The organism is Vibrio sp. EA2, assembly GCF_033042495.1.
Taxonomy (GTDB): Bacteria; Pseudomonadota; Gammaproteobacteria; order Enterobacterales; family Vibrionaceae; genus Vibrio.
The window spans coordinates 1-57,671 of sequence record NZ_JAWLID010000006.1 but is presented as its reverse complement, the minus strand read 5'-3'; the positions used below and the strand labels follow the sequence as shown (position 1 = coordinate 57,671).

Genomic DNA, 57,671 nt, shown 5'->3' with positions numbered 1-57,671 from the left:
TCGGTGACATCATTGGTGTGAAAGGCGCTCTGCATAAGTCTGGTAAAGGCGACCTATATGTAAACATGGAAGAGTACGAGTTGCTGACGAAAGCACTACGTCCTCTACCAGAAAAATTCCACGGTCTGACTGACCAGGAAATGCGTTATCGTCAGCGTTACGTAGACCTGATCGTGAACGAAGATTCGCGTCAGGCGTTCATTATTCGCTCTAAACTGGTTTCTGCGATTCGTAACTTCATGAGCTCAAAAGGCTACCTGGAAGTTGAAACGCCAATGATGCACGTGATCCCAGGTGGTGCGACGGCGCGTCCATTCATCACTCACCACAACGCGCTGGATATCGACATGTTCCTACGTGTTGCTCCAGAGCTGTACCTGAAGCGTCTGGTTGTGGGTGGATTTGACCGTGTATTCGAGATCAACCGTAACTTCCGTAACGAAGGTCTGTCTCCTCGTCATAACCCAGAATTCACTATGATGGAGTTCTACCAAGCTTACGCTGACTACAAAGATCTGATGGATCTGACTGAAGAAATGCTAAGCACGGTAGCGTTGGAAGTTCTGGGTTCAACGTCAATGCCTTACGGTGAAGAGACGGTTGAGTTCGGCGGTACTTACGCACGCATGAGCATGTTTGAAGCAATCAAACACTACAACCCAGAGCACGCAGAAATCCAGGCGCTAACAGAAGCGGATCTGCAAGATCGTGAGAAGATGGTTGCGATTGCGAAATCTGTACACGTTGAAGTAGAAACATTCTGGACATGTGGTCAGCTACTGGAAGAGATCTTTGGTGAAACAGCTGAGCCACAACTGATTCAACCAACATTCATCACGGGTTACCCTGCGGACATCTCTCCACTGGCACGTCGTAGCGATGACAACCCGTTCTTCACTGACCGTTTCGAGTTCTTTATCGGTGGTCGTGAGGTTGCAAATGGTTTCTCAGAGCTGAACGATGCTGAAGACCAAGACGCGCGCTTTAAAGCACAAGTTGACGCGAAAGATGCGGGCGATGATGAAGCGATGTTCTACGATGCAGACTACATTACTGCACTTGAGCACGGCCTTCCGCCAACAGCTGGACAAGGTATCGGTATCGACCGTCTGGCAATGCTGTTTACTAACACGCATACGATTCGTGATGTGATTCTGTTCCCAGCGATGCGTCCACAAGCGTAATCGAGTCAAGAACCTAAAAAAAACCACCTTCGGGTGGTTTTTTTTTGTCATTTATTTAAGCAAATTCAAACAATTGCACATTGTCTATTATAGGATATGCAAATAAGTATTCGCCAAAATTCAATCTATTGCATAGTCTTAATATTGAGACAGACTTGAATGATTGGAGTCTCGATAATGGTACCCGTTCGCAAAGATGGGCTTTCGCCAATATTTTATCAACAATAAATAATAAGGGTTAGAGAATGGCTGGGCAGTTTAAGATGGATTCCATTCCGGGGTCGCTTGTCGTCGTAGGTGGCACGTATGAGCCTTGGTTGTCAGTGTTGGAGCAAGTTGGCTGGAAGTGTCACCAGGTGGGTGATTTACGTAAAGCCAACGCGTTGTTGGAAGATATTGGGCCATGTATTGGTATCGTCGACCTCAGTCATGATGAGTTCAGTTTAAACGGTTTGGCTAACTTGGTGAGCTCACATAAACACGTGCGTTGGCTGGCGTTCATCAGAGAGACGCAGTTGGGGGCAGACACTATCTGCCAGTTTATCGTTAACTTTTGTATCGACTTCTTCACTGCCCCAATCCCTGACGCGCAACTATTAAGTACCATCGGTCACCAGCTTGGTATGCTCAAATTAGAAAAGAAGGTCTGGCCAAGTTTTGGTAACTGTCTGGACATGGGGCTGCTTGGTGAATCTATTCCGATGAAACGCCTGCGTGATCAAGTGAAGCGTATCGGTCCAACCGACGTCAGTATTCTTATTTCTGGAGAAAGTGGTACGGGTAAAGAAGCGGTTGCCCGAGCGATTCATAAAGTCTCTTCCCGTTCTCACAAACCGTTTATGTCGATCAATTGTCGAGCGTTGAATGAACAAAGATTCCAAGCTGAAGTGTTTGGTGTGGCCGCGAATAGCGAGACAGGCCCAACTCTGCTTGAGCAGGCCGATGGTGGCACCGTTTTGTTTAATGATGTGCTGACCATTTCTAAACAACAGCAAATGAACTTACTGAGGTTTTTGCAAGAAGGCACTGTTGACACCCCTAATGGTGTGAAGAGCGTTAATGTACGTATTCTTGCGGCGAATTCATCTGATGTAGAAAAAGCACTGATCAATGGCGATTTCAACGAAGAGCTCTATCACTACATTAACGTGTTGCGCATTAGTGTCCCTAGCCTGAAAGAGCGTGCCAGTGACATTGCGCTACTGGCTCGTTATTACTTGCAAGAGTTTTCAAAAGAGTACAACTCACAAGCGAAAAGCTTCTCGGAAGATGCATTAAAAGCGCTGACGCGTTACTTCTGGCCGGGTAACGTACGCGAGCTGATGAATCAAGTTAAACGTGCGGTATTAATGTCAGACAGCGTGGTGATTGATGAGCACCATTTAGATCTGCCTCAACGCAATGACGCCAAACGTAGTTTGAAGTCTATTCGAGAAAAAAGTGAACGTGATGCATTGCTGGTGGTATTGGAGTCGCACTCAGGTCAGGTTTCTAATGCGGCGAAGGAGCTCGGCGTTTCGCGCGCAACCATGTACCGCCTTCTTAACAAACATAATTTAATATCGGACCAAACAATCTAGGCCCTAATTAAATGTTGAACGATTGAAATAATAACAGCGGCCTAATGGTCGCTTTTTTTTCTATATTTACGATTTATAAAATTCGAAGATTTATATATTACTCAGATGAATATGTTATTCATAAAAACATATGCAACTTGATTTCAGGTTAATGGTTTGTTTTTTATCGAGACGGAAAAAATTGTTTGATAAATAAACACTAGAGCTTACAATTTAACCGTAACTCAAAGAGTTATATCATTTCATAAACGGATTAATTTTTTAGCTAGGAGGCGCAAGATGAAACATTACGTTGATAACACCATGACTTGCGCTGATCGTATTTCTATCGCACCGACATCTCTAAAATCGGCAGATACCAATACTACCACTGGCTCACGAGATAAAAATTAACCCGTAACCTATCTTATTTTTTACTAGGCTGCGGAAAAATGGCGGCTTGGTACCACAGTTCAATCTGTTTCTCTGCACACTATTTTTCCCAGTCGAACTCTATCGATACTTGGAGAAAATATTATGCGTCACTCTATTTACTTGAAACTTGCCACTCTACTTTTGAAAGCAGACTTAAGACGTGAAGAAAAGGAATGGCAACGCAAAGTTCGCCGCTCTGCTCATGATATTCCGTGGACTAATGCGCACTTGTTAAAAGACATTGGTTTGGATCACGAAGGTCGCTCTACACGCGTAAGTGTTCCAGATACTGTCCTGGTTGAGCGTCGAGTTCGTCATCTTCGCCGTGTTTTAACTGCGCGAATACCGACGTAATTCATAGCGTGTTGCGCTTCGTCTGTTTGTTTTACACACGATAAACAAGTTCAGCACGCTATAAATCAGAATTCCGAAAGCGTTAATTGAAATAGAGCTAAACAGGCTGACCTTGATGATCAGCCTGATTCATTTTATGGGCAAGGGTTGGAGTAGGTTGTACCAATTGCCTGAATTTCTGTTAACAGTTCGTCACTGAGCTGAAGATCAATACTATCAATATTGGCTTTTAACTGGTCGAGGTTAGTCGCACCAATAATATTGGAAGCAACAAAGGGACGCTGATTCACGAATGCCAGTGCCATTTGTGCCGGGTCTAAACCGTATTCTCTCGCCAGGTTGACATACGCTTCGGTTGCTTTAACGCCTTGCGGTGTAAAGTAACGAGCAAAGCGCTCCCACTTAGTGCAACGAGCACCCTCTGGTTTCGCTCCATTGAGGTATTTACCCGTTAAGCAGCCAAATGCTAATGGTGAGTAGGCTAATAGCTGTACGCCCTCGTAGTGGCTAATTTCAGATAAGCCCACTTCAAAGCTGCGGTTGAGTAAGTTATAAGGGTTTTGAATAGAGACGATACGTGGTAAGTCATGTTTTTCTGCCAGTCGCAGCAGTGACATTACGCCCCATGGCGTTTCATTTGATACGCCGATATAACGAACTTTACCTGCGTTAACCAGCTCGGTCAGGGCTTCCAGAGTCTCGATTAACGTCACTTCTTCTTGTTTATCTGGGTAAGGGTAATTGAGTTGACCAAAGCAGTTAGTTTGACGTTGTGGCCAATGGAGTTGGTATAGATCGATGTAATCTGTTTGTAGTCTTTCCAGGCTGGTATCAATCGCATCGTGAATATTGCGACGATTCAGGCTCATATCTTCGCGAATATGAGGAACGTTACGTGGCCCGGCGACTTTTGTTGCCAGCACGACTTTTTCGCGTTTGCCCGATTTTGCGAGCCAGTTTCCGATGTATTGTTCCGTCAGACCTTGGGTATCGGCATTAGGCGGTACTGGGTACATTTCAGCGGTATCGATGAAATTCACCCCATGATCCAAGGCAAAATCAAGCTGTTCAAACGCTTCTTTTTCTGTATTTTGTTCACCGAATGTCATGGTGCCGAGGCAGATTTTACTAATCTCGAGCGACGAGTGCGGCAGTTTAGTATATTGCATTTCACTTCCTTGAGAGTCACCAACGTATTGCGTTACCCCAATATAGGGGATTTTTAGCCTCTCTCGCAAATGATTTGCGTTTAACTGCTTAAGATGACTCGAAAGCGCTTGATACTCTAACTACACTTAGAGCAAGTGGTAAAGGAGGTGAATCATGCAGAAGCATCAATTGGACATGTGGCTACACGGCGATCACAAAGACAGCTATAAAATGCCAAAAGTCTTTGTGATCGGCTGTTCTGATGTCTCTGACTATTTGCTAGCAGTGGAATACAAACACCAACTTGAGCCGATCAAAGACGGCGAAGATCCTATCCATTTTGGATCACTAGAATTGGTGAAAGAAGAGCTGCTCAAGTTGGGGTTCAAAAAAGCGTATTTGAGGCTACACAACGCATACGATGAGTGCGGTAGTAATGGTGTGGCCGCATATTGTGATATTGAATTATCACTCGTCACACACTAAGTCGTTGAGATCATTGGTCACTCAGATTGTGTATTGATGTAATGTTTAAGCAGAATCTGCTCGGTAAACTGTGTTCTGAGATAAAATCCTCGGGGCAGGGTTTTTATTGGCTTACCGTTTGAGCTGTACGCTTCCGTTTGTGCTTTTGCATTGGCGGCTTTTGGTCGTAAATGAAGGGCTTCCCCGTGTCTGGCGGAAATTTGATCAAACTGACCCAGTACGATCATTTCCATCAGCTCTTCCCAATCGTTACGTAAAATACGCTCTTCTTCTTCGTCAGGCGACCAAATTAAGGGGCTGCCGACCCGGCGCTCTGCAAGGGGAATTTCTCGCTCACCTTCAACGGGTACCCAAAGTACACGAGAGAGTTTGTTTCTTACGTGGCTGGTTTCCCAGGTAAGACCTTGCACACCCGTCAAGGGCGCAACACAAACGAATGTGGTTTCTAATGGTCTACCTGAATAACCAATCGGAATGCTTTTTAATTCGATCCCTAATTTGGAGAAGTCTTGTTGGGGCTTACTTCCGGCTGGAGCACCCAAATGCCATTCAAGCAGCTGGCCCACCCAGCCTTTGTCTCTCTTTAAGTTTTCAGGAACGATCATCCCGGCTTCTTGCGCGAGTTCCGCAAAACTCAGGCCGGCAATATCGTGAGCACGCTCCATGAGCTCCGCTTCTGTTTGTGGTTCTGGTTTCATATTGGCTGGGGGCTATTTCAAAACCCATAGTTTAACAAATTCCGAAAAAAAGCACTGTTTAAGATTTCAACGAGGTGGATTAAGAATGATCAATTCATAACTTATCCACAGGGAGCTAAGGGTGTGGTGGGATCTAAGTCAGGGCTGGATGAATTAACAGGGGTTTGAACGGGTTTTTAGGCTTGATTTTATCAACATGTCATGAAGCTCTACTGGATAAGTGTGGATAAATTGTAGGTTGGTGGATCTTTGACCGATCTGTTTTTGATGAAAAGATCATCAATGATTTTAAGATCATTTAATCACCGTTTTTATGTTTAATTCATTTATTATCAATATCTTATTTTTATTTTTTGTTTTCATTATTTAAGTGGTACGCCATTGTTTTGAACAAAAATATTCTTTGCCCTCGAATTCTTCACAAAGTTATTCACAGAAAAGGTGAATAAATGTGGGCAATGTCTCACTCTTGTGTTGATAAAGTATTTGTTGGCTAAAAGATATCCAATAACGGTGTAAAAGTAATAAATCTTGCTCATATCACATCAGTAAGTTTGCTAGTCATGGGGATATGTGGAAAAATCACGGTAATAAAAAATTATTCATAGAGGTTAGCCAGTGATAGATGGCGATGGTTACCGACTGAATGTTGGTATTGTGATATGTAATAACCATGGTCAGGTCTTCTGGGCTAAACGATACGGGCAACACTCATGGCAATTTCCACAAGGTGGAATTGACGAAGGTGAAACACCTGAGCAAGCAATGTTCAGGGAGTTATATGAGGAAGTCGGTTTAACGAAAAAAGACGTTAAAATCATTGCAACAAGTCGTCATTGGTTAAGATATAAACTACCAAAGCGATTGGTGCGTTGGGACTCCAAGCCTGTTTGTATCGGCCAAAAACAGAAATGGTTTCTGCTGCGATTAGAATGCGATGAATCTCGCATCAATATGCAACGCGGGAAATCCCCTGAATTTGATGGTTGGCGGTGGGTAAGTTATTGGTACCCAGTTAGGCAAGTTGTTTCTTTCAAGCGAGACGTTTACCGTCGTGCAATGAAAGAGTTTGCTTCTTTAGCCATGCCTTTTCGAGAAAGAAAAGCGAAAGGGAAAAGAAAAAAGCAACGTAGAGGATAGTCATGCTCAGCCAGCTAAGGGAAATAGTTGAAAAAGTCTCCAGAGTCGAAGATGTGCATCTGGCCTTTGATATATTGGTTAAAGAGACTTGTGCTGCCCTTCGCACAGAGTGTTGTACTATTTATCTTGCTAATGAAGAAATGCAGCGCCTTGAGTTAATGGCGACTCAAGGCCTGACGTTTGAAGGTGATAGCATCCATATCAACTTCAATGAAGGTTTGGTCGGGTTAGTTAAGCGTAGCGCTGAACCACTCAATCTTGCCGAAGCTTCCAAACATCCCGAGTTTAAATTTTTCCCTCAACTCGGAGAGCAAATTTTCCACTCCTTTCTTGCCACTCCGATTATTCATCGCAAACAAGTGTTGGGTGTTTTAGTTATTCAGCAAAAAACGCCGCGTTTGTTCAGTGAAATGGAAGAGTCATTCCTCGTCACATTATCGGCGCAGTTAGCGGTATTGATTGCTCACGCACAAAATCTTGGTCATTGGCAACTGGCTTCGAAACCGACCGTTTTGAAAGGGGTTCCTGCGTCGACAGGTGTAGCTATTGGCGAGTTCTGGTTTGATAACACACAACCTAGCTTGTCCGATGTTTTTCCTGCCTCTACGCTAGACAAAGAGCGTGAATATGAGCTCTTACTGGTCGCGATTGAGCGAGCTTTGAATGATTTCCGCCGGATGCGTAAGAAGCTGGATAGCGAAATCAATAAAGACGCGTTAGCTATCTTCGATTTGTTTACTCACTTGCTTAATGATCCGATGTTGCGTGGTGATCTTAAGAAACAAATCGAGAAAGGCGATAGGGCTGACTGGGCACTGCGACAGGTTGTAGAGTCTTACTCGAATCGGTTTGCCAGAATGTCTGATGTATACATGCGTGAGCGAGCGCAGGACATCAGAGAACTGGGCCAAAGATTGCTTTATTTCTTGCACAATAGTGAGCAAGAGAATTCTGCCATTGATCGACCTGTCATTATGGTGGCAAATGAGCTTACCGCAACCTTACTCGCTTCAGTCCCTAAAGAACATTTATTGGCGGTGGTTTCGCTGGAAGGGGGAGCCAACTCTCACGCGGCTATTTTATCGCGTGCCTTGGGTGTACCTGCAGTGATGGGCGCCAACATCAACACAGAAGTGGTCAACGGTAAGTTGGGCATTGTTGATGGCTATACCGGAGAGATTTTCCTAGAGCCAAACCGTCAGTTATTACGTGAGTACCGTAGCTTAGTTAGCGAAGAAACCGAACTCGCTGCAATGGTGAATAAGGATCTCTCACTGCCAGCGGTTACGCAAGATAATCACCACGTCGAAGTCATGCTGAATGCGGGGTTGAGTGCTGACAGCAATATTGCCATCAACACCGGAGTGGATGGCGTGGGATTATATCGAACTGAAATAGCATTTTTACTTCAGCATCACTTTCCATCCGAAGATGAGCAGTATCATCAATATAAGGCGATACTGAACAGTTACGCACATCAGCGTGTGGTCATGCGTACATTGGATATTGGTGGTGACAAACCACTGCCATATTTACCTATCGATGAAGATAACCCATTTTTAGGTTGGCGCGGCATCCGCTTTACCTTAGATCATCCAGATATTTTCCTTATCCAGTTACGTGCCATGCTAAGGGCAAGTGCAGATAGTGGTAATTTGAGTATCTTGCTGCCAATGGTCTCAGGGGTAAAAGAGCTGGATGATGCGATTACCTTAATTGATCAGGCTTACAGTGAAGCCGTGTTAATTGATGAACGGATTCAAGCGCCGGAAGTCGGGGTGATGATCGAAGTGCCTTCGATGGTTTATTTATTACCGACTATCGCACATCGCGTTGATTTCGTTTCAGTGGGTACCAACGACTTAACCCAGTATTTATTAGCGGTTGATCGGAACAATTCTCGTGTTTCTGATGTCTATGAATCCATGCACCCAGCTGTGTTACTGGCGTTGAAGCAGATTCATGACGTTTGTCAGCAATATCAGGTTCCAGTCTGCATTTGTGGTGAGCTAGCTGGCGATCCATTTGGTTCGCTGTTGCTATTGGGCTTGGGTTATACGTGCCTGAGTATGAACACGTCTAATGTCGCTAAGGTTAAGTATTTGATTCGTCATAGCCAACAAGAAGAGCTAAAACAGTTAGCGGAACAAGCAATGACTCTTTCATATGGAGAAGAAATCTATCAAATGATGCATGATTTCTTTATCCAACAAGGGTTTGCTGGCTTTATACGGGCAGGCAAGAAGTAGTAGGTAAATGTGACGGTCTCATTATTTTTGTTATTGCTGGCACTAGGCGCGTTTGTCGGTGTCATGGCTGGCCTGCTCGGTATTGGCGGCGGACTCATCGTTGTACCTGCTTTGCTGTACCTTCTTCCTTATGCTGGTATTTCGCCTGAACTGAGCATGCATATTGCTCTCGCCACCTCGCTGGCGAGCATCATAATTACCTCGGGATCATCGGCTATGCACCACCTGAAACTGGGTAATGTCGATATGTTTGTGGTGAAGTGGCTGATGCCTGGCGTTGTGATCGGTGGTTTTGTCGGTGCCAGCCTGGCTGAAATCATCCCAACTCATTACTTGCCAAAACTCTTTGGTGTGATTGTGCTGCTGCTTGCGGTACAAATGTTCCGTTCCATTAAAGTCCTGAAATCCAAACCCATGCCCAGCAGCCCGGTTACCGTGATGTATGGCGCTGGCATTGGTATCGTGTCCAGTTTAGCTGGGATTGGTGGTGGTTCGTTATCCGTCCCGTTCTTAAACAAGCATGGTGTTGAAATGCGCAAAGCGGTGGGCTCTTCTTCAGTATGTGGCTGCGTTATCGCTATTTCAGGTATGATCGGTTTCATCTTGCACGGTTACAAAACTGAAAACTTACCTGCGTACAGTATTGGTTATGTTTACCTGCCTGCTTTGTTGGCGATAGCTATGACGTCTATGCTCACCACCAAAGTTGGCGCGAAGTTGGCGACCCGTCTTCCTACAGCCGTATTAAAAAGAGTTTTTGCCGTATTTTTGATTATCATTGCGGCGACCATGTTACTGTAAATTTCATCCGTTATTTTTATCTTAAGAAGAGAATGATTTATGTCTCAGGGATTCATTGAATTTCCCAATATTGATCCGGTTTTAATCTCTATTGGACCTGTCTCTATTCGCTGGTACGGCTTGATGTACCTGGTTGGTTTTATTTTTGCTTTATGGCTGGCGAATCGCCGTGCGGATAAACCCAATAGTGGCTGGACTCGAGAGCAAGTATCCGACCTATTGTTTGCTGGTTTCCTTGGTGTGGTCATTGGTGGTCGAGTCGGCTATGTGATTTTCTACAATTTTGAATTGTTCCTCGACGATCCTTTATATCTGTTTAAAGTCTGGACGGGCGGCATGTCATTCCACGGTGGTTTGCTGGGTGTGATTACCGCAATGTTCTGGTACGCAAGGAAAAACGGCCGTACCTTCTTCGGCGTGGCTGACTTTATTGCCCCACTTGTGCCATTTGGCTTAGGAATGGGACGCTTGGGTAATTTCATGAACAGTGAGCTTTGGGGACGTGTGACCGATGTGCCTTGGGCGATTATCTTCCCGAATGGTGGTCCATTGCCGCGTCACCCATCTCAGCTCTATGAAATGGCACTGGAAGGTGTGGTTCTATTCTTCATTTTGAACTGGTTCATCAAAAAGCCGCGTCCATTGGGCTCAGTATCAGGGCTATTTTTAGCTGGATATGGTACATTCCGCTTCCTAGTAGAGTTCGTACGCGAACCGGATGCTCAGCTTGGTCTGTTTGGTGACTTTATTTCGATGGGACAGATCCTGTCTACACCGATGATCGTGCTGGGAATCCTGATGATGGTTTGGGCGTACAAACGTGGTCTTTACCAAGATAAAGCCCCAGTTAAAACGAAGTAAGGTATTGGTGTGAAACAGTATTTAGATTTGTGTCAACGCATTGTTGACCAAGGTGTTTGGGTTGAGAATGAACGTACAGGCAAGCGTTGTCTTACTGTGATCAACGCGGATTTGACCTACGATGTTGCAAACAACCAATTCCCTTTAGTGACAACACGTAAAAGCTTCTGGAAAGCCGCAGTGGCGGAGCTACTGGGTTACATTCGTGGTTATGACAACGCAGAAGACTTTCGTAAACTGGGTACCAAAACCTGGGACGCAAATGCCAACCAGAATGATGCATGGCTGAGTAACCCTTACCGTAAAGGTGAAGACGATATGGGCCGTGTATATGGTGTTCAAGGTCGTGCATGGGCCAAACCTGATGGCGGTCACATCGATCAATTGCGCAAGATTGTGGATGATCTAACTCGCGGTATTGATGACCGTGGTGAGATCCTAAACTTCTACAATCCCGGTGAATTCCATATGGGCTGTTTGCGTCCGTGTATGTACAGCCATCACTTTTCACTATTGGGTGACACTCTGTACCTCAATAGCACACAACGCTCATGTGACGTTCCGCTTGGCCTGAATTTTAATATGGTTCAAGTGTATGTTTTCCTAGCGATCATGGCGCAGATTACCGGTAAGAAGCCGGGGCAGGCGTACCATAAAATTGTCAATGCACACATTTATGAAGACCAGCTAGAATTGATGCGTGACGTGCAATTAAAACGTGAGCCGCTAAAGGCACCGACTTTCCATATCAACCCAGCGATAAAATCGCTAGAAGATTTGGAAACCTGGGTGACGTTAGATGACTTCTGGGTCGAAGGCTACGAGTACCATGACGCGATTCGCTACCCATTTTCTGTGTAGTGTGGTTGGTCTGACTTAATATGAAAAAAGCTCCTAAATGGAGCTTTTTTCTTTTAAGGCTATTACTTTAGCGCGCTGACAATATAACGATGTATCGGATTGGTTTGCTTTGGGCGCGACAGTGCAGGGCTGATGAACTCCGGCCGAGCAAAGGTCCCTTTATCCACCAGCGAGCGGATCACGTTGAAGTATTTCAACTCTGTTTTACCACACAAGAGCAACGAAAAATCGTCACCCAAGTTATCGTAGGCGTTGAGCACTTCTCGGAACCCACGCAGATATAAGTAATCTTTTGTTAGGCCACCGCCTCGGTAAACACGAGCAGTAATGGTGAATGCTTGTATATCAGAAGTGTGGTATTGCTCTTTAAGCAGCCGGAACGTCTGGCGGAAATCACGTTCTTTGATCATTGATTCAACTGCCAGTACCCGCAGAGCCAGTGTACGTAATCGCTTGATGCTGAAATGCCCAGAGAGGTATTCACACAAAATCGCTAAGCCTTCCTGAGTGTTGGTATTAGCGGGACAACCTAAACTTAACACGCTAAGAGGCTGCCTGCGGCCGTTTAAAGTCGTCAGTAAATGCACGCCCATCTCATGGTGCGCCAGCGCCTCTAGCTCGTCTGTTGTGATGTAGGCAGCACTGTTTATTTTTACTCGCAGGCCAGATACAAGCGCATTGGCCAGCATGCCATCAAGGACTTGTATTTCACAGTCATAGCCATGTTTTTGTGCAAATCGCCCCATGAACCGTGCGATAGAGTGGCTGTCATGTTCTGGTTTACTTTCCTCTTCTGTAGGTAAATGCAAGATGAATTGTGCATTGGCGATATCTTTCGCACTCGGCTCTCCGTAGTAACGCAAAGAGTTATACAGAAAATCTTGGCTACCGATGGTATCAACTTGATCCAGCTTATCGGCATAAGACTGGATGACATCCGCATAGAGCTTTTGCAGCTGAGTATCTTTGATATTTTCTAAAGGTAACTCGTACAAACGACGCTTAGACTGGTGAGTCACAAGCGGTGTCTTTTGGTACTCAAAGTCGGGCTCTTGAGAATATTTGTTAGTGATGAAGCGCTCTCTTTCACTTGTGTAATTGAGTGGGTTTACGCTACTGAGGATGTCTATATCGCTAACCAACTGGGTTAGTTGTTCGTCTATTGCTAATAGCTGGCTGGAAATCGGTTCGTGAGCTTGAGCCATTCTGTTTAACTCCGTGTAAAGGCAACACCAACCAGAATCGTGATTGATTCGAGAGGGTAAGGCTCAAATTATCACCGTGAACGCATATTGAACAACAAAAATTTCTATTAGAAGTCTGTTTGATAAAGGGGAAAATGAGTTAGAGAGAACAAAAAAGGCCCCACATAGTGGGGCCTCAAACAATGCGATGATATTTCGTTTTGATTATGCTGTCAGAGCGAGAATAGCACCTGGCAAAATAATGAATACAGACATTAGGTAGCCACCTACAACGGCTTTATTCTTAATAGCCATATCTGAAATCATGTCAGCGCCTTTCAGTGGCAGCTCACGCAGGAACGGGATACCAAAGATAAGTAGTGTCGCTGCGATGTTGAATACCAAGTGTACGAGGGCAATTTGTAGAGCGAATACCGCAAACTCACCAGAAACTGCCGTTGCTGCCAGTAGAGCTGTGATACACGTACCGATATTAGCACCTAATGTGAATGGGTAAATATCACGAACTTTTAGTACGCCAGTACCCACTAGTGGAACCATTAAGCTTGTCGTTGTTGAAGAAGACTGTACAAGCACAGTAACGATAGAACCAGATAGGATACCGTGGATAGGACCACGACCAATCGCGTTCTTAAGAATCTCACGTGCACGGCCAACCATTAGGCTCTTCATCAGTTTACCCATCACAGTGATAGCAACGAAGATAGTTGCGATACCAAGGATGATAAGCATCACGCCACCGACCGTGTCACCGAACGTTGATAGAGGCTCTTTGATTGCACTAACAACAGGCTTTGTCATCGGCTTAATGAAGTTTAAACCTTTGATGCTCATGTCACCGGTCGCAAGCAATGGTGAAACAAGCCAATGAGAAATCTTTTCCAGGATGCCGAACATCATTTCCAAAGGCAGGAAAATAACTACAGCAAGCAGGTTGAAGAAGTCATGGATCGTTGCACTGGCAAATGCACGCTTGAACTCTTCTTTACAACGTACGTGACCTAGAGAAACAAGTGTATTAGTAACCGTTGTACCGATATTGGCACCCATTACCATAGGAATCGCCGTTTCTACTGGCAGACCGCCAGCAACTAAGCCCACAATAATAGAAGTTACAGTACTAGAAGATTGGATTAGGGCTGTCGCCACCAGACCGATCATAAGACCAGCGACAGGGTGCGATGCAAATTCAAACAGTACTTTTGCTTGATCGCCAGTGGCCCATTTAAAGCCGCTACCGACCATAGATACTGCTAGAAGAAGCAGGTATAGCATGAATGCCAAGTTAGCCCAGCGCAACCAGCGAGTTGTACTCGAGATCGGCACCGCTGTTGAAGTAGCTTGGTTCATCATAATTTTCTCCGTGACCTTTCAGTTCTTTTGGGGTCTTTAGTTGAAACTGCGGGCGATGTTAGAGAAGAAATATTTCAGTAATATTACAGATTGATGGCTATTGACGTTTTTTATTGTCATTTTTGACAGTTGCAAATTTATCACTTTTTTTTGGTTTTTAAGGTGTTGTTATTTAAGTGTTTTTTTGTATTTTTTATGTGATGTTTAGTTGAGGGGAATTTTGCGGAAGTGCGTTTTATCTCAAGTTTTATGACAATGTGAATATTAAATATTCGGTAAAACCTAAATATAAGTGTTCTTTACGTAGGTTTTGTCGAGTTAATTGTCTATCCCTGTCACATTTGATATAAAAACATCACCATCATTTCGGGAAATGGGTATGTCACATCTAAATTACAATCATCTCTACTACTTCTGGATGGTCTGCAAACAAGGCTCTGTCACTAAGGCTGCGGATGCGCTTTTCCTCACGCCGCAAACCGTGACCGGACAGATTAAAGCATTTGAAGAGCGCATGAACGGAAAACTGACCAAGCGAAATGGGCGAACCGTTGAGCCGACAGAGCTAGGGCAACTCGTGTTTAAATACGCCGACCGAATGTTCGGTTTGAGTTATGAAATGTTGGATATCGTAAATTACAGCCAGCACTCCAATATATTGTTTGAAGTCGGTGTTGCTGATGCCTTGTCCAAGCGACTAGTCAGTAAAGTACTGATGACAACCGTCCCTGAAGATAACAGTATTCATTTACGCTGCTACGAATCCACCCATGAGCTGTTATTGGAAAGGTTATCTCAACACAAACTGGATATGATCTTATCTGATTGCCCGGTTGACTCTACTCAAAGCCCTGGCCTCTACAGTAAGAAGCTTGGAGAAAGTAGCATGAGCTTTTTTGCCTCATTTGAAATTGACAAGGTGAGGTTCCCTGAAATTCTGGAACAGAAAAAGCTGTTGATCCCGGCAAGCCGCACGGCAATGGGACGTAAAGTCATTCAGTGGTTTGACCGACAAGGTTTACAGCCTGATATTTTAGGTGAGTTTGATGATGTTGCCTTGATGAAGGCCTTCGCTCGATACCATGACGATGTGATATTTCTGGCCCCGACCATGTACATGTCAGAAATTGAAGACGACCGCAAGTTACAACTAATTGGTCATGTGGATGATTTAAAAGAAGAGTATTATGTTATTTTTGCCGAGCGCATGATCCAGCATCCCGCAGTTAAGAACGTTTGTGACGCTAATTTTAGTCAAATGTTTGAATAAACACGTATCGTTGCACAAGTAAATAGATTACTATCGACAAAAATATAACCATAAATGTAAATGAGACTTAAATAACTTTGGAACTGAGGCTGAGTGTACCAATTGGCGCGTTGCTACTGGATGGGTTAATGCGGGTGGCAAAGACGAGTTAGCATTGATCTTCAACAGAAAACCACAGCAAAGTTCTCAATATTGAGATTCTCTTTATTTATCTGGATGTCACGAGAAAAGTTTTTGTATCGCAACTAGCTAGCCCGCGTTGGAATAAGTAAGTTGTAGCTAGAGGTCCAACACATGAATTTACAAGACATGGAGAAAAACTCCGCCAAAGCCGTCGTATTACTCAAAGCGATGGCGAACGAAAGACGCTTACAAATTCTTTGTATGCTACATAACCAAGAGCTGTCCGTTGGAGAGCTATGCGCAAAATTAGAGTTAAGCCAGTCGGCATTGTCACAGCACCTTGCTTGGCTGCGCCGTGATGAATTAGTAGCAACAAGAAAAGAAGCGCAAACAGTGTATTACACATTGAAGAGCGATGAGGTCAAAACACTGATCAAAACGCTTCATGGTCTTTACTGTGCCAGTTAATCATCTTGGTTAAAGAATGTGACATGCTGATGTCAGGCTGGTGGGGTTAAGAAGCGGCTAGATTGAGCATCAGAAAAGAAAAGCTGGCATAGCCAGCTTTTTTTATATCTTGATATCGAGTTTTAACCAATTTCAGATATAAAAAAACCGACATAAAGTCGGTTTTTTCTTCACTGTAAAATCAGGACTCTATTAAAGAGATTTGATTTGTGCAGCGAAACGAGACTTATGGCGAGCTGCTTTATTCTTGTGAATAAGGCCTTTAGTTGCCATGCGGTCTAGGATAGGTGTAACTACAGCGAATGCAGCAGTTGCAGCTTCTTTGTCGCCTGCTTCGATAGCAGCAACAGTTTTCTTCATGTAAGTACGCATCATTGAGCGACGGCTAGCATTGTGCTGACGACGTTTCTCAGCTTGGATAGCGCGCTTCTTAGCAGATTTACTATTTGCCAAGGGTCTAACTCCCAAAAACTTAGTTCTGTGACAATTTAAGGGCGAGGAATATCCCTCATTTGCGCTTAAATGTCAAATGATTTGTGCAAAAACCGTTCTAAGCCAAAACAAATTTTGGTAAGAGAGGTTATCGCGGTTAAGATGGCGGGGATTCTAACAGCATTTTTATACCAATGCTAATAATTATCCACTTAGAACTTACAATCGGTGGATAAATTTTTGACGTCTATTTAGAGCCCCCACGAGCTTAACAGTATAGGGTTGGCTATCTTACAGTGATATTCCGAGGTTACAGTGAGTAAACGACTACTCAAGTCAGGCATGATTGTCAGTGCTATGACTCTTATTTCGCGCGTTTTAGGCTTAGTCCGTGATGTGGTAGTGGCGAATTTGATGGGGGCAGGAGCAAGCGCAGACGTCTTTTTCTTTGCTAATAAAATTCCCAACTTTTTACGCCGTTTGTTCGCAGAAGGTGCTTTTTCACAAGCGTTTGTACCTGTATTAACCGAGAGCCACGCTCAAGGGGATATGGACAAAACACGAGAACTCATCGCAAGAGCCGCCGGGACGCTTGGGGTTATTGTGTCGGTGGTAACTCTGTTTGGTGTTCTTGGCTCTGGCGTTGTCACGGCACTGTTTGGTTTCGGCTGGTTTTTAGATTGGATGAATGGTGGGCCATCCGCAGAAAAGTTTGAGCTGGCCAGTATGCTGCTCAAAATCACGTTCCCTTACTTGTGGTTTATTACTTTCGTCGCACTTTCTGGCGCGATCCTCAATACGCTCGGTAAGTTTGCCGTTTCGTCGTTTACCCCCGTATTTTTGAACGTGATGATCATACTGTCGGCTTGGTTTATTTCGCCGCAGATGTCTCAGCCTGAGGTTGGCCTGGCGATTGGTGTTTTCTTGGGCGGCTTAGTTCAGTTTCTATTCCAAATACCTTTCCTTATTAAAGCGGGCGTGATGGTCAAGCCTAAATGGGGTTGGCGCGATCCTGGGGTAGTAAAGATACGCACCTTAATGATCCCGGCTTTGTTTGGTGTTTCCGTCAGTCAGATTAACTTGTTGTTTGATACCTTTATCGCCAGTTTTCTGCAAACAGGGTCAATTAGCTGGTTGTACTACTCCGATCGCTTACTGGAGTTTCCTCTGGGACTGTTTGGTATTGCCATTGCAACCGTCATTCTACCAGCACTTTCTCGCAAACACGTTGACGCCCACAGCGAAGGATTTGCTCATACTATGGACTGGGGTGTACGCATGGTTACGCTACTCGGTATTCCAGCCATGTTGGGGTTGATGGTGTTGGCGAAACCAATGCTGATGGTGTTATTTATGCGTGGTGAGTTTTCGCCACAGGACGTGCACCAAGCTTCACTTTCTCTGTTAGCCTACGCATCTGGCTTATTAAATTTTATGTTGATCAAAGTGCTCGCACCGGGGTACTACTCTCGTCAGGATACTAAAACGCCGGTGAAATACGGCATCATAGCTATGGTGACGAACATGGTATTTAATGCCATTTTCGCTTATTTCTATAGCTATGTTGGTTTGGCTATCGCAACCGCGTTATCTGCTCTCGTCAATATGGTGTTGCTCTACCGAGGTTTGCACTTAGCTGAGGTTTATCAGATAACTAAGCGCACTGTCTTCTTTATTATACGCTTGGTGATTGCCGGGGCTGCGATGGTTGCTGCGATTTTGTGGCAGTTGGAAGATATGTCTGTCTGGCTCGAGTGGAGTTTTGCCTACCGTAGCGGCGTGTTAGGAATGTTGATCGCGTTGGGTGCAGCCGTTTACCTTGTCGTTCTATTTTTAACAGGTGTGCGCTTAAAAGACCTAAAAGCTGGGACAGAGTAAGGGTGATTAGTATATAATCCGTCAGTTTCACACAGTGTAAAGTAAAAACAGAGGCAAAAAGCAGTATCCAATGGAACTGATCCGAGGCATTCACAATATCACATCACGTCACTATGGGTGTGTTCTGACTATTGGCAATTTCGATGGCGTACATAAAGGCCATCAACAAGTATTGCAACAAGTGTCTGAACAAGCAAAGGAACTTTCGTTACCTTCGGTTGTGATGACCTTTGAACCTCAGCCAATGGAGCTGTTTGCTAAAAACAAGGCACCGGCAAGGTTGACACGGCTGCGAGACAAGTTCGTTCAGTTAAGTAAGCTCAATATTGATCGTTTGCTGTGTGTCAATTTTAATTGTCATTTTGCCAGCTTGACGGCGGAAGAGTTTATCCGCGACTTGTTGGTAGAGCGTTTGGGTGTTAAGTTTCTTGTCGTTGGTGATGACTTCCGCTTCGGTAAAGGCCGTCGAGGGAACTTCGCGATGTTGCAGGAAGCTGGGGAAAAATACGGCTTTGAAGTCGTCAGTACCCAAAGCTTTTGTTTACAACAATTACGAGTCAGCAGTACCGCTATTCGGAAAGCCTTGGCTTGTGATGATTTGCATTCCGCACACGAGATGCTAGGAAGAAATTACAGCATCAGCGGTCGTGTTTCTCATGGGAGAAAGCTAGGCAGGACGATTGGTTTTCCTACCGCGAATATTCCATTGAAACGCTGTGTATCTCCGGTTTCCGGAGTCTATGTTGTTCAAGCGCTAGGCATAGATGATAAGCCAATTGGTGGCGTGGCTAACATTGGCCAAAGACCAACGGTAAATGGCGTTCGCCAACAGTTAGAAGTACACTTATTTGATTTTCATGCCAATTTGTATGGAAAGCAACTAGAAGTGGAACTTTTGCACAAACTTCGAGATGAGCAAAAGTTTGAGTCGTTTGAAGCACTTAAACAACAAATCGAATTGGATGCTGAGGCAGCAAGGGTGTGGCTGCGTCAGCTTAAGGGTTGAGCGGTTTATTCCACCGTTCAACATAATGTCTAATTTTCGCCCAATATAACGGAATTAAGAATCGATGAGTGAGTATAAAGATACCCTGAACTTACCTGAAACAGGGTTTCCAATGCGCGGCAACCTGGCCAATCGTGAGCCAGAAATGCTTAAGCGTTGGTACAAAGAAGATCTTTACGGTGAAATCCGTAAAGCTAAGAAAGGCAAAAAGTCATTCGTACTGCACGATGGCCCTCCTTACGCTAATGGTGACATTCACATTGGTCACGCACTAAACAAGATTCTTAAAGACATTATTATTAAATCCAAAACACTTTCAGGTTTTGACGCACCTTACATCCCAGGCTGGGACTGCCACGGTCTACCTATCGAATTGATGGTAGAGAAAAAAGTAGGCAAACCAGGGCAAAAAGTGACTGCCGCTGAATTCCGCGAAAAATGCCGCGAATACGCAGCAGGCCAGGTTGAAGGTCAAAAAGAGAGCTTCAAGCGTCTTGGTATCTTGGGTGAGTGGGATAAACCATACCGCACGATGGATTTTGATACTGAAGCGAACATCATTCGTGCGCTTGGTAAAATCGCGAGCAAAGGTCACCTGTTAAAAGGTTTCAAACCTGTTCACTGGTGTACAGATTGTGGTTCCGCGCTTGCTGAAGCGGAAGTGGAATACAAAGATAAAGTTTCTCCGTCTATCGACGTACGCTTTAAAACGGCGGACGAAGCGGCGCTTTTGTCTAAGTTCGAGCTGACTGAAGGTCATGAAGGTAAAGGTGACATCTCTATTGTTATCTGGACAACAACACCTTGGACTCTGCCAGCAAACCGCGCTGTATGTCTACGTGATGATCTTGAGTACGTGCTAATCCAAGTTGAAGGTGACAACCCTGAGCGTATCATCGTTGCCGCTGAACTTGCGAAAGATGTCATGGATCGCGCTGGTATCGAGCATTTCCACAACCTTGGCTTTGCTAAAGGTGCGGATCTAGAGCTTTCTCAGTTCCAACACCCATTCTACGATTTCACTGTACCGGCGATCCTTGGCGATCACGTTACAACTGACTCAGGTACGGGTGTTGTTCACACTGCGCCTGGCCACGGTCAGGAAGACTTCGCAGTTGGTCAAAAATACGACCTAGAAGTAGCTAACCCAGTGGGCTCAAACGGCGTTTACCTGCCAGATACTGAGCTATTCGCTGGCCAGCACGTATTTAAAGCGAACGATGCTGTGGTTGAAACGCTAAAAGAAAAAGGCGCGCTACTACATCACCACGCTTACGAGCACAGCTACCCACACTGCTGGCGTCATAAGACTCCAATCATTTTCCGTGCAACACCTCAATGGTTCGTTTCTATGGATCAGGCTGGTCTACGTGCAAAAGCACTAGAAGCAATCAAAGGCGTGCAATGGATGCCTGAATGGGGTCAAAGCCGTATTGAAGGTATGATTGAAGGCCGCCCTGAGTGGTGTATCTCTCGTCAACGTACCTGGGGTGTGCCAATCGCTCTGTTTGTACATAAAGAGACAGCAGAACTTCATCCAAACACGCTTGAACTGATCGAAAAAGTAGCGAAGCTGGTTGAAGAAAAAGGCATCCAGGCATGGTGGGATGTAGACGCAGCAGAACTATTAGGCGACGAAGCAGAGCAGTACGAAAAAGTACTGGATACGCTAGACGTTTGGTTTGACTCTGGTGTTACGCACTTCTCAGTTGTTGATGCTCGTGAAGAGTACAACGGCCACAGTGCTGACCTATACCTAGAAGGTTCTGACCAACACCGTGGTTGGTTCCAGTCTTCTCTGATTTCATCTATCGCGATGAAAGACGAAGCGCCGTACAAACAAGTACTGACTCACGGTTTCGTTGTTGATGGCCACGGCCGTAAGATGTCGAAATCTATCGGTAACGTTGTTGCACCAAAAGACGTAACCAACAAACTAGGTGCAGATATCCTGCGTCTGTGGGTTGCTTCTACAGACTACACTGGTGAAGTTGCGGTTTCTGATGAAATCTTAAAACGCAGTGCGGATGCTTACCGTCGTATCCGTAACACGTCACGCTTCTTCCTGGCGAACCTAAATGGTTTCAACCCAGAAACGGATCTGGTTCCTGCGGACGAAATGGTAGCGCTTGACCGTTGGGCTGTAGGTCGTGCACTGGCCGCTCAAGAAGAGATCGTGAAGGCTTACGGTGAGTACAATACGCACGCCGTTATGCAGCGTCTAATGCACTTCTGTTCTATTGAAATGGGTTCTTTCTACCTAGACGTAATTAAAGACCGTCAATACACAGCAAAACGTGGTGGTAACGCTCAACGCAGTTGTCAAACAGCACTTTACTACATCGTAGAAGCTCTGGTTCGCTGGATGGCGCCTATCATGTCGTTCACCGCTGACGAAATCTGGAACGAAATGCCAGGTAAGCGTGAGAAGTTTGTCCTTTGCGATGAATGGTACGAAGGCTTGTTTGGCCTGGCGGAAGGCGAAGAGCTGAACAACGACTTCTGGACTGAAATCCAGAAAGTTCGTGGTGCAGTGAACAAACTACTAGAGGCAGCACGTGCAGAGAAAACCATCGGTGGTGCATTGCAAGCTGAGGTAACACTGTTTGCTGATGACGCGCTAGCAGCGAAAATCAACAAACTGGAAGATGAACTGCGTTTTGTACTAATAACGTCTTCTGCAACGGTGAAACCAATGAGCGAGAAGTCAGACGCTGCACAAGCAACTGACATCGAAGGCTTGTTCGTTGAAGTGAAAGCGACAGAAGCTGAGAAGTGTGACCGTTGTTGGCACCACACTCCAGACGTAGGCACCATCGCGGGTCATGAGAAAATCTGTGGCCGTTGTGTGTCAAACGTTGAAGGTGAAGGCGAAGTACGTAAGTTTGCTTAATCCGCAAAATAACGACTGAACTTTTTCGCCATTCTATAGCCCCAGTATCTACTGGGGTTATTTTTATTATCCAGCACAATGTCTTATCTGTGAGTGCCTTTCTCATTATCTTTGCAAGGAGATAACGAGCGAGTTGAAACTCTCTGGTATTAATGACGGATTAGGTTCCTTATCGTGCTCGTTCCTTACTTTTGGGAATGGTATGAGTGCAATGGGTTAGTTGATTGAGATAGGGATAGAAATGAGTCATATTCCATTAAAACAATCTGGTGTACGCTGGCTGTGGCTGGCGATTGTGATTTTTTTAGCTGATATTGGCATTAAGTATGTTGTGATGAACAACATGGGGTTCGGGTGGGCAAACCGTATTGAAATTCTGCCTTTCTTCAACCTTCTATATGTCCATAACTATGGTGCTGCATTTAGTTTCTTGAGTGATCAGGCCGGTTGGCAGCGTTGGTTCTTCACTGGCATTGCTTTCATCGTGTCAGGTCTTTTGACTTACTGGATGAGCAAGTTACCCGCGACAGAAAAGTGGAATAATATTGCGTATGCCATGATTATTGGCGGCGCGGTAGGCAATGTCTTCGACCGAGTGATTCATGGCTTTGTGGTCGATTATCTTGATTTCTACTGGGGTAATTACCATTGGCCAGCCTTCAACCTTGCAGATATGGCGATCTGTCTGGGTGCTGCGATGATCATTCTTGATGGTTTTCGTAAAAAAGATGCTGAGAAGTAACGCGTGCCGACAATATTAAAATAACCCTAAGCGTCGCCCGTTGATTCGAGCGGCGCTTTTTATTATGTTGGAGCGCAACTCAGTTCGTCTGAGTATATAAGACAAAAAAGCGCATCAACGCGTTGTGCCAACCTGGACAAGTCGATGTTCAATACTATTTAGGTTGGTATTGCCCAGGAATAAGGAAGCAGTAACGTGACAACAATTACTAAAGACTCTGTAGTAACTCTGCACTTCACCATTAAAATGAAAGATGGCTCAGTTGCAGACAGCACCCATAATATGGGCAAGCCCGCTAAATTTGTGATGGGCGATGGTAGCCTGAGCGAAAACTTTGAACAATGTCTGGTTGGCCTGCAGTCAGGTGAGCAAAAAGCCATTGAACTTAAAGCGGAAGATGCGTTCGGTATGCCAAATCCGGATCATATTCATTATATGGATCGCACCAAGTTTGTTGGTGATTCTGAAGTCGAAGTTGGTACCATCATGGCCTTCAGTGGCCCTGATGGTATGGAAATCCCGGGTATTATCACCGAAATTGCTGGTGACTCAGTGACGGTTGACTTCAACCATCCTCTGGCAGGGCAAGACGTGACTTTCGAAGTTGAGATTTTGTCAGTAGAATAGCGAACCCAAGTAAAGATAACTTCCATGAGCAATGAAATGAAAATCCTATTAGCTAACCCGCGCGGTTTTTGTGCAGGCGTTGACCGTGCGATTAGCATCGTAGAGCGTGCGCTTGAGATGTATCAGCCACCGATTTATGTCCGTCATGAAGTGGTGCACAACCGTTTTGTGGTGGAAGGGCTAAAACAACGCGGTGCGATCTTCGTCGAAGAGTTGCATGAAGTGCCTGATAACAACATTGTGATTTTTTCTGCTCATGGTGTATCACAAGCGGTTCGACAAGAAGCAAAGCAACGTGATCTCACGGTATTTGATGCAACCTGTCCTCTAGTAACCAAAGTCCATATGGAAGTGGCTCGTGCTAGCCGCCGCAATATGGAAGTGGTGCTCATCGGCCACGCAGGGCACCCTGAAGTAGAAGGCACTATGGGACAGTACGCCAGTGACACAGGTGGTATGTACTTAGTGGAAACTCCCGCTGACGTAGAGAAGTTAAAAGCGATCGTTAAAGATCCTTCCGATCTGCATTACGTAAGCCAGACCACGCTTTCTGTTGATGAAACGGCTGATGTGATTGAAGAACTGCGTCGCGTTTTCCCTGATATCCAGGGGCCGCGAAAAGACGATATCTGCTACGCGACTCAAAACCGTCAGGATGCCGTTCGTGAGATGGCAAGTGAAGTGGACGTGATGGTCGTCGTGGGTTCGAAGAACTCGTCAAACTCAACTCGCCTAAAAGAGCTGGCGGAGAAGTTGGGTACGCCGGGCTATTTGACGGATTGCCCTGAAGACATTAAACCAGAGTGGTTTGAAGGCAAAGCGAAAGTTGGCGTAACCGCTGGGGCATCAGCACCAGAGGAGCTGGTTAACCAAATCCTTGAGCGTATTAAAGAGATGGTCGGTGCGCGCGCTGTGGACGAGGTCTCAGGCCGGGAAGAGAACATGTTCTTCGAAGTGCCGAAAGAGCTGCAAATCAAGCAAGTGGACTAATATCACACTCCATTTATCGAAGATGTAAAAGGCGATCTCAGGGTCGCCTTTTTGATCGAATAGCTTGGTGCTTGTACTTAGTGCTTATACCAATCTGGAAAATTAACTGGTCAGGGAGCAGGGTTCGATAAACAAACTCTATTTGCCATGGATGGCAAATCGAAGCCCCATGGATGGGTTGATGCGTGTTTGTGTTCGATACCTGTTTTCTGGTTCTCTATCATTAAGTATGACCACTTTCCTACTTAGGTTAGTATTAATGGCTAATACCCAACATCTCTTTAAGCACTTTTAGGTAGCGACGACTCACTGGAATCTCAAAGCCGGTTTTAGTGATGATTTCCGCTAATCCATTCTCTAATAATTTAATCTCGCTAATCGCTTTAATACTGACCAGGTACTGTCGGTGGCAGCGCACCAGTGGCGTTTTTTCTTCCAGTGTTTTCAGCGTTAGCTGCGTGCTCGCAGTTTGGCTGATTGAACGAACGTGTACGCCGCTGATGTCACTATAGGCACATTCAACCGTATCGGTGGCCATGATCACAATTCGGTTATGACCAATACAAGGAATTTGGTCTAACGTATCAGGCGTAATTGCGGAGAGTTGTTGAGTCAGTGTCGACTGGCTAATAGTTTTATGCAGACGCTTCACGGTTTTGTTGAGGCGCTCTGGATCGACGGGCTTCAGTAAATAGTCAAACGCATTATCTTCAAACGCCTGAATCGCATACTGATCATAGGCTGTCACAAAGACCACGTAGGGCATGGTTTCCGGATCAAGCATGCCAAGCAACTCAATACCGGTAACTTGTGGCATCTGAATATCTAAGAACACCACGTCAGGTTTGAGCTCATTGATTTTCTTCAGGCCGAGAATGGCGTTTGAGGCATCGCCTATCACGTCTACCTGGCCTGTTTCTGACAACAACTCAGCTAATTCTTCACGAGCAAATTGTTCATCATCAATGACGAGTGCGGTTAACATCCATTCTTACCTTGTGTTGCGACTGACGTTTTACGAATTCGTGGGAATGATAAAACTCATTTTAGTAAATTGATGCTTCTCGCACGCAATTTTTAGCGCTGAATCACGCCCAAATTGATTTGTGAGACGTTTGTCGACAATTTCCATGCCTAAACCAGAGTGGTTATCTTTAGGTGGCTCAAAACTGCCTGCATTGTCTTCCACGGTAATCAGATGGCCTTGTGGATGTGCTTGGCTGTATATTCTCACCTTGCCGCCTTCCAGCATATTGGAAACGCCGTGTTTAATCGCATTTTCTACCAAGGGCTGAAGTGTAAAGCTTGGTAACTTGATGTCCAGCAATTCTGGTTCAATATCTATCTCGACTTCGAGGCGGTCAGTAAAACGAGCCTTTTCAATACTCAGGTAAGAATTCACATGAGCAAGCTCTTCTTTTAGCGTCACGGTATTGATGTTCTGTTTTAAGTTGCTGCGGAAGAAGTGAGATAAGTTTTGGATAAGTTCACGCGCTTTATCCGGATCACGACGCGTGATCGCACTGATGGTATTGAGTGCATTAAACAAAAAGTGTGGGTTAACCTGAGCGTGAAGTAGCTTGATTTCTGCCTGAGCTAATAAGGTTTGTTGTTGCTGATAATCGCCATATAAAATCTGGCTGGATAGCAGCTGTGCAATCCCTTCGCCCATTGACATATTGACCGTTGAAAACAGCTTTCTCTTAGGCTCATAAAGTTTGATAGTGCCAATGACTTCCTTACCTGCACGTAATGGTATGATAAGCGCTGAACCCAGCTTGCAGTCTTTGGCAATTGAGCACTGATAAGGGCGCTCAGTGCCATCGAGATAAATAATGTCGTTCTTTTCCATCGAATCTAAGGTACTTTGCGATGAAATCGGGGTATTCGGTTTGTGGTGATCATCGCCGATACCAACAAAGGCGAGGATTTTTTCCTGATCGGTAATCGCGACCGCGCCTACTTTGGTCTCTTCATAAATAATACGGGCGATTTTTTCTGCGTTTGCGGTGTTAAAACCGTTACTTAAAATACCCACTGAGCGGTCGGCAATGGTTAACGCTCGACGTGAGAAAGTCGCCGAATACTTTTCAAAAATGGTTTTTCGATCTTGAAGAATACTCATGAACAGAGCAGCACCAAACGAGTTGGCTATGATCATCGGAGCGGCAATCGCAGAGACCAACTCATAAGCCTGATCAAACGGCTTTGCAACCGCAAGCAGCAATATCATCTGCACCACTTCTGCTACAAAGGTAATACTGAATACCACGCTTGGGTTAAATAGCAGGCTACCTTTGTTACGTTTGATTAGGTACACATGCAAAAGACCACCGATAACCCCTTCTGCGGTGGTGGAGATCGCACAGGCCAAATCGGTAAAACCACCCAGCGTGTAGCGGTGAATACCGCCAGTAAATCCAACCGCAAAACCCACGACAGGCCCACCAAATAATCCTCCCATCACTGCACCGATAGCACGAGTATTGGCTATCGCATCATTGATGTGCAGGCCAAAGTAGGTGCCGAGAATACAAAAGCCTGAAAAGAGTACATAGCAAATTAAGCGGTGGCTTAAGCGAGAAGATATGCTCAGCAGAGGCAATATAATGGGCGTTTTACTCAGCATGTATGCCAGTACTAAGTAAACACACATTTGCTGTAAGAGAGAAATAACCAGTTCCATAGCGAACCTAACCTGAAATTAATGCTGTTATTGTATACCTAAACAACCTCAAGGTTTTATCAGCCTTTAAAGTCATTTGGGTATAAAACAAAAAGAGCCTGCGTGGGGCAGGCTCTTAATCTTAATCACTCAGTGAATGTGCTGAGATTAAGCAGTTTCAGATACCGCTTGTGGTTTCTCTTCGTCAGCCAGTTCAGTTTCGCCTTTACCTTTAGAGGTTTTGATAACGTAACCTGTTACAACGAGTGAGAAGATGATACCTGCGATAGTTGACACTTGCATTGGCAGACCAAAACCTAGTGAGCTGTTGTTCAGAATGAACGTTGCACACACTGTTGTCATAAACATTGCAGGGATAGTGGTAATCCAGTGCAGTTTGTTGTGACGTAGTAGGTAAGCCGATGCAGTCCAAAGCATCATTACTGCTGTTGTTTGGTTTGCGAAACCGAAGTAACGCCAGATGACACCGAAGTCAACTTGAGTCAGGATGCCACCGATAACGAACAGTGGAAGCGCCATTAGTAGACGGTTACGCAGTGTTTTCTGTTCCATGTTGAAGTATTCAGCAAGGATCAGACGGCTTGAACGGAACGCTGTGTCACCTGAAGTGATAGGTAGGATAACCACACCTAGGAACGCGATGATACCGCCGAACACACCTAGCAGGCCAAATGATGCGCTGTAAACAACGTTACCAGGACCACCATTCTTCACAGCTTCTGACAGTGCGTCTAGAGAACCGAAGAATGACAGAGCGATAGCACACCAGATTAGCGCGATAACACCTTCACCGATCATTGCACCGTAGAATACGAAGCGACCGTTTTTCTCGTTTTCCATACAACGCGCCATCAGTGGAGACTGAGTCGCGTGGAAGCCAGAGATGGCACCACATGCGATAGTGATGAACAGTGCTGGCCATAGAGGCATGTCATTCGGGTTTAGGTTGCTGAACATGTCCGATACTTGGAAGTCACCCATTACTGTGTGCTCGCTAGAGAATGCGACAGCAGTCATCAGGCCAACAGACATGAAAATCAGTAGTGCGCCAAACAGTGGGTAGAAACGGCCAATGATCTTATCAACAGGAACGATAGTCGCAATGATGTAGTAAGCAAAGATGGCGATAACCATTGTTGTCATGCTTACGCTTAGGCTTGTTTGATCGTTGATTAGGTTGGTGATCATGCCAGCCGGTGCTGATACGAATACCACACCAACAAGAAGTAATAAGACAATGGCAAAAATGTTCATAAAGTGTTTTGCGCCATTACCTAGGTAACGTCCAGTAATGGTTGGTACAGAAGCACCGCCGTTACGAACAGATAGCATACCGGAGAAGTAATCGTGTACCGCACCAGCAAAAATACAGCCGATAACAATCCATAACATTGCCGCTGGGCCGTATAGTGCACCCATGATTGGGCCAAAGATAGGACCTACGCCAGCGATGTTAAGTAGCTGAACCAGGTAAACTTTCTTGGTTGACATTGGAACATAGTCAACACCATCTGCTTTAGTGTGAGCAGGCGTTTGGCGTTTTTCATTGATGCCGAAAATTTTCTCGACGAAAGCGCCGTAGATGAAGTATCCGCCGATTAGGGCTGCGACACAGGTTAGAAACCACATCATAACTATTGTCCTTAGTTTGTAGGATAGGGTAATTGTTTTAATTTCAGGATGCATGTTAAGGGCTGCTGTTGTTAATTGCATTCGCTTAGTCGGTAAGTGGTCGAATAGGACTACGAATGGTCGATATGGCCTTTGAGTGGTTTTGGGTACCGCTCAGTGGTTGCTCTGAGCCGTGAATGGTATTTTGATGTGATGAGTGGTTCTGATTTAACGGTTAGCGGTCGGTTGCCTCCGTCAGCGGTTAAATACGCAGATAAACGGTCAAAGTTAGAAATTAGTGGTAAGCTTATTTTGAAAACAAATTTTTAAAACAAAGAGTTAAGGGAAAATATGAAAAAGGCAACGTTAGGGTTAGCGCTGGCTTTATTGGCAGGGTGTTCCGCGACTACAGAAGATCTCGCTCAGTCAGGCGACTGGTATCAAATCGGCTATCAGGATGGCATCGCGGGTCATACATCACGTACCGTGAAAGAGCTAAGCGCAATGGGCAATGTAAAACAAGGAGATTATGACCAAGGTTATCTGGAAGGTTTGTCTGAATACTGTAACCCTGATTTTGCGTATCAGATTGGACTATCTGGTCAGTATTACGAAGGGGTGTGCGAAGGGACGAAACAAGCGCAAAAGTTCCGAATGGAATGGCAGCGTGGTTGGAACGAATACAGCAACTAACGACGTTTCATAATCAAGACGACCCTCTGACTTGTTCATCTTCTGACAAATAGGCTGAACTTGTTTGGTTTACTTTTGCTATTGAATTTGATTTCTGAGTGACCGATGATGAAAAAGTACCTCCTGCTCACCTTAGTTTTATTACCACTGACAGCGAATGCGTCTAATGCCCTGAAGGATACCATCAAAGCTAAACGTAAGTACGAGCATAGCAAAAATCATATTACTAATACGCTTGATAACACTAAGCGTGATATCGAAGAGATCACCAGTGGCACTTACGTACAGAATCAGGCCAAACGTGAGGCTAAAAAAGCGACCAGTAAGTACACCAATAAAGTGGAAAACGTTAAGAACGCTACCGATCCTGAACATATTAAACGCAAAGCTAATAATGAGCTCAATCGTCAGGTTGATGAATGGCTTTATGAAGATTAAGCAGTAATAAAAAGGTGACACTATGTCACCTTTTCATGCGTACTTATTTGTGATTATTTAGGCTGGTGGGTTTCTACCGCTTTACGCAGGAAACCATCCTGATGCGCCAGTTGGTGGCGGGCTGAATCGATATCCAGATCTGTGAGGATCATTAAGATCGCCAATTTTACCTCATAGTCGGTTTGTTTGAGCACGGCAGTTGCCTGATCTTTACTGCAGTCCGTCGCTTGCATCACGATACGAGCGGCGCGTGCGACCAGTTTGTCATTGGTGGCTTTAACATCCACCATTAAGTTTTGGTAGCTCTTACCAATGCGGATCATACTTGCTGTTGTCAGCATGTTCAGCACCAGTTTCTGTGCCGTTCCTGATTTCAGACGGGTAGAGCCGGTTAATGCTTCGGGACCGACAACCGGGCTGATCGCGATATCAGCGATATCGGCAATAGGAGAGTCCGGGTTACAAGACAGCGCTACTGTTGTTGCGCCAATCTCATTGGCATACTCTAATCCGCCAATCACATAAGGCGTTCTGCCACTGGCTGCGATACCAACAACCACATCGCTTTTATTGAAGTTGAGTTTCTTTAAATCTTGCTCGCCGAGTAAAGGAGAATCTTCAGCACCTTCTTTCGCTTTGAGGATAGCTTCTGGTCCGCCTGCTATTAAGCCAATGACCATTTTGTCGGATACCCCAAACGTTGGCGGGCACTCTGATGCATCCAAAACGCCTAAACGACCACTGGTACCAGCACCCATATAAACCAGTCTGCCGCCCGCTTTAAATGCTGCAGTGATCTTATCGACCGCCAATGCTATCTCAGGAAGGACCTTTTCTACAGCAAGAGGAACCAGTTTGTCTTGCTGATTAATGCGCTGAACAATATCCAGTGAAGGCAGTAAGTCGATATCCATTGTTTCTGGGTTACGACCTTCAGAAACGAGCTGGGATAAAGCTGCAATAAGTGCGTCGTTTGTCATAATTAAGCCTTCATTATTAATTTTTTGAATACAATACACCGAGTGAAGCCAGTCGACTTGCCCCGGTGACTTCCGGTAAATTGCTCGGCAAACCGTGAATATGGCGCTGAGCTAACCACGCAAACGCCATTGCTTCCATATAGTCGCCATCAACGCCTTTTTCGTTAGTTGTGGTCACTTGCCATTGAGGCATTAATTCGCTTAAGCGTTGCATCAACAGTGGGTTTCTCGCTCCGCCTCCACAAACCAGCAGTTGCGGAGATGTGCCGTAAGTAAATTTCTTTACTTCACTGGCGATGGTGATAGCGGAATACTCGCATAATGTGCGCTGAACATCTTCTGCAGAGAGTGAATACCCAGTTAGTTGGGATTGTAACCAATCGATATTGAACAGTTCGCGGCCGGTACTTTTGGGTGCTGCGCGCGTTAAATAAGGCTCTTGCAGTAATTGATTGAGCAGTGCTGGATTGACTGTGCCTTGCAGTGCAAATTGTGCGTCTTTATCGAACCCTTGAGCCGTATGCTTCTCGCACCAGGCATCCATCAACATATTGCCCGGCCCTGTATCGTAACCAATCACCGGTTGCTGTGGATGCAAAACGGAAACATTGGCAATGCCACCAATGTTTAAAACCACGGTTGTCGAGTCTTGCATGGCGAAGATACTTTTGTGGAAAGCAGGAACAAGAGGCGCGCCTTGACCGCCAAGCGCCATATCCTTGCGACGAAAATCCGCTACGGTGTCGATACCGGTTTTCACCGCGATAATATTGGCATCACCCAATTGAGTGGTAAAAGGATACTCGCCCGTTGGCTGATGGAACACCGTTTGACCATGGTTGCCAATCGCGCGTATTTGCTCAGCCGAATAGCCTGATTTATCCAACAGCTGGAGAACGGCATCGGCAAACAGGTGACCAAGCTGGTGGTCGAGTTCACCAACGGTTTTCAGGTTCGTCTCCTGACCGGTGCAAACGGATAATAAAGCCTGTTTCAGCTGGGCAGGCATTGGATAATCATCGTGGGCAATAAGCTGAACGTGGTTTCCTCTAATCTCAACCAAAGCGGTATCGACACCATCCATACTCGTGCCAGACATCACGCCAATGTAAAGTTCGTTAAAATTCACAGCCGATCTCGTCAATTCTTCATTCGCTTATTGTAAAGCAAATCTGAAGCGAATAACCTCACTTGATAGCAGATATTTGAGGAGAAAACATGGGTCCGTTATGGGTTGACGTTGCAGGCTATGAGCTGACTGCTGAAGACAAAGAAATTTTGGAGCATCCAACGGTTGGTGGCTTGATTCTGTTTACACGGAATTATCATGACAGTGAGCAACTTCAGGCGCTTACCCAGTCTATCCGCAAAGCGGCGAAACGTCCGCTACTGATTGGTGTTGATCAGGAAGGCGGGCGCGTACAGCGATTTCGTGAGGGCTTTTCTCTTATCCCTGCTGCTGATGAATATGCTAAACATCAAAACAGTGAAGAGCTTGCTCAAATGGGCGGCTGGCTTATGGCTGCGGAGCTGATTGCTCATGATATTGATTTGAGCTTCGCCCCTGTATTAGATAAAGGCCATCAGTGTAAAGCGATTGGTAGCCGAGCCTTCGGGGAAGACGCCAATACCATCCTTCGTCATAGCACTGCGTACATGCAAGGGATGAAAAGCATTGGTATGGCGACAACAGGTAAACACTTTCCCGGTCATGGTGGCGTGATTGCTGACTCTCACCTGGAAACACCCTATGACGAGCGCAGTGATATCTTTGAACAAGACATGGCGATTTTCAAAGCTCAAATAGAAGCCGGCATTCTGGATGCCATGATGCCAGCTCACGTCATTTTTCCGAACTACGACTCTCAACCTGCCAGCGGTTCCGAATATTGGCTGAAAACAATTCTGCGTCAGCAACTTGGTTTCAAAGGTTTGATCTTCTCTGATGACTTGACCATGGAAGGCGCGGTTATCATGGGCGGGCCTACAGAACGCTCCATTCAGGCTTTGAATGCAGGGTGCGATATGCTGTTGATGTGCAATAAACGAGAGGCTCAGGTCGAAGCTCTGGATAACTTACCTATCACGAGTGTGCCGCAAGCCAGCGCGTTACTGAAAAAACAGAGCTTTTCTCTGAGTGAGCTCAAGTTGTCACAAGAGTGGAAACAAGCCAGCGAAGCGATGAAGCGTTTAATTCCATAAGCGTGAGTACTTTCAAGCACGTAAACTGCTAAAAACATCGAACTCAAGCCAAACTTAAGTTAAGTTTGGCTTTTATTTTGTGTAAATTTAAGTTTACATTAAATGTTTTTTAAAATGTACACTTGTTTTTATCATTTAGCCTGTTATCTTGTCGTTAAAGCTTAGTTGTCTCACCAAGGATTTGGTTGGGTGTAAAAATTAATATACAGGTCAAGGTTATGAAAAAAAGTGAATTGAGCGACATTAACATCGTCGAAGAACAGGTTCTTATCACTCCAGATGAGTTAAAAGCGAAACTGCCTCTGAGTGACAATGCACGTCGCTTTATCCAAGAATCTCGTCAAACTATTGCTAACATCATTCATAAGAAAGATCACCGTCTGCTTGTTGTGTGCGGACCTTGTTCTATCCACGATGTTGATGCGGCGAAAGACTACGCAAAACGTCTTAAAGCACTTTCAGAACAACTAAGCGACCAACTGTATATCGTTATGCGTGTTTACTTTGAAAAGCCTCGTACTACCGTTGGCTGGAAAGGTTTAGTCAATGACCCGCATCTGGATGGCAGTTTTGATATAGAACACGGTCTGCATGTTGGCCGTGAGCTGCTGGTTGACCTGGCAGAGATGGAAATTCCGCTTGCGACAGAAGCTCTTGACCCAATCAGCCCTCAGTACATCGCAGATACCTTTAGCTGGGCAGCGATTGGTGCGCGTACAACGGAATCACAAACTCACCGTGAAATGGCAAGTGGCCTATCGACGCCAATTGGCTTCAAAAACGGTACTGATGGCAGCTTAGCTACTGCTATTAACGCGATGCAAGCCGCATCATCTAGCCACCGATTCATGGGGATCAACCGTGAAGGGCAAGTGGCACTGTTGACGACCAAGGGTAACCCTAATGGTCACGTAATCCTGCGTGGTGGTAAGCAGACTAACTATGATTCGGTATCCGTAACTGAGTGTGAACAAGAAATGGCGAAGTCAGGTCTTGACGCATCACTAATGGTTGACTGTAGCCACGCGAACTCGCGTAAAGACTACCGCCGTCAGCCGCTGGTTGCTGAAGACGTGATCCACCAAATTCGTGAAGGCAACAAGTCTATTATTGGTCTGATGATCGAAAGCCATATCAATGAGGGTAACCAATCTTCTGACCTGAAACTTGAAGAGATGGAATACGGTGTCTCTATCACCGATGCATGTATCAATTGGGAGTCAACTGAGGCACTATTACGTCATGCGCACGAAGAGCTGGTGCCTTTCTTAGAGAATCGCCTAAAAGGCTAAAACGGAACTTATTTAAAGGAACATCAATGGCAGTTGAACTTAACGCATTACGCGATCAGATTGATGCAGTCGACAAGCAAATGCTTGAGCTTTTAGCCCAGCGTTTATCGCTGGTAGAAAAAGTGGGTGAAGTAAAAAGCGAACACGGTTTGCCAATTTATGCCCCGGATCGAGAGGCTGCGATGTTAGCGTCCCGTCGAGCTGAAGCTGAGAAAATCGGCGTCCCCCCGCAGCTGATTGAAGACATTCTTCGTCGTACTATGCGTGAGTCTTATGCCAGTGAGAAAGATTCCGGTTTTAAGTGTCTGAACCCAGAATTACGCTCAGTTGTGATTATCGGTGGTAACGGTCAACTGGGCGGTCTATTCGGTCGTATGTTCAAATTGTCGGGCTACCAGGTCAAAGTGCTGGGCAGCAAAGACTGGGATCGTGCGGATGAGATCCTGGACAACGCGGGTTTAGTCGTGGTCACGGTACCTATTCATCTGACGGAAGGGGTTATCGAGAAGCTGGGTAACTTGCCACAAGATTGCATTTTGTGTGATTTAACCTCGATTAAGTCGAAGCCACTGCAAGCGATGCTTAAAGTGCATTCTGGGCCAGTTGTCGGCCTTCACCCGATGTTTGGCCCTGATGTTCCTAGTCTTGCTAAGCAAGTTATCGTTTACTGTGACGGTCGTGGTAATGAGCATTATCAATGGCTGCTACAACAATTTGGTATTTGGGGGGCAAGCTTGTGTCAGATTGAAGCTGAAGAGCACGATCATGGCATGACACTGATTCAGGCACTACGCCACTTTACGTCGTTTGCTTACGGCATGCATTTGAGTAAAGAGAACCCGAATATCGAACAGTTACTGAAATTAAGCTCGCCAATCTACCGTCTTGAGTTGGCGATGGTTGGACGACTGTTTGGTCAGGACCCGAACCTGTACGGCGATATCATTTTCTCTTCCCAAGACAACATCGATATGATCAAACGATTCCATCAGCGTTTAGGTGATGCGGTCTCGATTCTGGACGGTAAAGATAAAGCTAAGTTTGTGGAAAGCTTTAAGCAGGTCAGTGATTGGTTCGGTGACTATTCTCAACAGTTTATGAATGAGAGTCAGAACCTGCTCAAGCAAGCCAATGATAGTATCCATCGTGGCTAATTGACTGGACTGATACAAAAGCAAAGAGCAGCGATGGCTGCTCTTTTTTTTGCTGGCAATCAGTTAATCACTGTGTCGTTGCTCTCTTCACTGGCGATTGTGTCTACAGTCTCTATGCTGGTGTCTCGGTAAGGTGAATTGGTTAAGTTAATTTGCAGGCGAACGACATCGTCAATCAACTGAACTAATGGCCCCCATTTTACTTTTTTCTCTTTTTCAAATACGTAGTTGAAGTTCTCTGGTGTCCAGTCCATCAGGTATTGAGGGTTCAACGCGCGTCCGAGAAAGCGTACTTCGTAATGCAGGTGTGGTCCTGTGGAGTTACCTGAGTTACCACATTGAGCAATGACATCTCCTTTACTGACAAACTCACCACTTTTCACTTTGAAGTGTTGCAAGTGCGCGAAAGAGCTCATAAAACCAAATGAATGACGCAAGGTGAGGTAGTTGCCATAACCTCGGTTGCCTGGACGAACCGTCTCCACAACGCCATCCGCAGGGGCCAGAACTTCTTCACCTCGTTTACAGGTTAAGTCGATACCAGTATGAACGTGTCGTTTGCCTGATATTGGATTGATTCGACTGCCGTAAGAAGAAGAGATGCGTTGGTAGGTGATTGGACTATCGTTAGGGATAAGACGAAACATGGTGGCTCTTACTGCAGAGTCTATTGCGGCGGCGTCAATTCTCTCTTCAAGCGCTAAATTGTTCTCATCGAGCATCACCTCTTCGTCGGCCAAACCCAGCACCGACTCGACATCGAATACACGTTTACCCAGCAGCTGAATTTGGTTATTTCGGTCAGTTAAAGACTGAGAAAGTGAGTGATTGGTATCGAGCTGTTCTTCGTAAAGCGAGGTGATTTCGTTTTTCTCACTCTCCAGTTTAGCGACGGCTTGAACCAGTACATCCTGATCATAGCGCTGTTGCTGGTTCATATACCATGCACCACCAATAACGGCAGGTAACGCGATGACTGAAGCCAATACGGTAACGACCGAAATGCGGCCAAAGTAAAATTGCTGATCGCCGTTTTTGGTCGGGATCTGAATGATGATTTTTTTAGACATAGTGATAGTTACTTTAGCAGGCATTGGTTATTTATTTCCTACAGCGAAAGAGCTTTCACATTCGTGTGGAGGTTCGTTGTTGCCTACATTCAATTCTGAAAATTATTGTTAGCAGCTGCACTTTCAATCAGCATCAGCCTTATTACATTTTACATTGTTCGATTTGCTGGGGAGGTTTGGTCGACAAGCGATGAAAAAAGCTACCTCTGTGTTGTGTTTTTTATTAGCAATGACCGAACGAACTGAATCATATATCAAAAAGCACAAGAAGTGTGCGATTATTCATTGAAAGTGTTGAGGCGGCTAAAAGTGATGTTGGTTCAACCTTTGATAAAAAGAAAGGCCGCTATAATAGCGGCCTTTGTTCAAATTACAATCGGACTCTGCTGAGATCGTCAGTGAACGCCCATGTATCAATATGAGATTACTTCGCGATACGCTTGTATTTGATGCGATGAGGCTCTGCAGCTTCAGGGCCCAGCGTCTTCTTCAACCAATCCATGTACTCGGTGTAGTTACCTTCGTAGAAGTTAACCTGACCTTCGTCACGGTAGTCGATGATGTGTGTAGCGATACGGTCCAGGAACCAACGGTCGTGCGAGATAACCATTGCACAGCCTGGGAATTCAAGTAACGCTTCTTCTAGTGCACGCAGTGTTTCAACATCAAGATCGTTGGTTGGTTCGTCGAGTAGCAGTACGTTGCCGCCCGCTTTGAGCAGTTTCGCAAGGTGTACACGGTTGCGCTCACCACCAGATAGTTCACCAATGACTTTCTGTTGATCAGAACCTTTGAAGTTGAAACGTGAACAGTATGCTCGTGCAGGGATTTCAAAGTTGTTGATCTTGATGATATCAGCGCCTTCAGAAATCTCTTGGAACACGGTGTTTTTGTCGTTCATTGAATCACGGAACTGCTCAACCGACGCCAGCTTCACGGTATCACCCAGTTCGATCGTGCCTGAATCTGGTTGTTCTGTACCACTTAGCATTTTAAATAGTGTTGATTTACCTGCACCGTTGGCACCGATGATACCGACAATGGCACCTTTGGGAATGCTGAATGACAAGTCATCGATCAGTACACGGCCGTCGAACGATTTCGTCAGGTTATTTACTTCGATAACCTTATCACCCAGGCGCTCACCTGGCGGGATAAACAGTTCGTTGGTCTCGTTACGTTTCTGATGGTCATTGTTTTGTAGTTCTTCAAAGCGAGCCATACGCGCTTTAGATTTCGCCTGACGACCTTTTGGATTCTGACGAACCCATTCAAGTTCTTTCTCGATGGTTTTTTGACGAGCTTTCTCTTGAGACGCTTCTTGTTGTAGACGAGCATCTTTCTGCTCTAGCCAAGAAGTGTAGTTACCTTCCCATGGAATACCTTCACCACGGTCTAGTTCAAGAATCCAGCCCGCTGCGTTGTCAAGGAAGTAACGGTCGTGGGTAATCGCAACTACGGTGCCTGTGTAATCAACCAGGAAGCGTTCTAGCCAAGCCACTGACTCAGCGTCCAGGTGGTTGGTTGGTTCGTCAAGAAGAAGCATGTCTGGCTTCTCGAGTAGAAGACGACAGATAGCGACACGGCGACGCTCACCACCTGACAGGTGTTCAATCTTCTGATCCCATTCTGGAAGACGCAAAGCATCCGCTGCACGTTCTAGAGCATTATCCAGGTTATGACCATCTTTTGCTTGAATCAGAGCTTCTAGTTCGCCTTGTTCTTTTGCCAGGGCATCAAAATCCGCATCTGGTTCTGCGTATGCCGCATATACCGCATCCAGACGTTTCAGCGCGTCAGCGACATCTGATACCGCTTCTTCTACGATCTCACGAACGGTTTTTGATTCATCCAGTACCGGCTCCTGAGGAAGGTAGCCCACGTTAAGTCCAGGTTGTGGACGTGCTTCACCGTCGATATCCGTGTCGATACCCGCCATGATACGTAGCAGGGTAGATTTACCTGCACCGTTCAGACCTAAAACACCGATTTTCGCACCAGGGAAGAAGCTCAGAGAGATGTCTTTAAGGATTTGACGCTTAGGTGGCACAATTTTGCTCACCCGCGACATGGTATATACGTATTCAGCCATTGCCGATCGTTCCTAAATTAACTGTTATTCAAACCCACTATTTTATACCAACTGCCTGAGATACCCAAATGACTTCAGGATGCTGGATTCAGAGCGTTGTCACTGATACGCATAAATAGTTTATCTAGGGCTATTTGTTACCGCGCTGCAAGAATTTCTCATCTTATGCGATTTCTTATTCTCAGCTGACCGGAAACTTACACGGTTACGGTATACACTTTTGTTATTCGCTTACGATTTATGAACTTCTCGTTCTCATTGCTGCAAAAGTTCACGAGTATAAATATTAATACATCAATTCACTTTACATAGGTTGCACGTTTCTGTGTAAATGTATGCATATGCTAAGAGTGCTTTTGAATAACAAACTCTAAGAAAACTAGGCTTTGAGGCAGTAAATATTTGGGGGAAATGAATACCAATGAGATTCAACGTTACAAAATTGGCTAAAAGTGTATGTTGTGCCGCTGCTTTGTGTGTAGCAAGTGTGACCGCCAATGCCGCACTTAGCTTAGAAAAGCAGCGCGAAATATATGAGCAGGCGCAAAACTTATTAGATAAGAATGACATTAATGGATATTTGGCTATTCGCCCAAGAATTGCCAACTATCCACTGACACCTTACGTGGACTACCGCACTTTTCTAAGGCAGCTTTCGAGCAAATCGCCGCAGCAAGTTGATAATTTTATTTCTGAGCATGAGGCGTTTCCTTTCTCTCGACGCATTCGAGCGCCTTACCTGAATTATCTCTATCAGCAGAAAGACTGGAAGACCATTACCGAGTTTCAAAAAGTGATTCCCAGCGGCGAGCGTTATCAATGCATTTTTTACCAGGCGTACCTCAAGCAAGGTAAACAAGTTGCGGCGTTCAAAGGTGCGGAGGATATGTGGTTAAGTGGCACCAGTATTGCCTCTGAATGTGACCCGTTATTTTCTGCCTGGGATAAAGCTGGTGGGCGAACGGACGATTTGATTTTACAGCGAATGTTACTGGCATTTGATGCTCGTAACGGTAGCCTGATGAGCTATTTGCAAAAGTTACCTAAATCAGCCAAGGCCAGGCAACAAGCCAAAGAGATGAAAGCGTTGTTTGATCAGCCTGCTACCGTCGCTGAATTTGCCAAGAAAAAACCGGCCAATGATTTTTATCGTACTCAGAGTGAATTTGCGCTAGAAAAGCTGGCTCGTATGGATATCGAGGAGGCACAGCAAGCGTACGATTCGGTCATAAAGGGGCAGAAGTTTTCTCCTGAAAAAGCGCAGTCACTTGCCGATTACATTGCGTTTCGGTTAACACGTACAGAGTCTGCCCGTTTGGCTAAGTGGCGAGATGACAAGACGAAAACCAGCCAATACTTACCACTTATCGAGACTCGTATTCGTCTCGCGGTGCAAAATGCAGACTGGAAAGGGGTTCAGGAATGGATTGCTGTTCTTAACCAGGAAGAGCAGTCCTCACTGCGCTGGCAATATTGGCTGGGACGAAGTGAAATTGGGCTTGGTGATGACATTGCCGGTAAGAAAAGATTAGCGACTTTAGTTGGCGAGCGTAACTTCTACAGTGTCGCTGCCGCAAATGCGATAGGGCAGTCGATCAAGTACCCTACTCACAGAATCAAATTAGACAGCAAGGTAGTTCAGCCCTACCAAGATTCTCTGGTTCGTATTGAAGAGATGATCGCGACCGATAAGATTTCTGCCGCTAAGAGTGAGTGGGCACATTTGCTCCGTCGAGTGAATAAAGACGAAAAAGCGATGCTAGCAGCCTATGCGTCTTCAAAACACTGGCATCACCTGACGGTAACCGCAAGTATCCAAGCTCAGATGTGGGACAATATTGAACTGAGGTTCCCTGTTGTGCATCAGTGGTGGTTTAATTTCTATGCGAAGAAGCATGATATCGACCCGGTGACGATGATGTCTTTGGCAAGGCAAGAAAGTGCGTTGGATGTAGAAGCTCGTTCACCCGTTGGTGCACGCGGTATCATGCAGATAATGCCTGAAACGGCAAAGTACACAGCACGTAAATACAAGTTAAAGTATCAAGGCTCTCAAGAACTGTATAACGTCGGCAAAAATATCGAAATTGGTAGCCATTATCTGCAAGGTTTATTAGAGGATTACGATAATAATCGTATTTTTGCTCTAGCGGCTTATAATGCTGGTCCAAGTAGAGTGAAAACGTGGCGTGAGAGAACCCAGGGAAAAGTGGATGCTTATGCCTTTATTGAGGCTATTCCATTTAAAGAGACACGTGGTTATGTTCAGAACATCTTAATGTTTGAAACGTACTACCGTGATCTTTTGGGTATCGATGGCGCGTTCTTGAATCAACATGAGATCAATACCAAGTATTGAGTGAGGTACCTTGATGTCACATGAACCCGAGTACACAGACTGGCAGCAGATTCTTGATCTATTCCGAACAAGCGTCGATAGTCAGCAGCATGAAATGTTGTTAACGATGCTGATGACAGCTGATGAACGAGATTCATTAATTGCCCGAGTGAACATTCTTAATGAACTGCTCAAAGGCGAGTTATCTCAACGTCAGATCAGCCAGATGCTGGGTGTGGGCATTGCAACTATCACACGTGGTTCAAATGAGTTGAAGTCCAAAACGGATGAAGAGAAAGACCAGCTCAAAGCATTATTAGAGCCAACAGAGTAAAACAAAAGGGCGGAGATTCCGCCCTTTTTAATACCACTAGAATAGGAACGTGAGCTTTAGAGGTTAGCTGGAAAATGCTCTGTATTGGTAAAAGGAATCAAAGCCAGAATCAGGGCTTGATGGTATACCGAGCTGCGCGTCAATTGATTTTGGGTCAACAGACTAATTGCGCCACCTTTCTGTTTAATATTTTCTGTGCCAAACACGCTGTCCATGACATCGCCCAGTTCATTGGCATGTTCAAGTTGATCCAACACTTCTGGCGGTAACATCAAACTAGCGGAGCGGGATTCGCCACGATGAGTCTGAGACTCGATTACCATCCAGGCGAAGGTAACACTGCCTTCGATACCAGCTTCTAGTCCAACATAAAAATCCCCGCCTAGAGCTTCGACTTTGGCATTTTTTACTCGATTCAATGCGCCCTTATAGGTTTCTTCGTTGCTCATCGGCTGATCCGCGACTTCGCTGGGTACACTCACTCCCTCAAACTCAAAAGCCTGATTTGGAAATGCACTTTGAAACGCACTTTTAACCGCATTGACTTTTGCCGGGTTTAAAGAGGCAATAACGACTTTTTGGGTTGCCATGATCTTTTTGCTCACTGGTGTCTATTAACTCAATTTAACTTGGGTTGGTTTTACGTTTTCGCTAGGGTAACAACCCAGTACTTTCAGGTGCTTAGTGATCTTTGTGAGCTCTTGTAACGCTTGCTGCATCTCTTGCGAATCCAAGTGCGATTCTAAGTCAACATAGAACATCTCTTCCCATGGATTGCCCATAATAGGACGTGACTCAAGCTTGGTCATATTAATGCCATAGCGTTGGAGTACTAGTAGTGTTTCAACCAGCGAACCCGCTTGTTGCGACGTTGACATGATCAGTGTGGTTTTGGCTGGGATTTGCGTAGAAACCTCTACAGGCTTGCGAGCCACCACGATAAAGCGAGTGTGGTTTTCTGTTTGGTTTGCGATGTTGCCTTGAATAGCCTGAAGACCATATAACTTACCGCTTGAAGCATTACCGATAGCAGCGACATCATCGCGGCCCAGCTCTTGTACCTTCTGCATTGCATCGGCTGTGCTGGCACACGACTCTAGTTTCACGCCTTTCATGCGGCTAAGGAACTCACTGCATTGTTGATGTGGCTGAGGGTGAGAGTAAAGCGTTTTGATGTCTTCGAGACGGATGTCTTTTGTCGCAACCAAGCAATGTTCAATAGGCTGCGTTAACTCACCAACGATGTACAACGTGGTGTGCTGCAGCAAGTCATACACTTCGTTAATAGAGCCAGAACTCGTGTTTTCAATCGGTAGGACACCGTAGTCGGCATGACCTGATTCTACCGTCTGAGTCACTTCTCTGAAATGCTCACAGTTCAGTTCAATCAGCTCAGTATTTTTACGACTGAAGTATTCGCGGCTTGCCAGATGTGAATATGATCCTTTCGCACCAAGGAAAGCAACACGTGCGAGAGGTTTACGACTTTCTTGTGGGTTGACCAGATTCTGAAGATAACTTTGCTGTAGAAGCACGGAGTCTTCAATAATAGTGTGGAAAAGTTTGGTGATGTACTGAGCGTCTAAATCATATTTTTCTCGTCCATTAGCAATGAGCTTCACCAATAACTGTTGTTCACGAACCGCATCACGAACCGGCTTTGAGGTTTGGACTTTGCTTTTGGCTACTTCAATGCTGAGTCTACGGCGTTCAGATAACAAGCTAAGTAGCTCGTCATCAAGTTCATTTAAACGTACACGAATATCTTCCAGAGAAATAGGTTGGTCAGTCATCAATTCTTTCCTTATAAAAAAGCCTCCCGTTATGGGAGGCTTTCTGTTTGTTTTTGACTTTTCTTTCACAAACGAGCTCGCCCCCTCCTGCTATGAGAGGAAAAAGAAGTCAAAAATAAACAGAGGGGTTAAATGCATAATTAGTGCGCAATTTATGAGTGTTTAAACACAATAAGCAAGCAGGCGTAGAGCGTCAAGCAAAAAAATAGCGCCTTACGGCGCTATTTCCTCAATCTGGTCGGTTTACTCTTCTTCTGTCTCAAGCTCAGGCTTGGTCGCTCTGCGAGCTTCAGGCTTGTGGGTCAACTTATTCAGTTGTCGTTCTAGTTTTTGCTCCACTTCATTGATCGCTGCGTAAAGATCTTCGTGTGTGGCTGAGGCGATAAGTTGCCCTTTGGGAACCTTAACAACCGCTTCAAACTTTTTCTGCTTGTTTGGTTCCTCACTGAACGTTGCTTGGCATCCAATTAGGTCGACTTGCCATTTCTCCAGTTTTTTAAATTTGCTCTCAATATGAGCACGGATTGCAGAGGTGATTTCGATGTTTTTGCCAGTGATATTCATTGTCATAAGTGCTTTTCCTCTGTTGCATCCCTCATGGGTTAAGTTCAGATTACCGCTTTATGTATAAATAAATGTGATATAGATCACTATTTTGTGCGAGGTTTTCACAATGAAAAATGAATGTGATCTCACTCAAGAAGTGCTGAGATTTATTATTAAATAGCTTGTTATCGGTTGGTAAATCATTAGATTGGATAGAGTACTCAGCTGAAAACCACCTCGTTTTTAGGGGCGTTGTACAACCTATAATTTAAGTTGATTAAAAATTAACGACATAAAATGCGTGATCGTTGTCACATTGTAATGTGCAAACATAGAGAATTTTGATTAGCCGCTTAGTTAACAAGCGGCTTTTTGCTTTCTGGTGTTTGACTAAACTTGAGTAATGGGGTCATGAAAACCGGATCGTCCGGAGCCAACAAAACATTCTTCAGTGATTTTGCATGGTCCAAACTTTCTAATTGTTTGTATATGACGTAGTAACGGTTGATGGTGGTGACATAACCGACGGTTGCGCTGATATTCTTTCTCATCACGACTTCAACATTGTTGAACCAAACATTCGGATTATATCCTTGTCTGGCGGCGAGCTTACGCATTCTCTCCACATTTCCCGGCCCGGCGTTATAGGCAGCCAAAGTGAAATAGATTTTGTTCTCGGCGGATATAGCTTTGTCGTTGAAGTATTGCCGACGTAAAAACGCCATGTATTTCACGCCCGCATGAACGTTGTTTTCCAGTTGTCGAACATTTTTTATGTTGATATTTGGGTCTCTTGCCGTGCTAGGCAGAACTTGCATGATGCCTACTGCGCCTTGGCTTCCGACTAAGTTATTATTAAAACCAGACTCTTTGTAAGCGATGGCTGCTATCAGCAGATAGTCAAAGTCATATTTCTCGCCGTAGCGAGAAAACAGGGCAGATAGCTTTTCTAGCTGAGCAATTTTTTTCGGGTTAAGGGCTTTATTAAGCCAATTGGTATTGTCGATGTATTTACCGTAGATGACGTTACCAAGCAGAGTGCCTGAGCGTGATTTCTTGATGAACTTATTCACGACCGCTTTGAGTTGCGGGCTGTCTTTGCGCATTGCCCAACCAATTTTGCCACTTTTACGCAGCGGGGCTTTTTTGTGTACTCGGATATCATCCATTACGTTCAACCACAGACTGGCTTTATGGCTATCTAACACAATAGCTTTGACGTAACCATTATTCAGCATGCCAACCAGTTCGTAATCTTGAAGCGTCTCTTCAACGAAGTGAACAATGACAGGCGGTAATCCTTTCTTGTTTAAAGTTTTATTAAGAGCCTGAATGCTTTCAAAATAACTGGAGCTAGCTCTGACCCATATTTCTTTTCCACTCAGCTGTTCTGGTTTGGTAATGGCAGGTGTATTTTTGTTTGTCACGACCCACTCTTGAATTCCGGAGAGTATCGGAGCGCTAAAATCGACTCTTTCTTTTCGGCTGTCAGTAATCGTCAGGTTTGCGACGATTAAATCGCCAGAGCCCTTGTTTAGCGCTGGAATCAGTTGGTCACGAGCAAGAGGAATAATTTGCACGTTTATTTTTGGTTTGATTTTACGTAAATCTTTCTCGAAATGAGTCAGAAGCTCGGCACCAATACCTTTCGGCGTGCCACCTTCAATGTAGTAAAAGCCCAAATCAGCAGAGACAAGGACACGCAGTAAATTTTTTTCTTTAATGACGCCCAGGTCACCGGTATACGGCGGCTGCTTTAACGGTGAAATTTGCAATGCGCAAACGGATGCAGACAAGAGGAGCAGCGATGTTGCCCATAGCTTAAGTAGTCTCACGTTCACGTCCAGGTTAATGGTGGGAGAACTCTAAGCATATATTGTGCTCAAAAAACCATCAAGTGAAGCGTGAGGAGTCGCTTAGATAGAAAAACGCCACAGTTGTTGAGACTGTGGCGAGTATTTGGAGGGCAGTTAGCTTTAGTTGATTGGGTTGAGTTTAATCAACTCTTCCGTTCTGGCGATAGAGTCTTCAAGACCAAGCTGTTTGTACGCTTCTAGCTGTATTTCAAGCGACTTACGGGCTGCTTCTGTATCTGGGAAGGTCTTCTGTAGTTCTTGGCTGCGGTTGATCGCTGCAATCCACGCTTCACGACGTAGGTAGAAATCAGCCGTCGCCAGATCATAATTGGCCAAACGGTTTTTTAAGGCGATCATGCGTTTTTGCGCATCTTCAGCATAGTGGCTGTTCGGGTAACGTTGCAGTAACTTTTTGAAGTCATCAAAGGCTTGTTTAACTGGCTCTGGATCTCGGTCACTACGATCAATATTAAATAGATCGTGCATAAAATTACGATCTTGCGCCATATGAGTTAAACCACGCATATATAGTACCCAGTCCATTTTTTCATGAGTTGGGTTTAGGCGCATAAAACGAGAGATGGTTGCTAAGCCAAGCGCCAGGTCGTCGTTTTTGTAGTACGCATAAATAAGATCAAGTTGTACCTGTTCTGAATAGGCACCAAATGGGTAACGAGAATCTAATGCTTCTAGTTTCTCGATGGCGGTTAGCCAGTTACCAGTTTGAAGCGAAGTTTGCGTGTCTGCATACAGTTCCGAAGGTGGCACATCAGGAACGATTTCTTCTTTGCTTGCACATCCAAACAGAAGGGATACCGCTAAAAGGCCTGTTAAAGTCTGACGTTTCATATCAGGAGTCTGTTCCTTGAATCTAAATATTTCTTAAGCTGCCGTTACTTTCTTTCCAGTAACAGATACAATGACGTAATAGTCTATTTTTTCACAGTCGTGAGCATTAGTCTCACAGTTTTTAAAAAAGTTCGATATGGCTCAGCAGATAGTATTAACAAATACCGTAAAAGATAGCCAGTTAGGTCAACGTTTAGACCAAGCTATCGCAGAATTGTTCGCTGACTTCTCTCGCTCTCGCCTGAAAGAATGGCTTGTTGAGGGGAAAGTACAAGTGAATGGTGAAGTTGTCACCAAACCTCGCACCAAAGTCATGGGCGGCGAGGAAATTACATTGCAAGCCGAGCTGGAAGATGAAGAACGCTGGGAAGCGCAAGATATCCCGTTAGATATCGTCTACGAAGATGATGACATCATCGTAATCAATAAGCCTCGTGATTTTGTCGTGCACCCTGGCGCGGGTACACCTGATGGTACGGTGCTCAACGCATTGCTACATCATTACCCGGATATCGCCGAGGTTCCTCGTGCAGGTATTGTCCACCGTCTGGATAAAGACACGACCGGTTTGATGGTGGTAGCGAAAACCGTACCAGCTCAAACGCGCCTAGTTCGTGCTCTGCAAAAGCGTAATATCACTCGTGAGTACGAGGCGATTGCTATTGGCCGCATGACGGCGGGTGGTAAAGTCGATCAACCGATTGGCCGTCACTCGACTAAGCGCACGTTGATGGCAGTAGCACCAATGGGCAAACCGGCGGTTACTCACTACCGTGTTGCGGAGCACTTCCGTGAGCACACGCGTATTCGTCTGCGTCTTGAAACCGGTCGTACTCACCAGATCCGTGTGCATATGTCTTACCTGCAACATCCATTGTTAGGTGATACGGCTTATGGTGGCCGCGCACGTATTCCAGCTGGTGCATCACAAGAGCTGACCGATATGATTCGTGGCTTTGACCGTCAGGCGCTACACGCTGCGATGTTGCGTTTTGCTCACCCGGTCACTGGTGAAGAGCTAGAGTTCCATGCTCCAATACCAGACGATATGGTGGCAATGACAGAAGCACTGCGTAAAGATACGGAAGAGCACGGTTTACCGGAAGAGTTCTAAAATGAAGACCATTGTCCCTAACTGGCCAGCGCCTAAAAATGTCAAAACATTTGCTTCTACACGAGTGGGAGGCTTTTCGACCGGCACCTACCAAGGGCTGAATCTTGGCGCTCATGTTGGGGACGATTTGTCATTAGTTGAACAGAACCGTGACTGGCTGATGAAGCAATCTGATATGCCAAGCGCACCGGTTTGGCTGAATCAGACGCATTCTACCGTTGTAACACAAGTATCAGAGCCGACATCTCAAGTACTTGATGCTGATGGGGTATTTACCAGTACTGGCAATGTCGTGTGTTCTGCGATGACCGCCGATTGCTTACCAGTGATTTTAACCAATATTCAGGGTACGCAAGTTGCGGCAGTTCATGCGGGCTGGCGAGGCTTAGCGAATGGTATTGTCGAAAATGCACTAGAGATGTTTTCTGGCGATGTGATGGCGTGGCTTGGGCCAGCAATTGGGCCTGAAGCTTTTGAAGTCGGTGAAGATGTTCTGCAAGCTTTTGTTGATTTTGACTCAAAGGCTCAGCAAGCGTTTATTCCACGAGACATTCAAGGCAAATGGTTTGCCGATATGTCAAAGCTGGCGACGCAGCGTCTAAACAAAGCTGGAGTCTCTCAAGTCTTTGACTCGGGGTTGTGTACATACCAAAACGGTGATGATTTTTACTCCTATCGTCGTGATGGGGTGACCGGGCGCCAAGCCACCTTTATCTGGTTGGAAGATTAGATTTTAATCAATCTTAAAAAATGGTGATGCATCCGTTTTCGTTGCATCACTGTTTATATTTATTTACATCCTCCCTTGAAATTCCCCTTGCGAGTATCCATCTTTCTACTGTCATTAGTATTCTCTTATATGAGGTTAGGAAGGTCGATATGCGTCTTGATAGATTCACAAGTAAGTTTCAAATCGCTATCTCTGATGCTCAATCATTAGCGTTGGGGCGCGATCATCAATATATAGAGCCAGTTCACCTGATGGTGGCTTTGCTTGATCAAAATGGCAGTCCAATTCGTCCATTGCTGACAATGTTGGATGTTGACGTCACACATTTGCGCTCTAAGTTGAGCGAAATCCTTGATCGATTACCAAAAGTCAGCGGCATTGGTGGTGATGTGCAGCTTTCGGGTGCGATGGGTACTCTGTTCAATCTTTGTGACAAAGTCGCGCAAAAACGCCAGGACTCTTATATTTCGTCTGAAATCTTCCTCCTAGCCGCCATTGAGGACAAAGGTCCGCTTGGTCAATTATTGAAAGAAGTCGGTTTAACCGAGCAGAAAGTAAGCCAGGCGATCGAAAAGATCAGAGGTGGTCAAAAGGTCGATGATCCGAATGCGGAAGAGCTTCGTCAGGCTTTGGAAAAGTTCACCATAGACCTGACCGAACGAGCAGAGCAGGGGAAATTGGATCCGGTGATTGGCCGTGATGATGAAATCCGTCGTACGATCCAAGTTCTGCAACGTCGTACCAAGAATAACCCGGTTATCATTGGCGAACCTGGTGTGGGTAAAACAGCGATCGTTGAAGGTCTGGCACAGCGCATTATTAACAATGAAGTGCCAGAAGGTTTACGTGGTCGTCGTGTTCTGGCCTTAGATATGGGCGCGTTAGTAGCGGGTGCAAAATACCGAGGTGAGTTCGAAGAGCGCTTGAAATCAGTATTGAATGAGTTAGCTAAAGAAGAAGGCAACATCATTCTGTTTATTGATGAGCTGCATACCATGGTCGGCGCTGGTAAAGGTGAAGGCTCTATGGATGCGGGTAACATGCTGAAACCAGCATTGGCTCGTGGTGAACTTCACTGTGTTGGTGCGACAACATTGGACGAATACCGTAAGTACATTGAGAAAGACGCAGCCTTAGAGCGTCGTTTCCAAAAAGTGCTGGTGGATGAGCCAACTGTTGAAGATACGGTCGCTATTTTGCGTGGTCTGAAAGAGCGTTATGAGCTGCATCACCATGTAGAAATTACCGACCCAGCTATCGTTGCGGCAGCAAGTTTGTCACACCGATACGTTTCCGACCGTCAGTTACCTGATAAGGCGATCGACCTAATCGATGAGGCGGCATCAAGCATTCGTCTGCAAATCGATTCGAAACCAGAGTCTTTGGATAAGCTCGAACGTAAAATTATTCAGTTAAAGATTGAGCAGCAAGCGTTAAGTAACGAGCATGATGAAGCGAGTGAAAAGCGCCTGACGACTTTAAATGAAGAGTTGACTGAGAAAGAGCGCGAATATGCTGAGTTAGAAGAGGTATGGAATACAGAAAAAGCCGCACTATCGGGTACGCAACACATTAAATCTGAGCTTGAGCAAGCACGCATGGATATGGAGTTTGCTCGCCGTGCGGGTGATCTAAACCGTATGTCTGAGTTGCAATACGGTCGTATTCCTGAGCTGGAAAAACAGTTGGACTTGGCTGCACAAGCAGAAATGCAAGAGATGACCTTGTTGCGTAACAAAGTTACCGATAACGAAATCGCGGAAGTGCTGTCCAAACAAACTGGCATTCCGGTCTCTAAGATGCTCGAGGCAGAGAAAGAAAAACTACTTCGTATGGAAGAAGTGCTGCACAAGCGTGTGATTGGTCAGGTGGAAGCGGTTGAAGTGGTTGCGAATGCGATTCGCCGTAGCCGTGCCGGGTTGTCGGATCCAAACCGACCTATTGGCTCTTTCTTGTTCTTAGGTCCAACGGGTGTGGGTAAAACCGAGTTGTGTAAAACACTGGCAAACTTCATGTTTGATAGTGAAGACGCAATGGTGCGTATTGATATGTCTGAGTTTATGGAGAAGCACTCTGTGGCGAGACTGGTTGGTGCGCCTCCGGGTTACGTTGGCTATGAAGAGGGCGGTTATCTGACAGAAGCGGTTCGTCGCAAACCTTATTCGGTCATTCTATTGGATGAGGTAGAAAAAGCGCACCCAGATGTGTTCAACATTCTGCTTCAAGTGCTGGATGACGGGCGTCTGACTGATGGCCAAGGTCGTACGGTTGATTTTCGTAACACTGTGGTGATCATGACGTCAAACTTAGGTTCTTCGAGAATCCAGGAAAACTTCGCAGTACTGGATTATCAAGGCATTAAGAATGAAGTCATGGAAGTGGTCAGCAAACATTTCCGCCCTGAGTTCTTGAACCGTGTTGATGAAACCGTGGTATTCCACCCACTTGGTAAAGAGCACATTAAGTCGATCGCTTCTATTCAGTTGGAACGTTTGCATAAACGTCTGGCTGAGAAAGACTATGAACTAGAAGTCGGTGACGAGGCGTTAGAGTTGATCGCACAAGTCGGTTTTGATCCGGTATATGGTGCGCGTCCGTTGAAACGTGCAATTCAACAAAATGTTGAAAACCCACTAGCGAAATCGATGCTTTCAGGGCAGTTCTTGCCAGGAAAACCGATTGTTCTGGGTGTCAAAGACGGTAATATCATCGCCAGCCAATAGTGATTCACCAATAGAAACAAATAAAAGCCATGCATTTGCATGGCTTTTTCGTCTTCGGAGTATTGGAATTACAGGGCTCGAACTGTCATTCCAACTGCCGAACTATTTAAGAGAAGTTCGCGTTAATTCGCATCTTCAAATAGTCTTCAGCCGTAATTGGCTCATAAACCTTCAACGGACCCTGAATGATTTGGTCTCGGTTCGCCTGGCAGAAAAACGCCATGCTATAACGAGAGTCTTGGTTCTCTTCTGCTGTTGGCATACGCACGCGATGCAGGGTTGATTTCAACAAGTCATCACTCCAACGCATCAGCATGTCGCCAATGTTACAAGTGATGACACCTGCTTTTGGTTCAACGGTGCTCCAAACCAAATTGTCTTTGGCGTCTTTCCCGGCAGCTGCTTGTAAGCCACCTTGATTTTCCTGCTGGAATACCATGGTTAAGCAATCGAAATCTGTATGTGCACCAGCGCGCCAGAATGTACCTGTTTCTGGTACTTCTTTCATCGGCAGGTAATGCAACATACGTAAGGTGCTCAAATAGTTTTCTGACTCTCTTTGGTGTGCTTTAGTAAAAAAGTCCCGCTCAAAACCCAACTTATCTGCAAAGCAGGAAAGAATATTCATACCGAGTTGCCATGCCTGGTGCTCGAATGACAACAGATGCGATTCAAACTCTTCCACTTGAGCATTGCTCGGCCACAAATCACTCATATGAGGCAACGTAATTTGATATGACTCTTTTTGATCCGCTGTGCCAGTGGATGGACGAACTTGTTGTTTGAACTCCCAGCCAGCATTTAAGCCTTCTTTCAAAGGGAACTGTTGCTTTGTTTCCATCGGTAGGGAAAAGAATTGTTCACTGAGCTTAAAGGACTTTTCAATGTCCGCTAAGCTAATCCCGTGATCGACAAGCTGGAAAAAGCCGACTTGAGTGGCTGCTTCCCAGAGCTGTTCCGTGATCTCTTCACGACGGTTTTCAAAATCGTGTAAGTTGATCAAAGGGATCGCGGTATCGTTTGATTCTAAACCTTGCCCGCCAATAGTCGTTTCAAAGTTAAGTTCATCCAATAGGTATGATTGAGTCATTATTTTTCTCCAATTAACAATTAAATACGTGCTTGTTATTGGAGCAATGTCCAGCAATAGCTTGAGAGCCCCAATGGCTCGCTATTACAGACCGCTTCTACTCCTAGTCATGTTAATCTCGATGAACTCATCCGCACAAAGGTGTGGACAAGTTCACCTTGATCCGTTTCTTATTAAACGCTGACTTGTTTACTCTCCCAGTTATTGTGAAAGCCATTGCGTTGTGATGTACGGTTTTCTATCTTTGTTTTTCTTCTTCGGTCAGGCTCCATGAGAAGCAAGCTCGTTGCACCCAGCTAACGGCTTTAAATAGCAACATACTCACCAGAGACAAGAACACCAGTGCAGCAAAAGCTTGAGGGATCTTGAAATAAGACGTAGAGAATTGAACCAAGTAGCCCAAGCCTTTTTCTGCTGCGACGAATTCTGCAATCACGGAGCCGATCACGGCTAAAGTAATCGCGACCTTTACACCACTGAAGATATGGGGAATGGCATAAGGAAGGCGAATTTGCCAAATCGTTTTGCTGTTTTTTACGCTTAATGAGCGAGACAACTCAATCAACTCCGGTGGGGTTGCCAGCATTCCAGTTGTCGCGGATACCACAAGCGGGAAGAATGTGATCAGGCAGGTAATGGTGAGACGCGGCGCATCACCGGTCCCCAAAATAACAATCAACAGTGGAGCAATTGCCACTACGGGTGTTGATTGGATAACAACTAATATTGGAAACAGCGCTTTAGTGAGAAATTTAGAGTTCACCATCATGATAGCCAAAGGAATACTCACTAAAAATGAAATTCCAAAACCGAGCAGGGCGATGCGTAGTGTGGCCCATAAATTGTCTAACCACCTTTCCATCGGAACTTGACTGAAAGCCAGTGCAATATCTGATGGCGCAGGGAGTATAAATGTTGGTATAGAGAACAGGCGGCAGGTCGCTTCCCAAATCGGAATGAGGGCTAATATCGCGACGAGTGGAAGCCAATTCTGTGACCATTGTGACATATACCGTTTCATATCTATTCCTTTAGATAAATTCGATTACGCAACCGTTCTGCGGATTGGTTCAACGTTGCCTGAGTCCTTACTTTCCGCATCACTCTTTTTCTCTGAACGATAAAAGTATTCGCGGATTTTGTTGGTGTAAGAGCCAAACGTTGGATCTTGCAGTGTGTGAATGTCACGCGGGCGAGGTAAGTCAATGTTGATTTCCTCTAACACCGTACTTGGTCGTGGACCCATGACTAATACTTTATCGGCGAGTAGCACCGCTTCGGAGATCGAGTGAGTAATGAATAAGACGGTTTTCGGCTTTTCCATCCAAATTTTTTGCAATTCAAAGCCCATCTCTTCTCGGGTTAATGCATCCAGAGCGGAGAAAGGTTCATCCATGATCAAAATATCCGGATTGAGTAATAAAGCTCGCGCGATACCTACACGCTGTTGCATCCCGCCAGACAGCTGGTCGGGCATACTCGATTCAAAACCTTTTAGGCCAACGGTATCCAAAAGAAGTTCAGCATGTTGTTGCTCTTTCTTGGAGACATAATTGAACTTGTGTTTGAGTGGAAAAAGCACGTTGTCGAGGATGTTTTTCCAAGGCAATAGCGTTGGCTTTTGAAATACAATCCCGATATCTTCTCTCGGCTCAGTGACTGGCTGGCCAAAAACTGAAATCTCACCTTGGGTTGGCAATATCAGACCTGACAGTAGGCGCAGCAAGGTAGACTTGCCGCAACCTGAAGGACCAACGATGGCAACAAATTCATGTTTATTTACATTGAAGTTGACATCGTTGAGAACCGTAACCGAATGTTTGTCAGAGTGATAGGTATGCCCTATATTCTTGAACGAAACAAATGGTTGCATTATTTCACCTCTTGGAAAAATTGACGAGCAACTGCGGTTTCTGGGTCTAGTTTACCCAAGTCCAGACCTTGTGCTTCCGCTGTCCACTTCCACGTTTCACTCAGGCGTACTGGAGTGAATACGCCCACGCCATCTTTTTCCGAAACTTCATTCATCACCAAACCACGAATGGATTTAATCGTATCGGTCGCTTGAGCAGCATCGACATCTGGAACTATTTTGTTAACAGCAGCACCACTTTGCTCTGGATTTGCCCAGGTGTATTCAACGGCTTTCGCGTAAGCTTTTACGAATCGCTTCACTACGTCAGGACTTTGTGACATGAACTTATCGCTGGCGATAATAGATGATGAGTAGAACTCAAGGCCTGCATCATACCAAGGCAGTACATTGAGCTTTTTACCAGCTTGTTCGGCCTGCTCCGTATTTTTCACTCGATCTGTCATCCACGAAATCATCACATCAGACTGCCCGGTAATCAGCATTGGATTGAGTGCTCCTGGATCCGCTTTGAGGACTTTTACACTGTTTTCATCGATACCATTCTTCTTAAGCATGATTGGCAGAAAAACGTTCGCAGAAGTGAACGGAGAAGTGACGATGGTCTTTCCTGCGACATCGTTAACCGACTCTACCCCAGAGTCATCAAGTGCATAAAAAGCATAAGGTGCTTTGTTGAAGATTGAATAAATCGCTTTAACTGGCACGTTATCGTTCGCTTTTGCAACCATCAGAGCCACAATGTCCGCAGAACCAATATCTGCTGTACCCGTTGCTACTTTGGTAATCGCATCCGTAGAGCCTTTACCGCCAAGAATGGTGACGTCCAGGTCTTCTTCTGCAAAGAAGCCTTGTTGAACCCCAACAAACACCGGGGCTTTGTCCCCACCAGGTAACCAGTCAAGCTGGAAAGTGACTTTATCTGCTGCCAGACTACTTCCTGAAGCGCACAGTAAAGATAACGAAAGGGCAAGTTTGTTCAATTTTGAAATAGTTTTCATAGTTACTCCGTGTCTTCCTTTTCACTTTTTCTAAAGGCACACCCTTGGTCCTGGTGTGTCACTTTAGGCTAACTATGAGCAATGTCCCGACACCTCATTTTTAAGTATCTAACCGCTTCTACTCACACTTTCAATTAACATTTAGCAAACACTGTGCCATACAGTGATAAAAAGTTGAGCGACAATGCGTAACCTGCGAGCAACGAATGATTAACCTTGCTGTGGGGAGATAAATGCCAGATTTCGAGTTGTATACAATAAGCGACAAATAAAGGATTAAATACGACGTTTTGTGCACCATTACTGTGCGTTTCAGCCTCGAAAAAAATATTTTGGTGCACTCTATCGGTGCCGAGTACTGAAAGCTAAATAATCTTAAGTATGGTGTAGTTATTGCATTGTATACAGAATGAGGTGGGGAGAGCGGTACGCGATCCCTCTTTGTTAATTGAGTAGAAGCGGTTAAGAGTTGTATCTCTGGGACATTGCTCAAAGGTCATCCACTCTGGTTATCTGAATTAGATACCGATTGTTCATTAAAAAGGAAATTGACGTGAACTACTTAATTAAAAATGCCAACAGTGTGTTTTCTCCTAAACAGGATGTACGAGATATCCGAATTCAAAACGGTGTCATCACTGAGCTGGGGCAGAACTTACTTCCTAATGAAAGCGAAAAACTGGTCGATGCCACAAATTGCGTTGTTTATCCGGGAATGGTTAATACGCATCACCATATCGCGCAGTCTATATTAAAAGGGATCCCTGCAGGCATTAATCATGGTCTGGGTGATTGGCTAGCGAGCGTTCCGTATCGCTATTGGCCTCAAATCACACCGGAGATCATGTATTCCTCTGCTAAGTTGGGTTTCTATGAGTTACTTCGCTCTGGCGCGACGACCTGTGCTGACCACCACTACCTTTATCATGCGAGCTCAAGCCAAGAGTTAGAAGATGTTCTTTGGCAGGCAGCTGACGAAATGGGAATACGCTTGGCCTTATGTCGGGGAGGGGCAACCGTTAAAGGCACGCACAAAGGATTAGCGAAAGCTGGTGTTGTTCCAGAATCTGCAGAGCAAATGATTTCACGTTTAGAGCATACTCGTAGTCGTTACCATCAAGAAGGTGGATCTGCGATGCGTAAGCTGGTGGTTGCGCCAACCACAATCGCTCATTCTGCAACGCCTAGCGATCTCAAATTAATGGCTGAGTATGCCAGAAGTCAAAAATTGAGAATGCACTCCCATCTTCTAGAAGTGGACTTTGATAATGAGCAAGCATTCGCTAAGTACGGAATGAGTGCGGTTGAGTTTGCACAGAGCTGTGATTGGCTGGGTGATGATGTATGGTTTGCTCATTTGGTCCAAGTGAGTGAGGCTGATATTCAGCTATTAGCAGAAACGAAAACGGGAATCGCTCATTGCCCAACATCTAACTGCCGTCTGGGGAGTGGCATCGCACCTGTTATTGAGATGGCCAAAGCGGGTATGCCTATTTCTCTGGGAGTGGATGGCTCCGCGTCTGCTGAATCAGGATCGATGCTGCAAGAGCTCAACCTGACTTGGCTAATTCACAGAGCACAAAATGGTCCAGATGCGACAACATTGGAACAAGTCCTGGAATGGGGTACTAAAGGAGGGGCTGATATCTTAGGTCTTACCGATGTGGGGGAAATAAAAGAAGGTTACGCCGCTGACCTCGTCCTTTATGATCTCAATCAGCCTCGTTTGTCAGGCTGTCACTCTTCACTAATGGCTCCAATTATGTGCGGTGAACCTGCCTCGGTTAAAGTGAGCTTTGTAAATGGACGCATTGTCTATCAGCAAGAGCAAGATGCGCAGTACGGCTATTTAGTCGACGAAGTAAGAAATTCGATCGCTGAACTCAATCAACGAGTGGCGAAATTAGAGTCATAAGCCTATTAATCGGCTATACAATCCTCAAATTGATGCTTATTTAAACGTTCAGTCTAAAAATGTCTTTTTTAGGCTGAATTCCCCTTGCCAAGTCAATTTTTCTCCCTATAATTCGCCTCCGTTGTCTCGCAAAGCAATGCAAGATAACAAGACGGTTGAGTTGAAAAATAACTCATAAAGAAATAACTTAAAAAAGTGTTTGACACCGAAAGTTATCTCGCTAAAATGGCCGTCCGATTTGAGCAAGCCTCAGTCGAAACGCTCTTTAAAAATAAGAACCTATCAATCTGTGTGGGCACTCGTTGATGATAATCCAATTAGAAACTTTGGTTTCAAATTAGGTTTCAATGATACGAAGTGACCATTGAATCTTCGGATTCAGCACAGTCAATTCAAACATTACTTTAGCTATTTATTAGCAAAGGAATGTTCAGTATTCATTGAGCCTCACCCTATTTATTTAGGGAATCAAAACTTTAAATTGAAGAGTTTGATCATGGCTCAGATTGAACGCTGGCGGCAGGCCT

The 57,671-nt window shown here is 45.2% G+C and carries 49 protein-coding genes and 1 other annotated feature (1 of these 50 running past the window's edge); of the genes, 28 read left to right on the top strand and 21 right to left on the bottom strand.

Annotation, left to right across the window (positions count from 1 at the left end; genetic code table 11):
- From lysS to RXX31_RS14255, 3 genes are all read left to right on the top strand, one after another.
- Nucleotides 1–1,184: the 3' portion of a lysine--tRNA ligase gene (gene lysS, locus RXX31_RS14265; RefSeq protein WP_317590185.1), read on the top strand. The gene continues 334 nt to the left of window position 1, outside the view; the window shows 1,184 of its 1,518 coding nt (coding positions 335–1,518); its start codon lies beyond the left edge, outside the window; the stop codon is at nucleotides 1,182–1,184.
- Between the two features lie 245 nt (nucleotides 1,185–1,429).
- Nucleotides 1,430–2,764, top strand: a complete 1,335-nt coding sequence (gene vpsR, locus RXX31_RS14260; protein ID WP_317590184.1) for a cyclic-di-GMP-binding transcriptional regulator VpsR — start codon at nucleotides 1,430–1,432, stop codon at nucleotides 2,762–2,764.
- A gap of 516 nt (nucleotides 2,765–3,280) precedes the next feature.
- Nucleotides 3,281–3,532, top strand: coding sequence for a DUF1127 domain-containing protein (locus RXX31_RS14255; RefSeq protein WP_317590183.1), 252 nt, complete (start codon nucleotides 3,281–3,283; stop codon nucleotides 3,530–3,532).
- 134 nt (nucleotides 3,533–3,666) lie between these two features.
- Here RXX31_RS14255 and RXX31_RS14250 read toward each other — a convergent pair whose 3' ends face one another.
- Nucleotides 3,667–4,701: an NADP(H)-dependent aldo-keto reductase gene (locus RXX31_RS14250; RefSeq protein ID WP_317590181.1), complete on the bottom strand. Its 1,035-nt coding sequence runs from the start codon at nucleotides 4,699–4,701 to the stop codon at nucleotides 3,667–3,669.
- A gap of 154 nt (nucleotides 4,702–4,855) precedes the next feature.
- Between RXX31_RS14250 and RXX31_RS14245 the strand changes: the two genes are divergently transcribed.
- Nucleotides 4,856–5,167, top strand: coding sequence for a DUF6482 family protein (locus tag RXX31_RS14245; RefSeq protein WP_317590180.1), 312 nt, complete (start codon nucleotides 4,856–4,858; stop codon nucleotides 5,165–5,167).
- A gap of 17 nt (nucleotides 5,168–5,184) precedes the next feature.
- Here RXX31_RS14245 and mutH read toward each other — a convergent pair whose 3' ends face one another.
- The gene (mutH, locus tag RXX31_RS14240; RefSeq protein ID WP_317590179.1) at nucleotides 5,185–5,865 is read right to left on the bottom strand and encodes a DNA mismatch repair endonuclease MutH; all 681 of its coding nucleotides are present in this window, start codon (nucleotides 5,863–5,865) and stop codon (nucleotides 5,185–5,187) included.
- 618 nt (nucleotides 5,866–6,483) lie between these two features.
- Here mutH and rppH point away from each other — a divergent pair.
- The 5 genes from rppH to RXX31_RS14215 are packed head-to-tail and all read left to right on the top strand — an operon-like array spanning nucleotide 6,484 to nucleotide 11,777.
- Complete coding sequence (gene rppH, locus RXX31_RS14235) at nucleotides 6,484–7,005, top strand: RNA pyrophosphohydrolase (RefSeq protein ID WP_005381953.1); 522 nt, start codon at nucleotides 6,484–6,486, stop codon at nucleotides 7,003–7,005.
- Nucleotides 7,006–7,007: 2 nt separating this feature from the next.
- Nucleotides 7,008–9,254: a phosphoenolpyruvate--protein phosphotransferase gene (gene ptsP, locus RXX31_RS14230; protein ID WP_317590178.1), complete on the top strand. Its 2,247-nt coding sequence runs from the start codon at nucleotides 7,008–7,010 to the stop codon at nucleotides 9,252–9,254.
- A gap of 9 nt (nucleotides 9,255–9,263) precedes the next feature.
- Nucleotides 9,264–10,055 carry a sulfite exporter TauE/SafE family protein gene (locus RXX31_RS14225; protein ID WP_317590177.1) on the top strand — a complete coding sequence of 264 codons (792 nt, stop codon included), beginning with the start codon at nucleotides 9,264–9,266 and terminating at the stop codon, nucleotides 10,053–10,055.
- Between the two features lie 39 nt (nucleotides 10,056–10,094).
- Complete coding sequence (gene lgt, locus RXX31_RS14220; RefSeq protein WP_317590175.1) at nucleotides 10,095–10,916, top strand: prolipoprotein diacylglyceryl transferase; 822 nt, start codon at nucleotides 10,095–10,097, stop codon at nucleotides 10,914–10,916.
- Between the two features lie 9 nt (nucleotides 10,917–10,925).
- Nucleotides 10,926–11,777, top strand: coding sequence for a thymidylate synthase (locus RXX31_RS14215; RefSeq protein ID WP_317590173.1), 852 nt, complete (start codon nucleotides 10,926–10,928; stop codon nucleotides 11,775–11,777).
- A 62-nt stretch (nucleotides 11,778–11,839) separates the two neighbouring features.
- Here the strand turns inward: RXX31_RS14215 and RXX31_RS14210 are convergent, their stop codons facing one another.
- Together RXX31_RS14210 and RXX31_RS14205 are read right to left on the bottom strand one after the other, a co-directional pair.
- Nucleotides 11,840–12,982 carry a flavohemoglobin expression-modulating QEGLA motif protein gene (locus tag RXX31_RS14210; RefSeq protein ID WP_317590172.1) on the bottom strand — a complete coding sequence of 381 codons (1,143 nt, stop codon included), beginning with the start codon at nucleotides 12,980–12,982 and terminating at the stop codon, nucleotides 11,840–11,842.
- A 204-nt stretch (nucleotides 12,983–13,186) separates the two neighbouring features.
- Nucleotides 13,187–14,332, bottom strand: coding sequence for a Na/Pi symporter (locus RXX31_RS14205; RefSeq protein ID WP_411197986.1), 1,146 nt, complete (start codon nucleotides 14,330–14,332; stop codon nucleotides 13,187–13,189).
- 382 nt (nucleotides 14,333–14,714) lie between these two features.
- Between RXX31_RS14205 and nhaR the strand changes: the two genes are divergently transcribed.
- On the top strand, nucleotides 14,715–15,605 hold the full coding sequence (nhaR, locus tag RXX31_RS14200) for a transcriptional activator NhaR (protein ID WP_317590170.1): 891 nt from the start codon (nucleotides 14,715–14,717) through the stop codon (nucleotides 15,603–15,605).
- Nucleotides 15,606–15,899: 294 nt separating this feature from the next.
- Nucleotides 15,900–16,196: an ArsR/SmtB family transcription factor gene (locus RXX31_RS14195; RefSeq protein WP_237317474.1), complete on the top strand. Its 297-nt coding sequence runs from the start codon at nucleotides 15,900–15,902 to the stop codon at nucleotides 16,194–16,196.
- Nucleotides 16,197–16,388: 192 nt separating this feature from the next.
- Here the strand turns inward: RXX31_RS14195 and rpsT are convergent, their stop codons facing one another.
- Complete coding sequence (gene rpsT / locus RXX31_RS14190; protein WP_317590167.1) at nucleotides 16,389–16,649, bottom strand: 30S ribosomal protein S20; 261 nt, start codon at nucleotides 16,647–16,649, stop codon at nucleotides 16,389–16,391.
- A gap of 294 nt (nucleotides 16,650–16,943) precedes the next feature.
- Here rpsT and murJ point away from each other — a divergent pair, with 294 nt between their 5' ends.
- The 6 genes from murJ to ispH all read left to right on the top strand — a co-directional run bounded on the left by murJ (nucleotide 16,944) and on the right by ispH (nucleotide 24,764).
- Entirely contained in the window at nucleotides 16,944–18,506 is a 1,563-nt protein-coding gene (gene murJ / locus RXX31_RS14185) for a murein biosynthesis integral membrane protein MurJ (RefSeq protein WP_317590166.1), read from the top strand.
- A gap of 70 nt (nucleotides 18,507–18,576) precedes the next feature.
- Nucleotides 18,577–19,512, top strand: coding sequence for a bifunctional riboflavin kinase/FAD synthetase (gene ribF / locus RXX31_RS14180; protein WP_317590164.1), 936 nt, complete (start codon nucleotides 18,577–18,579; stop codon nucleotides 19,510–19,512).
- Between the two features lie 64 nt (nucleotides 19,513–19,576).
- The gene (gene ileS / locus RXX31_RS14175) at nucleotides 19,577–22,405 is read left to right on the top strand and encodes an isoleucine--tRNA ligase (protein ID WP_317590162.1); all 2,829 of its coding nucleotides are present in this window, start codon (nucleotides 19,577–19,579) and stop codon (nucleotides 22,403–22,405) included.
- 241 nt (nucleotides 22,406–22,646) lie between these two features.
- Entirely contained in the window at nucleotides 22,647–23,147 is a 501-nt protein-coding gene (gene lspA / locus RXX31_RS14170) for a signal peptidase II (RefSeq protein WP_317590161.1), read from the top strand.
- 195 nt (nucleotides 23,148–23,342) lie between these two features.
- A complete protein-coding gene (gene fkpB, locus RXX31_RS14165) occupies nucleotides 23,343–23,774 on the top strand; it encodes an FKBP-type peptidyl-prolyl cis-trans isomerase (protein ID WP_237317483.1) in 432 nt (143 codons plus the stop codon).
- Between the two features lie 24 nt (nucleotides 23,775–23,798).
- Entirely contained in the window at nucleotides 23,799–24,764 is a 966-nt protein-coding gene (ispH, locus tag RXX31_RS14160; RefSeq protein ID WP_317590158.1) for a 4-hydroxy-3-methylbut-2-enyl diphosphate reductase, read from the top strand.
- 256 nt (nucleotides 24,765–25,020) lie between these two features.
- Here the strand turns inward: ispH and btsR are convergent, their stop codons facing one another.
- The 3 genes from btsR to RXX31_RS14145 all read right to left on the bottom strand — a co-directional run bounded on the left by btsR (nucleotide 25,021) and on the right by RXX31_RS14145 (nucleotide 29,082).
- Nucleotides 25,021–25,749, bottom strand: coding sequence for a two-component system response regulator BtsR (gene btsR / locus RXX31_RS14155; RefSeq protein WP_317590157.1), 729 nt, complete (start codon nucleotides 25,747–25,749; stop codon nucleotides 25,021–25,023).
- Nucleotides 25,750–25,779: 30 nt separating this feature from the next.
- Nucleotides 25,780–27,450: a sensor histidine kinase gene (locus RXX31_RS14150; protein WP_317590156.1), complete on the bottom strand. Its 1,671-nt coding sequence runs from the start codon at nucleotides 27,448–27,450 to the stop codon at nucleotides 25,780–25,782.
- Between the two features lie 147 nt (nucleotides 27,451–27,597).
- Nucleotides 27,598–29,082 carry a carbon starvation protein A gene (locus RXX31_RS14145; RefSeq protein ID WP_317590155.1) on the bottom strand — a complete coding sequence of 495 codons (1,485 nt, stop codon included), beginning with the start codon at nucleotides 29,080–29,082 and terminating at the stop codon, nucleotides 27,598–27,600.
- Nucleotides 29,083–29,412: 330 nt separating this feature from the next.
- Between RXX31_RS14145 and RXX31_RS14140 the strand changes: the two genes are divergently transcribed.
- A complete protein-coding gene (locus RXX31_RS14140; RefSeq protein WP_014230874.1) occupies nucleotides 29,413–29,754 on the top strand; it encodes a DUF2799 domain-containing protein in 342 nt (113 codons plus the stop codon).
- Nucleotides 29,755–29,862: 108 nt separating this feature from the next.
- The gene (locus RXX31_RS14135; RefSeq protein ID WP_317590153.1) at nucleotides 29,863–30,192 is read left to right on the top strand and encodes a hypothetical protein; all 330 of its coding nucleotides are present in this window, start codon (nucleotides 29,863–29,865) and stop codon (nucleotides 30,190–30,192) included.
- A gap of 53 nt (nucleotides 30,193–30,245) precedes the next feature.
- On the opposite strand, the gene murQ is transcribed toward RXX31_RS14135, so the two are convergent.
- Both murQ and RXX31_RS14125 read right to left on the bottom strand, forming a co-directional pair.
- Complete coding sequence (murQ, locus tag RXX31_RS14130; RefSeq protein ID WP_317590152.1) at nucleotides 30,246–31,172, bottom strand: N-acetylmuramic acid 6-phosphate etherase; 927 nt, start codon at nucleotides 31,170–31,172, stop codon at nucleotides 30,246–30,248.
- A 16-nt stretch (nucleotides 31,173–31,188) separates the two neighbouring features.
- A complete protein-coding gene (locus RXX31_RS14125; protein WP_317590151.1) occupies nucleotides 31,189–32,301 on the bottom strand; it encodes an anhydro-N-acetylmuramic acid kinase in 1,113 nt (370 codons plus the stop codon).
- An 89-nt stretch (nucleotides 32,302–32,390) separates the two neighbouring features.
- Between RXX31_RS14125 and nagZ the strand changes: the two genes are divergently transcribed.
- The 3 genes from nagZ to tyrA all read left to right on the top strand — a co-directional run bounded on the left by nagZ (nucleotide 32,391) and on the right by tyrA (nucleotide 35,820).
- On the top strand, nucleotides 32,391–33,374 hold the full coding sequence (nagZ, locus tag RXX31_RS14120) for a beta-N-acetylhexosaminidase (protein ID WP_317590150.1): 984 nt from the start codon (nucleotides 32,391–32,393) through the stop codon (nucleotides 33,372–33,374).
- Between the two features lie 218 nt (nucleotides 33,375–33,592).
- The gene (locus tag RXX31_RS14115) at nucleotides 33,593–34,666 is read left to right on the top strand and encodes a 3-deoxy-7-phosphoheptulonate synthase (RefSeq protein WP_317590148.1); all 1,074 of its coding nucleotides are present in this window, start codon (nucleotides 33,593–33,595) and stop codon (nucleotides 34,664–34,666) included.
- Between the two features lie 26 nt (nucleotides 34,667–34,692).
- Nucleotides 34,693–35,820 carry a bifunctional chorismate mutase/prephenate dehydrogenase gene (gene tyrA / locus RXX31_RS14110; protein WP_317590146.1) on the top strand — a complete coding sequence of 376 codons (1,128 nt, stop codon included), beginning with the start codon at nucleotides 34,693–34,695 and terminating at the stop codon, nucleotides 35,818–35,820.
- Nucleotides 35,821–35,879: 59 nt separating this feature from the next.
- Here the strand turns inward: tyrA and RXX31_RS14105 are convergent, their stop codons facing one another.
- Complete coding sequence (locus RXX31_RS14105; RefSeq protein ID WP_317590341.1) at nucleotides 35,880–36,890, bottom strand: M23 family metallopeptidase; 1,011 nt, start codon at nucleotides 36,888–36,890, stop codon at nucleotides 35,880–35,882.
- Between the two features lie 424 nt (nucleotides 36,891–37,314).
- Complete coding sequence (gene ettA / locus RXX31_RS14100) at nucleotides 37,315–38,982, bottom strand: energy-dependent translational throttle protein EttA (RefSeq protein WP_317590145.1); 1,668 nt, start codon at nucleotides 38,980–38,982, stop codon at nucleotides 37,315–37,317.
- Nucleotides 38,983–39,403: 421 nt separating this feature from the next.
- Here ettA and RXX31_RS14095 point away from each other — a divergent pair, with 421 nt between their 5' ends.
- Nucleotides 39,404–41,341: a transglycosylase SLT domain-containing protein gene (locus RXX31_RS14095; protein WP_317590144.1), complete on the top strand. Its 1,938-nt coding sequence runs from the start codon at nucleotides 39,404–39,406 to the stop codon at nucleotides 41,339–41,341.
- A gap of 13 nt (nucleotides 41,342–41,354) precedes the next feature.
- Nucleotides 41,355–41,654, top strand: coding sequence for a trp operon repressor (gene trpR / locus RXX31_RS14090; RefSeq protein ID WP_317590143.1), 300 nt, complete (start codon nucleotides 41,355–41,357; stop codon nucleotides 41,652–41,654).
- 56 nt (nucleotides 41,655–41,710) lie between these two features.
- Here the strand turns inward: trpR and yjjX are convergent, their stop codons facing one another.
- From yjjX to RXX31_RS14065, 5 genes are all read right to left on the bottom strand, one after another.
- Nucleotides 41,711–42,244 (bottom strand): inosine/xanthosine triphosphatase, encoded by a 534-nt coding sequence (gene yjjX / locus RXX31_RS14085; RefSeq protein ID WP_317590142.1) that lies wholly within the window; start codon nucleotides 42,242–42,244, stop codon nucleotides 41,711–41,713.
- A 24-nt stretch (nucleotides 42,245–42,268) separates the two neighbouring features.
- The gene (gene pheA, locus RXX31_RS14080) at nucleotides 42,269–43,447 is read right to left on the bottom strand and encodes a prephenate dehydratase (RefSeq protein ID WP_317590141.1); all 1,179 of its coding nucleotides are present in this window, start codon (nucleotides 43,445–43,447) and stop codon (nucleotides 42,269–42,271) included.
- Nucleotides 43,448–43,459: 12 nt separating this feature from the next.
- Nucleotides 43,460–43,582: a sequence feature (Phe leader region), on the bottom strand.
- 108 nt (nucleotides 43,583–43,690) lie between these two features.
- Nucleotides 43,691–44,017, bottom strand: coding sequence for a ribosome hibernation-promoting factor, HPF/YfiA family (gene hpf, locus RXX31_RS14075; RefSeq protein ID WP_317590140.1), 327 nt, complete (start codon nucleotides 44,015–44,017; stop codon nucleotides 43,691–43,693).
- 329 nt (nucleotides 44,018–44,346) lie between these two features.
- On the bottom strand, nucleotides 44,347–45,828 hold the full coding sequence (locus RXX31_RS14070) for a lytic transglycosylase F (RefSeq protein WP_317590139.1): 1,482 nt from the start codon (nucleotides 45,826–45,828) through the stop codon (nucleotides 44,347–44,349).
- Nucleotides 45,829–45,969: 141 nt separating this feature from the next.
- Nucleotides 45,970–46,698, bottom strand: a complete 729-nt coding sequence (locus tag RXX31_RS14065) for an outer membrane protein assembly factor BamD (protein ID WP_317590138.1) — start codon at nucleotides 46,696–46,698, stop codon at nucleotides 45,970–45,972.
- 136 nt (nucleotides 46,699–46,834) lie between these two features.
- On the opposite strand from RXX31_RS14065, the gene rluD reads away from it, so the two are divergent.
- From rluD to clpB, 3 genes are all read left to right on the top strand, one after another.
- Complete coding sequence (rluD, locus tag RXX31_RS14060; protein WP_317590137.1) at nucleotides 46,835–47,812, top strand: 23S rRNA pseudouridine(1911/1915/1917) synthase RluD; 978 nt, start codon at nucleotides 46,835–46,837, stop codon at nucleotides 47,810–47,812.
- A 1-nt stretch (nucleotide 47,813) separates the two neighbouring features.
- The gene (gene pgeF, locus RXX31_RS14055; RefSeq protein WP_317590136.1) at nucleotides 47,814–48,542 is read left to right on the top strand and encodes a peptidoglycan editing factor PgeF; all 729 of its coding nucleotides are present in this window, start codon (nucleotides 47,814–47,816) and stop codon (nucleotides 48,540–48,542) included.
- 149 nt (nucleotides 48,543–48,691) lie between these two features.
- The gene (gene clpB, locus RXX31_RS14050) at nucleotides 48,692–51,265 is read left to right on the top strand and encodes an ATP-dependent chaperone ClpB (protein WP_317590134.1); all 2,574 of its coding nucleotides are present in this window, start codon (nucleotides 48,692–48,694) and stop codon (nucleotides 51,263–51,265) included.
- A gap of 106 nt (nucleotides 51,266–51,371) precedes the next feature.
- Here the strand turns inward: clpB and RXX31_RS14045 are convergent, their stop codons facing one another.
- The 4 genes from RXX31_RS14045 to RXX31_RS14030 all read right to left on the bottom strand — a co-directional run bounded on the left by RXX31_RS14045 (nucleotide 51,372) and on the right by RXX31_RS14030 (nucleotide 55,229).
- Nucleotides 51,372–52,355 (bottom strand): isopenicillin N synthase family dioxygenase, encoded by a 984-nt coding sequence (locus RXX31_RS14045; RefSeq protein ID WP_317590133.1) that lies wholly within the window; start codon nucleotides 52,353–52,355, stop codon nucleotides 51,372–51,374.
- Between the two features lie 238 nt (nucleotides 52,356–52,593).
- Nucleotides 52,594–53,376: an ABC transporter permease gene (locus RXX31_RS14040; protein WP_317590132.1), complete on the bottom strand. Its 783-nt coding sequence runs from the start codon at nucleotides 53,374–53,376 to the stop codon at nucleotides 52,594–52,596.
- Between the two features lie 24 nt (nucleotides 53,377–53,400).
- Nucleotides 53,401–54,228 carry an ABC transporter ATP-binding protein gene (locus tag RXX31_RS14035; RefSeq protein WP_317590131.1) on the bottom strand — a complete coding sequence of 276 codons (828 nt, stop codon included), beginning with the start codon at nucleotides 54,226–54,228 and terminating at the stop codon, nucleotides 53,401–53,403.
- Entirely contained in the window at nucleotides 54,228–55,229 is a 1,002-nt protein-coding gene (locus RXX31_RS14030) for an ABC transporter substrate-binding protein (RefSeq protein ID WP_317590130.1), read from the bottom strand. The genes RXX31_RS14035 and RXX31_RS14030 overlap by 1 nt, the downstream gene beginning before the upstream one ends.
- A gap of 553 nt (nucleotides 55,230–55,782) precedes the next feature.
- Here RXX31_RS14030 and RXX31_RS14025 point away from each other — a divergent pair.
- Nucleotides 55,783–57,144: an amidohydrolase family protein gene (locus tag RXX31_RS14025; RefSeq protein ID WP_317590129.1), complete on the top strand. Its 1,362-nt coding sequence runs from the start codon at nucleotides 55,783–55,785 to the stop codon at nucleotides 57,142–57,144.
- Nucleotides 57,145–57,671: the final 527 nt, after the last annotated feature.

Excerpts from the sequence above, each read along its gene's own strand:
- hpf (WP_317590140.1), bottom strand. The coding sequence starts at position 44,017 with ATGACAATGAATATCACTGGCAAAAACATCGAAATCACCTCTGCAATC.
- RXX31_RS14045 (WP_317590133.1), bottom strand. The coding sequence starts at position 52,355 with ATGACTCAATCATACCTATTGGATGAACTTAACTTTGAAACGACTATT.
- RXX31_RS14115 (WP_317590148.1), top strand. The coding sequence starts at position 33,593 with ATGAAAAAAAGTGAATTGAGCGACATTAACATCGTCGAAGAACAGGTT.
- RXX31_RS14245 (WP_317590180.1), top strand. The coding sequence starts at position 4,856 with ATGCAGAAGCATCAATTGGACATGTGGCTACACGGCGATCACAAAGAC.
- RXX31_RS14210 (WP_317590172.1), bottom strand. The coding sequence starts at position 12,982 with ATGGCTCAAGCTCACGAACCGATTTCCAGCCAGCTATTAGCAATAGAC.
- RXX31_RS14095 (WP_317590144.1), top strand. The coding sequence starts at position 39,404 with ATGAGATTCAACGTTACAAAATTGGCTAAAAGTGTATGTTGTGCCGCT.
- yjjX (WP_317590142.1), bottom strand. The coding sequence starts at position 42,244 with ATGGCAACCCAAAAAGTCGTTATTGCCTCTTTAAACCCGGCAAAAGTC.
- vpsR (WP_317590184.1), top strand. The coding sequence starts at position 1,430 with ATGGCTGGGCAGTTTAAGATGGATTCCATTCCGGGGTCGCTTGTCGTC.
- RXX31_RS14135 (WP_317590153.1), top strand. The coding sequence starts at position 29,863 with ATGAAAAAGTACCTCCTGCTCACCTTAGTTTTATTACCACTGACAGCG.
- RXX31_RS14195 (WP_237317474.1), top strand. The coding sequence starts at position 15,900 with ATGAATTTACAAGACATGGAGAAAAACTCCGCCAAAGCCGTCGTATTA.
- RXX31_RS14065 (WP_317590138.1), bottom strand. The coding sequence starts at position 46,698 with ATGAAACGTCAGACTTTAACAGGCCTTTTAGCGGTATCCCTTCTGTTT.
- RXX31_RS14105 (WP_317590341.1), bottom strand. The coding sequence starts at position 36,890 with ATGTCTAAAAAAATCATCATTCAGATCCCGACCAAAAACGGCGATCAG.
- murQ (WP_317590152.1), bottom strand. The coding sequence starts at position 31,172 with ATGACAAACGACGCACTTATTGCAGCTTTATCCCAGCTCGTTTCTGAA.
- pgeF (WP_317590136.1), top strand. The coding sequence starts at position 47,814 with ATGAAGACCATTGTCCCTAACTGGCCAGCGCCTAAAAATGTCAAAACA.
- rluD (WP_317590137.1), top strand. The coding sequence starts at position 46,835 with ATGGCTCAGCAGATAGTATTAACAAATACCGTAAAAGATAGCCAGTTA.
- tyrA (WP_317590146.1), top strand. The coding sequence starts at position 34,693 with ATGGCAGTTGAACTTAACGCATTACGCGATCAGATTGATGCAGTCGAC.
- lgt (WP_317590175.1), top strand. The coding sequence starts at position 10,095 with ATGTCTCAGGGATTCATTGAATTTCCCAATATTGATCCGGTTTTAATC.
- RXX31_RS14040 (WP_317590132.1), bottom strand. The coding sequence starts at position 53,376 with ATGAAACGGTATATGTCACAATGGTCACAGAATTGGCTTCCACTCGTC.
- lspA (WP_317590161.1), top strand. The coding sequence starts at position 22,647 with ATGAGTCATATTCCATTAAAACAATCTGGTGTACGCTGGCTGTGGCTG.
- RXX31_RS14145 (WP_317590155.1), bottom strand. The coding sequence starts at position 29,082 with ATGATGTGGTTTCTAACCTGTGTCGCAGCCCTAATCGGCGGATACTTC.
- nagZ (WP_317590150.1), top strand. The coding sequence starts at position 32,391 with ATGGGTCCGTTATGGGTTGACGTTGCAGGCTATGAGCTGACTGCTGAA.
- ribF (WP_317590164.1), top strand. The coding sequence starts at position 18,577 with ATGGAACTGATCCGAGGCATTCACAATATCACATCACGTCACTATGGG.
- ettA (WP_317590145.1), bottom strand. The coding sequence starts at position 38,982 with ATGGCTGAATACGTATATACCATGTCGCGGGTGAGCAAAATTGTGCCA.
- RXX31_RS14150 (WP_317590156.1), bottom strand. The coding sequence starts at position 27,450 with ATGGAACTGGTTATTTCTCTCTTACAGCAAATGTGTGTTTACTTAGTA.
- RXX31_RS14250 (WP_317590181.1), bottom strand. The coding sequence starts at position 4,701 with ATGCAATATACTAAACTGCCGCACTCGTCGCTCGAGATTAGTAAAATC.
- ptsP (WP_317590178.1), top strand. The coding sequence starts at position 7,008 with ATGCTCAGCCAGCTAAGGGAAATAGTTGAAAAAGTCTCCAGAGTCGAA.
- RXX31_RS14205 (WP_411197986.1), bottom strand. The coding sequence starts at position 14,332 with ATGAACCAAGCTACTTCAACAGCGGTGCCGATCTCGAGTACAACTCGC.
- clpB (WP_317590134.1), top strand. The coding sequence starts at position 48,692 with ATGCGTCTTGATAGATTCACAAGTAAGTTTCAAATCGCTATCTCTGAT.
- trpR (WP_317590143.1), top strand. The coding sequence starts at position 41,355 with ATGTCACATGAACCCGAGTACACAGACTGGCAGCAGATTCTTGATCTA.
- ileS (WP_317590162.1), top strand. The coding sequence starts at position 19,577 with ATGAGTGAGTATAAAGATACCCTGAACTTACCTGAAACAGGGTTTCCA.
- pheA (WP_317590141.1), bottom strand. The coding sequence starts at position 43,447 with ATGACTGACCAACCTATTTCTCTGGAAGATATTCGTGTACGTTTAAAT.
- nhaR (WP_317590170.1), top strand. The coding sequence starts at position 14,715 with ATGTCACATCTAAATTACAATCATCTCTACTACTTCTGGATGGTCTGC.
- mutH (WP_317590179.1), bottom strand. The coding sequence starts at position 5,865 with ATGAAACCAGAACCACAAACAGAAGCGGAGCTCATGGAGCGTGCTCAC.
- RXX31_RS14255 (WP_317590183.1), top strand. The coding sequence starts at position 3,281 with ATGCGTCACTCTATTTACTTGAAACTTGCCACTCTACTTTTGAAAGCA.
- btsR (WP_317590157.1), bottom strand. The coding sequence starts at position 25,749 with ATGTTAACCGCACTCGTCATTGATGATGAACAATTTGCTCGTGAAGAA.
- RXX31_RS14140 (WP_014230874.1), top strand. The coding sequence starts at position 29,413 with ATGAAAAAGGCAACGTTAGGGTTAGCGCTGGCTTTATTGGCAGGGTGT.
- RXX31_RS14035 (WP_317590131.1), bottom strand. The coding sequence starts at position 54,228 with ATGCAACCATTTGTTTCGTTCAAGAATATAGGGCATACCTATCACTCT.
- RXX31_RS14030 (WP_317590130.1), bottom strand. The coding sequence starts at position 55,229 with ATGAAAACTATTTCAAAATTGAACAAACTTGCCCTTTCGTTATCTTTA.
- ispH (WP_317590158.1), top strand. The coding sequence starts at position 23,799 with ATGAGCAATGAAATGAAAATCCTATTAGCTAACCCGCGCGGTTTTTGT.